This is a genomic window from Robbsia sp. KACC 23696 (assembly GCF_039852015.1).
In the GTDB taxonomy this organism is placed as follows: Bacteria; Pseudomonadota; Gammaproteobacteria; order Burkholderiales; family Burkholderiaceae; genus Robbsia.
Genome location: NZ_CP156627.1, coordinates 1,035,251 through 1,092,921, shown reverse-complemented (window position 1 = coordinate 1,092,921; position 57,671 = coordinate 1,035,251). Strand labels below are relative to the sequence as shown.

Annotated in this window: 47 protein-coding genes and 3 pseudogenes (2 of these 50 running past the window's edge); 23 read left to right on the top strand and 27 right to left on the bottom strand. The window is 61.0% G+C overall.

From position 1 onward, the window contains the following. Positions 1–785, top strand: partial view of an LrgB family protein gene (locus ABEG21_RS19400; RefSeq protein WP_347557055.1) — the 3' portion only. 28 nt of this gene lie to the left of the window's left edge; 785 of the gene's 813 nt are visible here — the last part of the coding sequence; its start codon lies beyond the left edge, outside the window; its stop codon occupies positions 783–785. An 8-nt stretch (positions 786–793) separates the two neighbouring features. Here ABEG21_RS19400 and ABEG21_RS19395 read toward each other — a convergent pair. The 3 genes and pseudogenes from ABEG21_RS19395 to ABEG21_RS19385 form a co-directional block, all read right to left on the bottom strand. Further along, positions 794–2,074 (bottom strand): annotated as a pseudogene (locus ABEG21_RS19395) (nitrate/sulfonate/bicarbonate ABC transporter ATP-binding protein); the annotation flags it as partial. Positions 2,075–2,144: 70 nt separating this feature from the next. Continuing rightward, positions 2,145–3,902: an ABC transporter permease subunit gene (locus ABEG21_RS19390; protein ID WP_347558090.1), complete on the bottom strand. Its 1,758-nt coding sequence runs from the start codon at positions 3,900–3,902 to the stop codon at positions 2,145–2,147. Between the two features lie 65 nt (positions 3,903–3,967). After that, positions 3,968–4,189, bottom strand: coding sequence for a hypothetical protein (locus ABEG21_RS19385; RefSeq protein ID WP_347557054.1), 222 nt, complete (start codon positions 4,187–4,189; stop codon positions 3,968–3,970). Between the two features lie 789 nt (positions 4,190–4,978). Here ABEG21_RS19385 and ABEG21_RS19380 point away from each other — a divergent pair. Continuing rightward, a complete protein-coding gene (locus tag ABEG21_RS19380; protein ID WP_347557053.1) occupies positions 4,979–6,172 on the top strand; it encodes an AAA family ATPase in 1,194 nt (397 codons plus the stop codon). Positions 6,173–6,246: 74 nt separating this feature from the next. Here the strand turns inward: ABEG21_RS19380 and ABEG21_RS19375 are convergent, their stop codons facing one another. After that, a complete protein-coding gene (locus ABEG21_RS19375) occupies positions 6,247–6,957 on the bottom strand; it encodes a class I SAM-dependent methyltransferase (RefSeq protein WP_347557052.1) in 711 nt (236 codons plus the stop codon). Between the two features lie 149 nt (positions 6,958–7,106). Between ABEG21_RS19375 and ABEG21_RS19370 the strand changes: the two genes are divergently transcribed. Continuing rightward, complete coding sequence (locus ABEG21_RS19370; RefSeq protein ID WP_347557051.1) at positions 7,107–7,940, top strand: helix-turn-helix transcriptional regulator; 834 nt, start codon at positions 7,107–7,109, stop codon at positions 7,938–7,940. Positions 7,941–7,992: 52 nt separating this feature from the next. Here the strand turns inward: ABEG21_RS19370 and ABEG21_RS19365 are convergent, their stop codons facing one another. Next, a complete protein-coding gene (locus tag ABEG21_RS19365; protein WP_347557050.1) occupies positions 7,993–9,162 on the bottom strand; it encodes a metallophosphoesterase in 1,170 nt (389 codons plus the stop codon). A 321-nt stretch (positions 9,163–9,483) separates the two neighbouring features. Here ABEG21_RS19365 and ABEG21_RS19360 point away from each other — a divergent pair, with 321 nt between their 5' ends. Continuing rightward, complete coding sequence (locus ABEG21_RS19360) at positions 9,484–10,266, top strand: aldolase (RefSeq protein WP_347557049.1); 783 nt, start codon at positions 9,484–9,486, stop codon at positions 10,264–10,266. A gap of 181 nt (positions 10,267–10,447) precedes the next feature. Then, positions 10,448–11,167 (top strand): XRE family transcriptional regulator, encoded by a 720-nt coding sequence (locus ABEG21_RS19355; protein ID WP_347557048.1) that lies wholly within the window; start codon positions 10,448–10,450, stop codon positions 11,165–11,167. A gap of 70 nt (positions 11,168–11,237) precedes the next feature. On the opposite strand, the gene ABEG21_RS19350 is transcribed toward ABEG21_RS19355, so the two are convergent. The 4 genes and pseudogenes from ABEG21_RS19350 to ABEG21_RS19335 form a co-directional block, all read right to left on the bottom strand. Beyond that, a complete protein-coding gene (locus ABEG21_RS19350) occupies positions 11,238–12,215 on the bottom strand; it encodes a PDR/VanB family oxidoreductase (protein ID WP_347557047.1) in 978 nt (325 codons plus the stop codon). Continuing rightward, the gene (locus tag ABEG21_RS19345; RefSeq protein ID WP_347557046.1) at positions 12,212–12,754 is read right to left on the bottom strand and encodes an MOSC domain-containing protein; all 543 of its coding nucleotides are present in this window, start codon (positions 12,752–12,754) and stop codon (positions 12,212–12,214) included. The genes ABEG21_RS19350 and ABEG21_RS19345 overlap by 4 nt, the downstream gene beginning before the upstream one ends. 93 nt (positions 12,755–12,847) lie before the next feature. Next, positions 12,848–14,182 (bottom strand): MFS transporter, encoded by a 1,335-nt coding sequence (locus ABEG21_RS19340; protein WP_347557045.1) that lies wholly within the window; start codon positions 14,180–14,182, stop codon positions 12,848–12,850. Between the two features lie 306 nt (positions 14,183–14,488). Continuing rightward, positions 14,489–14,692 (bottom strand): annotated as a pseudogene (locus ABEG21_RS19335) (helix-turn-helix domain-containing protein); the annotation flags it as partial. A 90-nt stretch (positions 14,693–14,782) separates the two neighbouring features. On the opposite strand from ABEG21_RS19335, the gene ABEG21_RS19330 reads away from it, so the two are divergent. Continuing rightward, positions 14,783–15,214 (top strand): hypothetical protein, encoded by a 432-nt coding sequence (locus ABEG21_RS19330; protein ID WP_347557044.1) that lies wholly within the window; start codon positions 14,783–14,785, stop codon positions 15,212–15,214. On the opposite strand, the gene ABEG21_RS19325 is transcribed toward ABEG21_RS19330, so the two are convergent. Next, positions 15,211–15,837 (bottom strand): TetR/AcrR family transcriptional regulator, encoded by a 627-nt coding sequence (locus ABEG21_RS19325; RefSeq protein ID WP_347557043.1) that lies wholly within the window; start codon positions 15,835–15,837, stop codon positions 15,211–15,213. The genes ABEG21_RS19330 and ABEG21_RS19325 overlap by 4 nt on opposite strands. A gap of 191 nt (positions 15,838–16,028) precedes the next feature. Here ABEG21_RS19325 and ABEG21_RS19320 point away from each other — a divergent pair, with 191 nt between their 5' ends. The 8 genes from ABEG21_RS19320 (at position 16,029) to ABEG21_RS19285 (ending at position 24,374) form a co-directional block, all read left to right on the top strand. Then, positions 16,029–16,370, top strand: coding sequence for a zinc ribbon domain-containing protein YjdM (locus ABEG21_RS19320; protein ID WP_347557042.1), 342 nt, complete (start codon positions 16,029–16,031; stop codon positions 16,368–16,370). A gap of 617 nt (positions 16,371–16,987) precedes the next feature. Then, positions 16,988–17,302, top strand: coding sequence for a metalloregulator ArsR/SmtB family transcription factor (locus tag ABEG21_RS19315; protein WP_347557041.1), 315 nt, complete (start codon positions 16,988–16,990; stop codon positions 17,300–17,302). Between the two features lie 70 nt (positions 17,303–17,372). Then, positions 17,373–18,119, top strand: coding sequence for an arsenical resistance protein ArsH (arsH, locus tag ABEG21_RS19310; protein ID WP_347557040.1), 747 nt, complete (start codon positions 17,373–17,375; stop codon positions 18,117–18,119). Positions 18,120–18,478: 359 nt separating this feature from the next. Further along, positions 18,479–20,779: a catecholate siderophore receptor Fiu gene (locus ABEG21_RS19305; RefSeq protein ID WP_347557039.1), complete on the top strand. Its 2,301-nt coding sequence runs from the start codon at positions 18,479–18,481 to the stop codon at positions 20,777–20,779. A gap of 83 nt (positions 20,780–20,862) precedes the next feature. After that, on the top strand, positions 20,863–21,549 hold the full coding sequence (locus ABEG21_RS19300) for a Fe2+-dependent dioxygenase (protein ID WP_347557038.1): 687 nt from the start codon (positions 20,863–20,865) through the stop codon (positions 21,547–21,549). A 47-nt stretch (positions 21,550–21,596) separates the two neighbouring features. Next, on the top strand, positions 21,597–22,223 hold the full coding sequence (locus ABEG21_RS19295; RefSeq protein WP_347557037.1) for a DUF4405 domain-containing protein: 627 nt from the start codon (positions 21,597–21,599) through the stop codon (positions 22,221–22,223). A 109-nt stretch (positions 22,224–22,332) separates the two neighbouring features. After that, on the top strand, positions 22,333–23,343 hold the full coding sequence (locus ABEG21_RS19290; protein WP_347557036.1) for an AraC family transcriptional regulator ligand-binding domain-containing protein: 1,011 nt from the start codon (positions 22,333–22,335) through the stop codon (positions 23,341–23,343). Beyond that, positions 23,340–24,374 (top strand): aldehyde reductase, encoded by a 1,035-nt coding sequence (locus ABEG21_RS19285; protein WP_347557035.1) that lies wholly within the window; start codon positions 23,340–23,342, stop codon positions 24,372–24,374. The genes ABEG21_RS19290 and ABEG21_RS19285 overlap by 4 nt, the downstream gene beginning before the upstream one ends. Before the next feature lie 61 nt (positions 24,375–24,435). On the opposite strand, the gene ABEG21_RS19280 is transcribed toward ABEG21_RS19285, so the two are convergent. The 4 genes from ABEG21_RS19280 to ABEG21_RS19265 form a co-directional block, all read right to left on the bottom strand. Then, entirely contained in the window at positions 24,436–25,170 is a 735-nt protein-coding gene (locus tag ABEG21_RS19280; protein WP_347557034.1) for an ABC transporter ATP-binding protein, read from the bottom strand. After that, a complete protein-coding gene (locus ABEG21_RS19275) occupies positions 25,167–26,096 on the bottom strand; it encodes an ABC transporter ATP-binding protein (RefSeq protein ID WP_347557033.1) in 930 nt (309 codons plus the stop codon). Before ABEG21_RS19275 ends, ABEG21_RS19280 begins: the two co-directional genes overlap by 4 nt. Before the next feature lie 17 nt (positions 26,097–26,113). Continuing rightward, entirely contained in the window at positions 26,114–27,946 is a 1,833-nt protein-coding gene (locus ABEG21_RS19270; protein ID WP_347557032.1) for an ABC transporter permease, read from the bottom strand. A 93-nt stretch (positions 27,947–28,039) separates the two neighbouring features. Further along, positions 28,040–29,155: an ABC transporter substrate-binding protein gene (locus ABEG21_RS19265; protein WP_347558089.1), complete on the bottom strand. Its 1,116-nt coding sequence runs from the start codon at positions 29,153–29,155 to the stop codon at positions 28,040–28,042. Between the two features lie 781 nt (positions 29,156–29,936). On the opposite strand from ABEG21_RS19265, the gene ABEG21_RS19260 reads away from it, so the two are divergent. The 3 genes from ABEG21_RS19260 to ABEG21_RS19250 all read left to right on the top strand — a co-directional run bounded on the left by ABEG21_RS19260 (position 29,937) and on the right by ABEG21_RS19250 (position 34,072). Next, a complete protein-coding gene (locus tag ABEG21_RS19260; RefSeq protein ID WP_347557031.1) occupies positions 29,937–31,040 on the top strand; it encodes a LysR family transcriptional regulator in 1,104 nt (367 codons plus the stop codon). 23 nt (positions 31,041–31,063) lie between these two features. Further along, on the top strand, positions 31,064–32,746 hold the full coding sequence (locus ABEG21_RS19255) for an NAD(P)/FAD-dependent oxidoreductase (protein ID WP_347557029.1): 1,683 nt from the start codon (positions 31,064–31,066) through the stop codon (positions 32,744–32,746). 69 nt (positions 32,747–32,815) lie between these two features. After that, complete coding sequence (locus ABEG21_RS19250; RefSeq protein ID WP_347557028.1) at positions 32,816–34,072, top strand: peroxidase-related enzyme; 1,257 nt, start codon at positions 32,816–32,818, stop codon at positions 34,070–34,072. A gap of 62 nt (positions 34,073–34,134) precedes the next feature. Here ABEG21_RS19250 and ABEG21_RS19245 read toward each other — a convergent pair whose 3' ends face one another. Further along, the gene (locus ABEG21_RS19245) at positions 34,135–34,875 is read right to left on the bottom strand and encodes a GntR family transcriptional regulator (protein ID WP_347557027.1); all 741 of its coding nucleotides are present in this window, start codon (positions 34,873–34,875) and stop codon (positions 34,135–34,137) included. A 213-nt stretch (positions 34,876–35,088) separates the two neighbouring features. Here ABEG21_RS19245 and ABEG21_RS19240 point away from each other — a divergent pair, with 213 nt between their 5' ends. Then, positions 35,089–36,261, top strand: a complete 1,173-nt coding sequence (locus ABEG21_RS19240) for a VTT domain-containing protein (RefSeq protein ID WP_347557026.1) — start codon at positions 35,089–35,091, stop codon at positions 36,259–36,261. Positions 36,262–36,276: 15 nt separating this feature from the next. Here ABEG21_RS19240 and glcC read toward each other — a convergent pair whose 3' ends face one another. Next, positions 36,277–37,158, bottom strand: coding sequence for a transcriptional regulator GlcC (gene glcC, locus ABEG21_RS19235; RefSeq protein ID WP_347557025.1), 882 nt, complete (start codon positions 37,156–37,158; stop codon positions 36,277–36,279). A gap of 294 nt (positions 37,159–37,452) precedes the next feature. Between glcC and ABEG21_RS19230 the strand changes: the two genes are divergently transcribed. Then, on the top strand, positions 37,453–39,690 hold the full coding sequence (locus tag ABEG21_RS19230) for a malate synthase G (RefSeq protein ID WP_347557024.1): 2,238 nt from the start codon (positions 37,453–37,455) through the stop codon (positions 39,688–39,690). A gap of 10 nt (positions 39,691–39,700) precedes the next feature. Here the strand turns inward: ABEG21_RS19230 and ABEG21_RS19225 are convergent, their stop codons facing one another. The 3 genes from ABEG21_RS19225 to ABEG21_RS19215 all read right to left on the bottom strand — a co-directional run bounded on the left by ABEG21_RS19225 (position 39,701) and on the right by ABEG21_RS19215 (position 41,644). Next, the gene (locus ABEG21_RS19225) at positions 39,701–39,985 is read right to left on the bottom strand and encodes a PAAR domain-containing protein (protein WP_347557023.1); all 285 of its coding nucleotides are present in this window, start codon (positions 39,983–39,985) and stop codon (positions 39,701–39,703) included. 171 nt (positions 39,986–40,156) lie between these two features. Continuing rightward, positions 40,157–41,089, bottom strand: a complete 933-nt coding sequence (locus ABEG21_RS19220) for a LysR substrate-binding domain-containing protein (RefSeq protein ID WP_347557022.1) — start codon at positions 41,087–41,089, stop codon at positions 40,157–40,159. 12 nt (positions 41,090–41,101) lie between these two features. Continuing rightward, positions 41,102–41,644, bottom strand: a complete 543-nt coding sequence (locus ABEG21_RS19215; RefSeq protein ID WP_347557021.1) for a low affinity iron permease family protein — start codon at positions 41,642–41,644, stop codon at positions 41,102–41,104. Positions 41,645–41,952: 308 nt separating this feature from the next. Here ABEG21_RS19215 and ABEG21_RS19210 point away from each other — a divergent pair, with 308 nt between their 5' ends. After that, positions 41,953–43,173, top strand: a complete 1,221-nt coding sequence (locus ABEG21_RS19210) for a GAF domain-containing sensor histidine kinase (protein WP_347557020.1) — start codon at positions 41,953–41,955, stop codon at positions 43,171–43,173. 58 nt (positions 43,174–43,231) lie between these two features. Here the strand turns inward: ABEG21_RS19210 and ABEG21_RS19205 are convergent, their stop codons facing one another. From ABEG21_RS19205 to ABEG21_RS19185, 5 genes are all read right to left on the bottom strand, one after another. Beyond that, the gene (locus ABEG21_RS19205; protein ID WP_347557019.1) at positions 43,232–44,782 is read right to left on the bottom strand and encodes an ABC transporter substrate-binding protein; all 1,551 of its coding nucleotides are present in this window, start codon (positions 44,780–44,782) and stop codon (positions 43,232–43,234) included. Between the two features lie 243 nt (positions 44,783–45,025). Further along, positions 45,026–46,918 carry a rhodanese-like domain-containing protein gene (locus ABEG21_RS19200; RefSeq protein WP_347557018.1) on the bottom strand — a complete coding sequence of 631 codons (1,893 nt, stop codon included), beginning with the start codon at positions 46,916–46,918 and terminating at the stop codon, positions 45,026–45,028. A 169-nt stretch (positions 46,919–47,087) separates the two neighbouring features. Continuing rightward, positions 47,088–48,023, bottom strand: a complete 936-nt coding sequence (locus ABEG21_RS19195; RefSeq protein WP_347557017.1) for a LysR substrate-binding domain-containing protein — start codon at positions 48,021–48,023, stop codon at positions 47,088–47,090. 267 nt (positions 48,024–48,290) lie between these two features. Then, complete coding sequence (locus ABEG21_RS19190) at positions 48,291–49,613, bottom strand: sigma-54 dependent transcriptional regulator (protein ID WP_347557016.1); 1,323 nt, start codon at positions 49,611–49,613, stop codon at positions 48,291–48,293. Next, positions 49,606–51,468 (bottom strand): ATP-binding protein, encoded by a 1,863-nt coding sequence (locus tag ABEG21_RS19185; protein WP_347557015.1) that lies wholly within the window; start codon positions 51,466–51,468, stop codon positions 49,606–49,608. Before ABEG21_RS19185 ends, ABEG21_RS19190 begins: the two co-directional genes overlap by 8 nt. Positions 51,469–52,049: 581 nt before the next feature. On the opposite strand from ABEG21_RS19185, the gene mqo reads away from it, so the two are divergent. Both mqo and ABEG21_RS19175 read left to right on the top strand, forming a co-directional pair. Then, complete coding sequence (mqo, locus tag ABEG21_RS19180; RefSeq protein WP_347557014.1) at positions 52,050–53,768, top strand: malate dehydrogenase (quinone); 1,719 nt, start codon at positions 52,050–52,052, stop codon at positions 53,766–53,768. A gap of 309 nt (positions 53,769–54,077) precedes the next feature. Then, on the top strand, positions 54,078–54,962 hold the full coding sequence (locus tag ABEG21_RS19175; RefSeq protein WP_347557013.1) for an oxidoreductase: 885 nt from the start codon (positions 54,078–54,080) through the stop codon (positions 54,960–54,962). 42 nt (positions 54,963–55,004) lie between these two features. Here the strand turns inward: ABEG21_RS19175 and ABEG21_RS19170 are convergent, their stop codons facing one another. Both ABEG21_RS19170 and ABEG21_RS19165 read right to left on the bottom strand, forming a co-directional pair. Then, positions 55,005–55,424 carry a hypothetical protein gene (locus ABEG21_RS19170; protein WP_347557012.1) on the bottom strand — a complete coding sequence of 140 codons (420 nt, stop codon included), beginning with the start codon at positions 55,422–55,424 and terminating at the stop codon, positions 55,005–55,007. A gap of 30 nt (positions 55,425–55,454) precedes the next feature. Beyond that, the gene (locus ABEG21_RS19165; RefSeq protein WP_347557011.1) at positions 55,455–56,270 is read right to left on the bottom strand and encodes an alpha/beta hydrolase; all 816 of its coding nucleotides are present in this window, start codon (positions 56,268–56,270) and stop codon (positions 55,455–55,457) included. A gap of 193 nt (positions 56,271–56,463) precedes the next feature. On the opposite strand from ABEG21_RS19165, the gene dsbG reads away from it, so the two are divergent. Then, a complete protein-coding gene (gene dsbG / locus ABEG21_RS19160) occupies positions 56,464–57,375 on the top strand; it encodes a thiol:disulfide interchange protein DsbG (protein ID WP_347557010.1) in 912 nt (303 codons plus the stop codon). A gap of 202 nt (positions 57,376–57,577) precedes the next feature. Here the strand turns inward: dsbG and ABEG21_RS19155 are convergent. Next, a pseudogene (locus ABEG21_RS19155) lies at positions 57,578–57,671 on the bottom strand (response regulator) (its annotated part continues 326 nt past the right edge of the window); the annotation flags it as partial.

The following is a 57,671-nucleotide window of genomic DNA, read 5'->3' as shown; positions in this document are numbered from 1 at the left end:
GTTCAGCGGCAACGGGCATGCAAGCGCACGTCGGCGTCGCGGACGCCGCGTTGCCGCAGCAGACTCTGATGTTTGCGCAAGGCCATGCGCCTTGGCTCCTGCCTCTCGCCGCGATCGCGCTGACGTGGGGGCTCTTCCTCCTCGCCTCTCGGCTGCATCGCCGTTGGCCGCGCTTATGGACGTCGCCGCTGTTCGTCACGCCCGCGCTGCTGATCGCGCTGTTGTCGGCGATGCGCCTGCCCTATCCCGTCTATCTGACGGCTGCGCGTCCCTTGCTCTGGATGATCGGTCCCTTGACACTGGCGTTCGCGATTCCGGTCTACCAGCATCGTGCTTTCATCCGGCAATGGTGGCCGGCGCTATTGGTCGGCACGGTGATCTCGACCGTCTGTACGATGGGTTCGGCGCTCGGGCTGGCACATGCGTTCGGCTTACCTGCGGCGATGACGCACAGCCTGATCGGCCGCTCGATTTCCCTGCCCTTTGCGTTTGTCCTGTCCGATATGACCGGCGGCACACGTGATCTGACCACGATCTTCGTGGTCGCCAGCGGGATCGTCGGAATCGTTTTGGGGGACGTGATCCTGCATCGGATCGGATTGAAGAGCGAACAGGCGCCGGGCGCGACGCTCGGTGCCGTTGCACAGGTGGTCGGAGCAGCGCGGGCCCATCAGCAAAGCGTCCCGCGCGGCGTGATGGCCAGCCTCACGATGATCTTCGCGGGCGCTTTCAGTGTCGTCCTGGCGCTGCTCTTTCCCTTGCTGGCGCGCCTGATCGGCGCGTGAGCGATTGCTTAACCTTCGACGTCGGCCAGGCTGAACACTTCGGTCTGGTCGTTATACGAGAAGATTTCGGCGTAGCGCCCCCAATCGATCACCGCATCCAACGTCTCTTCGGCAGCGCTGTCCGAGAGGACGTCCTCCAGCTCCTGCGCAAACCGCAGGCGCGGCGCCCGGTGCCCTGGGCGCTCGTCCAGCACGCCCCGGATGCGGCTCGCCAGCGGCACGTGCCGCAGCAGATGCTCGGCAAACAACTGCTTGCGCGGCTGCGTCCCGCCCTCCACGAAGGAGCGACCGGCGGCGGTCAGGATGATGTCGCCTTCGCGCACATCGGCGAACGCCAGGATCTGCAGGACTTCGGCGACCGGGAATAGCTCGTCCACCTCTAACTGCAGCGAACGGGCGATCTCCGGCATATCGGCGCGGCCGTTGTACGGCGCGGCGGCCAGCGTTTCGATCAGCCCCGCCATCAGGTTCGTCGATACGATCGGCAAACGGCTACTCAGCGTCAACTCCTTCTTGCCGCTCGCGTCGCCGGCACGCGTGGTCATCCGCGCGTAGATATCGTCGACCAGGCGGCGGAACGCCGGGTCCAGGCGATTGCGCGGATGCATGAACGGCACCTTGATCTCGGCGATCACACGGCCCGGATTCGACGACAACACCAGGATGCGGTCGCACATGAACACCGCTTCCTCGATATTGTGTGTCACGATCAGCACCGACTTGATCGGCAACTTACGCTGCGACCATAGATCGAGGAGATCGGTCCGGAGCGTCTCGGCGGTCAGCACGTCCAAGGCGGAGAACGGCTCGTCCATCAACAGAATGGTCGGATCGATCACTAGCGCACGGGCAAAACCGACACGTTGCCGCATCCCGCCGGACAGTTCGCGCGGATAGGCGTTCTCGAAACCATCGAGACCGATCAAATCGATCGCGGCCAGGGCGCGACGACGACGCTCACGCGCATCGACGCCTTTTGCCTCCAGCCCCGCCTCGACGTTTTGCAGCACCGTCAGCCATGGAAACAGCGCGAAGGTCTGGAACACCATTGCCACGCCTTCGGCCGGACCGGTCAAGGGCTTGCCCTTGTAGGTCACATCGCCCGAGGTCGGAGCGATCAGGCCCGAGATGATGCGCAGCAGCGTCGACTTACCCGATCCGGACCGACCCAGCAGACCGACGATCTCGCCTTCGTGCAGCGCAAGGTCCACGCCATCCAGCACCAGGCGGTCGCCTTGCGCGGACTTCGATTCACCGAAGCCGCGGGTGACGTTCTTGACTTCGAGCACCGGCGGATCCAACAGCATCGATGTGGCGTCTTGCGGGTTACGATTGGGTGTATTCATTGTTACTTCTCCTTCAATCCAGACGCAGGCGCGCGGCCGCGTACACATAAAGCGGACGCCACAGCACCCGGTTGAACAGCACCACGAACAACGACATCGTCGCAATGCCGAGAATAATCTTCGGGAAATCACCGGCGGCGGTGGTTTCCGCAATATACGCGCCCAGGCCGTGCGCGGAAAGGTGCGTGCTGCCCCACTCCACGTACTCCGAGACGATACTCGCGTTCCAGGCGCCGCCCGAGGCGGTGATCGCACCGGTGATGTAGTACGGCAGGATGGCCGGCAACATCGCCCGACGCCACCATTGCCAGCCGCGAATCCCGAGGTTGGCGCTGACTTCACGGAAGTCGTTCGGATAAGCGGTCGCGCCGGCAATCACATTGAACAGGATGTACCACTGCGTGCCCAACACGATCAACGGCGACAGCCAGACATCCACGTTCAGATGAAAGCGAACGATCACGACGACGAAGATCGGGAACAGCACATTTGCCGGGAAGGCCGCGAGGAATTGCGCCACCGGCTGGATTTTGCCAGCCAAGGCCGGACGCAGTCCAATCCACACCCCCACCGGCACCCAGATCAGCGAGGACAACGCGATCAGCAGCACCACGCGCACCATCGTGATCAACGCCAGGCCGAAGACATGGAAGACCTCGGACAGACCGACACCGGTGCGCACGAAAAGACCGACACGCACGACCAGGTAGATCGTCAGCGCGGCAAGCGCAGCGGCCCACACGATGTCCCCTGGCTTGCCTGCCGCCCAGCGCCGGACGGTACCCAGCGCCGTGGTCTGCATCGGCAGCGCATGCGGGGCGTCATCGACGTTGATCCCGCGACGCACGCTTCGGAACCGCGTCGGCAATGCCATCGGCCAACGGGCGATCGTGCCCAGCAACACGGCGAACGGCGACAAGGCACGACGAATAAAGCGGGTACGGCGAATCAAATCGAGCACCCATGACCGCGGCGGTGCGCCAGAGCTGGTGTTTTCCATCCGGAACTTGTCGGCCCACGCCACCAGCGGACGGAACAGCAATTGGTCATAGCCCAGGATGACGACGATCATCGTCGCGACGACCCAGCCCACGGCGCCCAGGTGACCGCTCGCGATCGCCAGCGACAGATAGGAGCCGACGCCCGGCAGCGTGACCGTGTGGTCGCCGACGGTGATGGCTTCCGCTGCAACGATGAAAAACCAGCCGCCGGACATCGACATCATCATGTTCCAGATGAGGCCGGGCATCGCATACGGCGCCTCGAGCTTCCAGAACCGTTGCCAGGCGCTCATCTGGAGATTGCGCGTGACTTCGTCGAGATCGTTCGGCACCGAACGCAGCGACTGATAGACGCTGAACGCCATATTCCAGACCTGACTGGTCCAGATCGCGAAGATGGCCGCCAATTCGGCGCCCATCACACGCGTGGGAAACAAGCCGACGAAGAAGGTCACCGTCAAGGAGACGAAGCCGAGAATGGGGACCGATTGCAGGATATCCAGTGCCGGCACCAACAGCTTTTCGGCGCGTCGGCTCTTTGCCGCGAGCGCCCCATACGCCAGGGAAAACACGACCGACGCCACCATGGCCGCCAACATCCGCAGCGTCGTGCGCAGCGCATATTCCGGCAGATTCGTCGGGTCGAGCGAGACGGCGCGGGTCTCCAGCTCCGTCGCCGGCGCCCAGGTTTCATGGAAGCCGACCGCGAACATGGCGACCAGGCACAGCATCAACGGAATCGCGCAGGCGTCCCAGCGATTCGGCAGCATGCCGCGCAAGGTGCCGCCGACCCGCGTGGCATGCGGTACGGGAGGAATATGAAAACGGAATGACATCAGCACGCTCCCGATCGATCGCGACGGGGAGCGCTCGCGGAACGGACCGCGATACGAATCGCCGGCGCGCCTTCGCCCAGCAGCGCACGACGCGGCGTCGGATAGGCCGAGGTGGCCGCGCGGGCCGGAAAATCGGCGGCAGTGGATGCCGGAGTGCTCGCCGATGCGTGACCGGCATCGGATAGGGAGGAATGCGAAACCAACAGGCCGAAGAACATCATGGTGCTCCTAGCGTCTTGCACGACGCCGATCGCCGGAAAGCCTGTCTATCCGGCGAGGCGTTGCGAGCGAAGGTCCAGGAAGTTTCCGGATACCAGGCACGACGTCGACGCGGGCTAGCAGCTTTCCTCGATGATTGAGAAAAAGGGCAGAACGTTCGGTATGGGACTACTGTCACCGTCGGTCATGACCGCTCCTGAGTGGGTTGATAAGCACTTCTCGGCAAGATGCGCGATAGCGATGACGGTCGTGTGTCAACGGCGCCGATCGATGCCTGCCGCGTACGGAAGCCTCGACAAGCGTCGATCGGAGTGCGAGGTACGCGCCGGGGACGCACGGATAGGATCCGAGACATCGGGCAGGTACCGCTAGAGCACGTGGAGAGAACCGGGGAGGTGGCTAGAAGTCTGATACATCAGACCGGCCGGCCAACGGAACTACGGCGCGCACTGTCCACCTGGTTTGGCGGGACAGTGGCATCAGAATGGAGCAAGGGAGCCAGGTGTCCTGCCGATCAGGCAGCACTACAGATCGAAGGTCGACAACTGCTACTGTCCAAGGCATCCGCCCCTTTCGTGAAGATGGCGCGATTGTACTGAGGGTTGATGAGCCCGGTCAACAGGGGATTGCGGGCCATTTTTTTCAGTGTGCCTGGGCGGCTACGTTGCGTAGGCAGCGAAGGAATTGCGAAACGGCGACGCCTGTAAGGATGGCGGTCGGCACACTGAAAGCACTCGGAAAGCTTGCTGCCCCTACAATGAAGTCAAACGACCCAGACAGCCGGAGAACCGATGCTCACGACGCTCGCCATCAACAACTATCGCTCGGTTCGCGATCTCGTCATGCCCTTGACGAGACTCAATTTGATCACCGGCGCAAACGGTAGCGGGAAATCGAATCTCTACAAAGCACTGCGATTACTCGCCAGCACGGCCCGAGAGGGCATCATCGCGCCGCTCGTGCATGAAGGAGGACTCACCTCCTTGATGTGGGCCGGCACGGACGACCGTTCCGGTCGCGTTCGGCGCGGTGAAGTGCCTGCCTACGGGCGAACCAGAGGCGGACCGGCGCCACGACTCCGCTTGGGATTCGGTAGCGAGTCATTCGGCTATGCCGTCTGCATGGGCATCGTTGCGCCGCCGGGCAATGCCACTCATCAGAGGGCCTCGTCATTTCAACTGGATCCGGAATTCAAACGCGAAACGATATGGGCGGGCCCCTATCTGCGCCCCGCAAGCGTCTTGATCGAACGCGAAGGGAATGTCGTGCGGCGGCGAAACCAGGGCGACTGGGAATTAGTAACGGAGCACCTACCGCGTTACGAAAGCCTTTTCTCTCAGGTGGGTCGCGATGCGCAAAGCCCCGAAGTCTTTGCCGTCCGCGAAGCAATGCGGGGATGGCGCTTCTACGATCATTTCCGCGTCGATAGCGCGTCCCCGATCCGGCAGCCGCAAGTCGGTACACGGACATTGATACTCCATCACGATGGCCATGACCTCGCGGCCGCCTGGCAAACCATCCGCGAGATCGGCGACGTCCAGGCGCTGGATGAGGCGGTATCGGATGCGTTTCCCGGCGCGAGCGTGGACATCGCCACGCAAGCCGGCGGCTTTTTTTCCCTGCAATTTTTCCAGGAAGGTTTGCTACGACCACTGACGGCGGCAGAGTTGTCCGATGGTACCTTGCGCTACCTGCTGCTTTGCGCGGCGCTACTTACGCCGCGCCCCCCGGAACTGATGATTCTCAATGAACCGGAATCGAGCCTTCATGCCGATCTGACGCCCGCCCTCGGTCGGCTGATCCGACAGGCGGCACGGCACACGCAAATATGGGTCATCTCGCATTCCACTCGCCTTGCGGCGGCGCTCGACGACGAGAGCGAATGCAATACGATCGTGCTCGATAAGGTCACGTCGGAAACTACTATTTTGGGACAGCGTGTCCTCGAACGCCCGGCCTGGCATTGGCCGGACGGCGGAAAATAAGCGCGCGACCGCTTACCCCTTGTCGCGGCGATGTCGTGGGGCCCGAGCGTCCGTGCGTCAAGGATTGAGATCGATCACGCGCCGCGCGTGGCGATCGTGAACTCATTGCCTCGCCCTGCCGTGATCGCGAGCGGCTGCGAGCAATAGCCATTCGCCGGGTCGCGCACATAGTCGAGGTAGCGGTTGTCCTGTTCGTACGCGTTCTCGGCCAGAATGGGGGCTCCGGACTTCAGATGCGGCTCCAGTAACTTGAGCACGGGCAGATAGAGACTGAAGGCGCCATCCAGCAGCACGAGATCGATCGGACCGGCGATATCGCGCAGCGTCTCGCGGGCGTCCCCCACCCGGATCTCGACCCAGTCCGCCAGCCCCGCCGCCTCCAGATTGGCACGGGCGTGGGCGGCCTTGCCGGGCTCCAGCTCGGTACTGATCAACTGGCCTTCCCCCATGTCCCGCAGCGCCGCCGCCAGGTAAATCGTCGAAACGCCCATCGAGGTGCCGAATTCGACGATGCGCGTCGCCCGTCGTGCACGCGCGCATTGATAGAGGAATTGACCGTATTCCGGCGCGACATTCAAAAAATTGTCGGCGTACTGTCGATACACGCCGCGCAGGTCCTTCTGTTCGGCGGCCATCAATTCCGCGATGGCGCCCGCGTAGTCTGCGGGCCCCGCTCCGCCCTGCCCCGTCTCGAATTGCGCCATCAAGGCCATGTCGGCACGCTCTGCTTGCTGAAAAAGGCGCGCCAAGGTCTGGGCGACGCGTCCACTGCTGATCGAGTCCACGGTGTTTCCTCCGGATGTTGGCAATCGACGGGCATTCCGTCGGCTTCCCGTTCATAGTAGGAAAACGCGGTGTTGGCAGCATTGCGCAACTATGCCAAACTATTTCGAGATCGCGCCAATCGTTTGTGTATCGCTTCCGGCCCTATCCCATGCCCATCCTGACGCAACAGGCCACCCGCGCCGAGCTTACCGATCCCGATGCCGTGCCTCGGCCGGTCATGACGTTCGGGACGCCGGGGATAGCGGTCAGCGGCCTCGATACCAAGGGGTTGAACCGGATAGAGAAAGACTTTCATCGCCATCGCAAAGGCGAACTGATGCTTTTGCTCCGCGGCGTGCTGACGTGCGAGGTCGAAGGCAGTCTCTGGATCGTTCCACCTCAGAGTGCCCTCTGGATTCCGGGCGATGTATTGCACAAGGTCAGTGCGGCGGGCATGGTGGAGGTGTATATCGCGTTCATCGATCCGGCCGCCTCGTCCCATCTACCCGCACAATGTTGTGAAGTCTCGACGACACCGCTACTGCGTGAACTGGTGATCCGTTCCGCCCGATTGCCGTTGCTGTATCCGGACGAAGGCGCTGAATCGCATCTCGTCACCCTGCTATTGGATGAACTCGCGGCGACTTCCATCGGTAGCCTGCATTTACCGATGCCCGTGGATGGCAGGCTGCGCAAAATCGTGGAAGCGATCATCGACGATCCGGCTGATCGCGGCACGATCCAAACCTGGGCGCGACGCGTGGGCTTGAGCGAACGGACCTTGGCGCGCCTCCTGTCACAGCAAACCGGGATGAGCTTCGGCCGTTGGCGGCAACAGCTTCATCTGATGCTCGCCGTGAAATGGTTGAGCACCGGCGCCTCCGTCCAGCGCGTCGCCGACGACCTCGGCTATGAAAGCGCAGGCAGTTTCGTCACGATGTTTCGCAAGGCCTTGGGCACGTCCCCCGCGCGTTACATCGCCGAGCGTCGGAGCGCGCATTGATGCGCTGTCTTCGCAACGCTGCCTGCCCCCTTCCATTCGATACGACAGACGTTCAACGTCGGACCAAGCGAATCCGCGTGATTTCGGAAGGGGCGCCGAACCGCACCGGCGGCCCGGCATAGCCGGTGCCACGACTGACGTACATCCACATCTCGCCGCATCGGACCAAGCCTGCGGTAAAGGGTTGCTGCAGCGGCACCGCAAAGTTCCAGGGGAAGATCTGGCCGCCATGCGTGTGGCCGGAAAGTTGCACGTCGAAACCCGCCGCGTCCGCGGCCGGCCCCGTGCGGGGTTGATGCGCCAACAATACGCGAAGCGCCGCGCTCTCGGGCGCACCGTCTAAAGCCTGTACTGGATCGCTGCGATGCGATGGGCCAAAATGCTCGCCGCTGAAATCCGTGACGCCGGCAAGTACTAACGCATCGCTGCCGACGCGTATCACCGTGTGTTCATTCAGCAGCACGCGCAAGCCCAAACGCTTGAACTCCGCGATCCATGCATCCGCGCCAGCATAATACTCATGGTTACCCGTCACCAGGAAGACGCCATGCGTTGCACGCAAGCGCGATAGCGGTGCCGTATGACGCTGCAGATTCGGTACGCTGCCATCGACGACATCCCCGGTGATGGCCACGAGATCCGCGTTCAGGGAGACGACCGTGTCGACGATCGCATCGATATAGCGTTTGCGGATGGTCGGGCCGACATGGATATCGCTTAATTGCACGATGGTGAAGCCATCGAGCGCAAGCGGCAAATTCGGGATAGGAATCTCGACGTCGACGACGGGCGCACGTCGGCGCGCATTGTAGACCCCCTTCATCAGCGCCAAAACGGCGACGATGACCACGCATAGCGCACTGCTATGCATAACGGCGACGCGGGCTTGCGCGCCTTCGACCGATCGAGACCACGCGAATGGCAGGTATGACGCTAGCCAATATCCGCCGAGCAGTAAGTCCCGGATAACGGTAGACGTCAACAATAAGGAGAAAAAGCCCATTGCGATCAGCGCCGCCCAGGTGAGGACGGCGCGGCTGCCATGCGCGGCACCGCGTCGATTGCGCATGCCGAAGATAATGACCGCGCAGGACAACAGCAGCCACGACCAGAGCGCCTCACGCGCGCCGGCCGTGTCCGACAGCGCCGGGATAAGACGTAGGCCGACGTAACCATGCAGGAGCACGCCGACAACGATAATCAGAGATAAACGGCGACCCATGTCGATCCTGTTGGCTGCCGGTAGGCAGCCGGTGTCGGCGGTCGTCTCACGAAAGCGACCGCGTTTAGAAATGGCATCGCGGCGCTTATCCCGCGTTTCCCGCGTTTCCCGCGTAGCCTGCGAGATCGGCGATGTCGCGATGTCGCGATGTCGGTCGTCGATAGCAGGATCATAACGGTATCGCGCCAAATCTGTTTTCCGTCCCCCGTCGCCGAGCATGGACCCGGCACGCGATTCGATGGATATTTCCCCTAAAGTGGAATAAAATCCACCCATGTAGAATCGCCTCCATCCCGAAAATCCTTCTTCCAGGTGAAGACATTGGCTGAAACCCTTGCATTATCGAAAGCAGAGTTAGTCTCGATCGCTCAGACGCGCCTGGAGCAGGAAGTCAGAGGGAGTGCATGGACCAAGCTCGAAAAGCTCGCACTGACATGCCGCATTCTGTTCGACGCCGGCCATGATTCGGGCTTGGCCGGGCAAATAACGTGTCGCGCGGACAGCAACGATACCTTTCACACGCAGCAATTGGGTCAGGGCTTCGACGAGATTCGCGCGAGCAGCTTGATTACCGTCAACGAAGACCTCGAAGTCGTGTCCGGCAAGGGCGTGCCGAATCCGGCGAATCGCTTCCATACGTGGATCTATCGCGCACGGCCCGAAATCAACTGCATCATTCACACGCATCCCACGCATATCGCCGCGCTATCGATGCTCGAAGTGCCGTTGATCGTCTCGCATATGGACACCAGCCCCCTGTTCAACGATTGCGGCTTTCTCGAAAAGTGGCCGGGGATCCCGGTTGGTAACGAGGAAGGCGAAATCATCGCAGGGGCATTGGGACAAAAGCGCGCGGTGCTGCTCGCGCACCACGGGCAACTGGTGGTGGGCAAGACCGTCGAAGAAGCCTGCCTGCTCGCGGGACTGATGGAGCGCGCGGCCAAATTGCAGCTTCTCGCGATGGCGGCGGGTACGATCAAGCCATTACCCGAAATGCTGGCAACCGAAGCGCATGACTGGGTGTCCACCGCCAAGCGTGACGCCGTCACCTTCGATTATTTCGCGCGGCGCGCGCTGCGCAATCATGCCGACTGCTTGAATTGAGGCATCAGCGGACGATGTCGGCGAGCACCCGCTCGCGCCTGTCGCGATGGCGACAGTGCGATCGTCCAATCGCCTCAAACATGGCTTAAGCGTCTGTTTTTCCTGCAATAAAGACGGTTTCCCCGTGCGTCGTGCGAGTTCGCGTTAGAATCAGGCGATCAAAACGAACTAGACGTTGATTGTGACGACTCGCAAAACCACGGCTGGCGCGCCCGCGCCGGTCGCGAAACACCGGCTTTCCAAACCCTCCACTGCGGCAACTCTCCCGCTGCGCGTCGCTCCCCTTCCGCAAATCAATGCCCGGGATGCGGAACCGCTGAACGATGCGCCAGGAAAAGACGCGGCCACAGCCAGGCTTGGTAGCGAACTGCGTCGCAAGCGCAAGGCAAAAAGCATGTCGCTGGACGAGCTTGCCAGCACCTCGGGCGTCAGCCGCGCGATGATCTCGAAAATCGAGCGGGGTCAATCGTCACCCTCCACATCGATCTTGTCGAAACTGGTCGATGCCTTGGGAACGTCTGTCGGACACTTATTGGGTCCGGAAGTCAAACAACACGATGTCGTATTGATGCGCGAATCGGATCAACTTGTCCTGACGGATCCGAGCAACGGCTTCGTCAGGCGCTGCCTGTCACCGATCCTGCCGGGCCGCGGGCTGGACTTCGTCATGGCCGAACTGCCGCCCAAATCCGATACCGGCGCGCTGGTGGCACATACGTTACCGGTCGAAGAGTACATTTACGTGCTCGCCGGCGCCTTGGTCGTCACCGTCGGTGAACTGCGCACGACTTTGCATACCGGCGACGCATTGTATTACCGCGCCGACGCCCCACACCGATTCGAAAACCAAGGACGGGGCACCTGCAAATATCTGATCGTCATCAATCAGATCCACGACTGAAAGCCGTCATCGTTATCGTCATCGAAACGCCGATATGCCGATACGACGATACGCCCCACCCGCCGCCTGCCTACAGTTCCAGTACCAAAGTGGGTGATGCACACCCGCTGACACAGACGATCACCTCGCGTTGACGCTCTGCATCGCTCAGTACGCGGTCATGGTGAATCGGCTGTCCGTCCAACCAGCGCACGCGACACGCACCACAGATGCCGCCCTCGCACGCCGCATCGACATGGACGTCGTGATCGCGCAGTGCTTCGAGCAAACTCGCATTGGGCAAGACATCGATCGTTTTTTTCGATAACGATAAGCTGACGCGATACGGTTTCGCATCCGCATCGACAGGCCGCTCGGGCGGGATGAAATGTTCGATATGCACATGGTCCGCCGGCCAGTCTCGCGTTGCCGCGACAACCGCGTCCATCAACGCCGTAGGACCGCAGCAGTAGACGTGTCGGCCCGGAACGAATGCGCCGATCAAGCACGCCAGATCGACGCGCTGCTGCCCCTCCCCTGAACGGTGATAGACCACGCTCTCGGCGGGAAGCAAAGCGGCACACAGCGCTTCGAGCGGCCGACTTCCCCGGTGAAGAACGTGCAATACAAACCGGGGATCGAATGCACCGGATGCGTCCTCCCGTGCGGCGCTGTGCGTCAATTCGGCCGCCATGGCGACAAAGGGGGTGATGCCGATACCGCCCGCGATAAAGACGTGCTCGCGCGCCTCCGCGCTTAATGTGAACGTCCCGCGTGGCAGCGACACCGGCAGAGGATCACCGACCCGCAATTCATGCACGGCGATCGAACCACCTCGGCCGGCGTGTTCGCGCTTCACGGCCACGTGATAACGCGTCGCCTCGGCAGGGCTGCCACAGAGAGAATAGCTGCGCACCAAACCATTGGGCAGATGCAGATCGATATGATTGCCGGCGACGAAAGGCGGCAGTTCCCACTCGTCGGGATCAGCAAGCTCCAATTGCAGCACGCCGTCGCCAGCCGACCGAATCGAACGGATTTGCGTGGCAACGGTTCGTATTGCTTTCATCGCACCGCCTCCGCTTCGTCTGCAGGAAACAGTGCATCGCCGACGCGTACCGTGCCGCCTTTCAAGATACGGCAGTTCAATCCCGATCGGCCGACCATCGGATCGAACACCGGCTTGCCGGTGATCTCCTCGATATGGCGGCAGGGGACGGAGAGACGGGTTGCTTCCAGCAGCGTCTCGCCTAGCCAGAAGCGTCGATTGACCAGCGCGTTCAACGGCACGCCGCGCACGGTCACATTGCGACGATGCTCCTCCGGCGCGAAGCGAATGCCATATTCCGTCCAGATGGCCTCGAGCGCTTCCACGTCGAACAAAGTGACCTGACGCCCTTCCTCGGGCTTATGCGAATAGTAGCCGGTCGCATTCATATAACGGTCGCCCACGATGCCCTTGCCTGCCAGCAGCGTGATCTCGTCGAACGCGCGCATCGGCAGAAAAGCGCGCGGGCAAAGATGCAAATGCTCGACAATGCCGCGCCAGCCGTCGTTCGTCGAAAGCGCATTGGCGGGCGTCGTGCGACTATCGGTATCGATCGTCATGATGATGTCGTAGAAGTGGGTCGTTTAGTGAGCGTGGGACAAACATGTCGGGCGCACGCTGCGTTCTGCAGATAAAGGGCGGCAAGGCTGGAATCAAGGTTCCAACGGCTTCCCGGCGGTTTCCGGCGCATGCCATGCGGCGAGCAACGTAATGCAAGCCGTCCCGATCAGGACGCATGAAATCGGCCAGCTCATGCCGCCGGACCAGTTCATCAGCAAGGCAGCCACCAAGGGCGTCAAGCCTCCTGAAATAGCGCCGCCCAATTGGAAACCCAAAGACGCACCGCTATAGCGCAAACGCGTATTGAACATTTCCGACATCCACGCCGCTTCCGGCCCGAACATGATGCCTTGACCAAAGCTGACCGCGAACGCGATCGTTAACGCGATGATGGTGGGATCACGGGTATCCAGGAAATGGAACATCGGGAAAGCGAAAACGATCGAGAAAATACAGCCGATGAAGAACATCGTGCGTCGCCCGTATAAATCGGACAGCCATCCGAACATCGGGATCGTGATCAGCTCGACCGCGGCTGCCCAAAGCATGCCGTTCAGAATGACGCTCTTCGGCAAACCCAGATGGATCGTCACGTAACTGATCATCACGACGGTGGCGACGCTGACCCAGGCTATCTCCGAAATCTTCAATCCCACGGCCAGCAGGAATGTTTTGCGATGATGCGTGAGAATCTCGAGAAATGGCACTTTCGGCAGTGGCTCCTCGTGGACCGCGCGCTCGAAAACCGGGCTCTCCGCCACGCGCATCCGGATCACGATGCCCGCCGCCGCAAAGAAGATGCTGACCAGAAAAGGCAAGCGCCATCCCCAACTCAAAAAATCGGCCGCAGACAGCTTGGAAACTAGAGAGAAAACGGCGGTGGATACGATAACCCCGATGGGATATCCCACTTGCACCAGGCTTCCGAACAAGCCGCGTCGGTTCGACGGCGCATGTTCGACCGCCATCAGAATCGAGCCGCCCCATTCGCCGCCAAAGCCGATTCCCTGCACGAAGCGCAGTGCGATCAACAGCACCGGCGACCACAGGCCGATCTGCGCATAAGTCGGAAGACAGCCGATCAGAAAGGTCCCCAGCCCCATGATCAACAGTGTTATCGACAACATCGCCTTGCGGCCGAGCTTATCCCCGAAGTGACCGAAAACGATGCCGCCCAAGGGGCGCGCCACATAGCCGACGGCATAGGTTCCGAAGGACGCGATCGTGCCCACCAGCGGATTCGTGCTCGGGAAAAACAATTTATTGAACACGAGCGCGGAAGCAATGCCATACACCACGAAGTCGTACCACTCGAAGATCGATCCAATCACGCTGGCGAGCAGCACGCGTCGGCGCTCGCGTTGCAACTGCGCGGCGGCGGAGGGTTCCTTCGCTGAATCCTGCAGTCCGGTCACGACCTGATTCATATGTCACCAATGTAGAAAATGGTAGATTAATTTCTCCTACAGTAGAGCAACGAGCATGCCATTCGCTATGTTTTACGGCAACCAACGGGGGACGAATTCCGCGTTATATTCGAGATACGACGTGAATTTTCAATGAGATAAAAGCGAAATTCTCGATTCGCCTTTAGTGGAATATTCGATTCTAAAGTGGAAATTCCCGCAGAGACGCGCGGCAACGCGCAACGCACGCGATCGATAATAGTGCGGCGACGCACCGAGTCGCGGCAGTGCACCAGATTGTGGCGTCGCGTTGGTGCAAGGCGTCGTCTAGCGCGTGGTGGGGCCGCCGTCGTCGAAATATTTCGCCGGCGTCACGCCAAAATGACGACGGAACATATCGATGAATGCACTGGGACTTTCGTAGCCAAGCTCGAGGGCGATCCGCGTGACTTGCAGGCGATCGGCGAGCATCTCGATTGCCCGGATCAGGCGGGCACGCTGACGCCATGCAGCGAAACCAAAGCCGGTTTCCACGCCGACGGTGACGAGACCATGCAATGCGCCGAGCAACTGCCCGCGCGAATGGCGATGCCGTGGCGTCACGCGCGGATAGGCTTGATCGTGCAGGATCGCAATCATTCGCGGCGTGTCGTGCGAATCCGCGAGCGCAGGGTCGATCAAAAATTCGTACATGGCAGAAACGCGAGATCAAATGGCACAGAGTCGCGAGACGATGTATCCGATGAAGACGACAATCATCGCTCACCCTTACGCCAGGAGATAGACACCATGCGCGCGGAAGAATTGTTATCCGATCACATCAACGAAGCAAGATTAAACGGCGTTTCCATTCGGAAAGGCACGATTGGCGCCTTTCTGGTCAACGCAAGTGTCATCCTAAATCCGGATGCCAGCGAAGACGAGCGGGCGCAAGCGTATCGAGATGTCGAGGACGCTATTCCGGCACTTCAAGCGCTAGGGGTTTTTGAGATTTTCCAGGTACGCGATCCCGATATACGGCGATTTATCGACCAGAAGTTGGCGCCCCGCTAGTCCACGACTTGCAGGTAAGCGACGCACATCATCACGAGGTGCTCGCACACCGCGCGGGCCTTGTCGGACGGCAAGTCACGTTCGAACACGCTTCGCACCGTGCCGAATATCGTATTGAGCAAGGTGAGCACCACCGTCGGCACATCGGTAAAGCGGGCATCCGAAGCGCTCTCCAGCATGGCTGCCGTTGCCATATCCACGCGATGAGCAAAGGCGGCGATCAGCGACTCCGTGTCCAATTCGGCAATGGAACGATACAGCGCGCGCGTCGCATCGCTGCGCTCGGTCTTAGCGCGCCAATAGGTCATGACCAACGCCTCGACCATACGCGCGATGTCCGCGCCGTGCTGCGCGGCACAGGCAAGTTCGATTCTCTCTGCCAACGAAGCGAGGTATCGTTCGTTCAAGGCGTAGAACAAAGCCTGCTTGTGCGGGAAATATTGATAGAGCGTGCCGACCGAAACACCCGCACGCTCGGCCACCCGCGAGGTCGTCAAGCGTCTCGGACCATCGGTCACCAACACCTGAATGGTTGCCTCGAAGATGGCATCCACGGTGGATTGCGCACGCGCCTGGGTCGGTTGCTTGCGGGGTTTGAGGTTCGGCGAAACAAAGGACGGCATCGGCGGACGCTCAAGCTGAAGGAAGCTTCATATACTAATCGGCAGCGCGCCACTTTCAAAGCGTTCGTTCATCGCAGACCGTCGATGGCGGTCGATCACGAAGAACGTCGTCAAAAATGTTACCTACGACGATAACTTGCTACACTTCCGGGTTTTCATTTGCCGCGCTATCCGGCTAAAAAGGACCCCCCATGAGTGCATTGCCCTCTTGCCCCGAATGCCACTCGACCTTCACTTACGAAGATGCGGGACACTACATCTGCCCGGAATGTGCGCACGAATGGTCATCGCAGGCCGACGTTGCGACGGAAGCGGTCGATCGAATCTATCGTGACGCGGCAGGGAATGTCTTACAGAACGGCGATACCGTTTCCGTCATCAAAGATTTGAAACTCAAAGGCTCGGCCGGCGTGATCAAGATGGGCACGAAGGTAAAGAACATTCGCCTGGTCGATAGCGACCACGATATCGATTGCAAAATCGATGGCTTTGGTGCGATGAGTTTGAAATCGGAATTCGTCAAGAAGGTGTGACGGCGCGGCGACACGATAGGTTTTTCGAGACGAGGCGATTGCCTCCTCAGTCGAGCAAGCGCCAGTTTCTCCGCCGTGCCTTGCTCGGCAACGTCTTCCTCAACGGACAAGTACTGCTATGCGACGGCGGGTTGCGACTTACCGCCTAACGAATCGGTCCGCGGCGCGTTTTCCAGCCTCGCGGCCAAACGGAAATGGCTGAACACGGACCAGGCGAAAGCCTTCATGCGCGCCTAACGACAAGCACGCGCCTGGCTGCTGACCGAATCCGCGGACGTCATCACCCGCAAGCAAATGTCGTTCTTCGAAGGGACCGATCCCGCGGTCCTGACACGAACGATCGCGAGTCTCAAAAACTCGGCAATTGGACCCACGACGTGACGATTCCCAGCTCGGACTTCGAGGCGACACTGGATATCTTCCAATACGCGCAGTTAATCCCGCAACGGTATGCCTATGAAGACGTTATCGCGCAACCTCCGGCGGCTTGATAACGGTCGTCGCTGTCCCACAAAAAAAAGGGGATCCGATATCGCATATGAGCGGGCCGAGAAACGCAGCGATACTTATTTCAACGTTACTTGAAATATCGAAGAATACGCGTTAAGCTTTGTTTCATGGACGCCACTCTCGTTGTACGCGCACTGAGCGCAATCGCGCATGAATCGCGCCTCGCGATCTTCCGTACCTTGGTAGTCGCGGGACCGACCGGTATGCCCGCAGGGGAAATCGCGCAAAAGCTCGGGCTCTCGCCGTCGAGTCTCTCTTTCCATCTGAAGGATCTGTCCCACGCCGAGATGGTCACGGCGCGACAAGAAGGCCGCTTCATCTTTTACGCGGCAAATTTCGACACGATGAACGGCCTTATCGGTTTCCTGACGGAAAACTGCTGCGCGGGCGACCCCTGCGGCCGGAGCGGAGGAAATGCATGAAGGTCGCGCTATCTCACAACCCTGACTGCCGCACGTCGTGCAACGCCCTCGACGGCAGGAGGATGCATTAATGTCGGATCTTCGAAACCTCAACGCGTCGGTATTCGAGACGCCGGACCCGCGGAAGTTGCTACCGCGTGCCGCGTCGACGCACGCGCCGCGCATCTTGCTGCTCTATGGTTCGCTGCGCCCGACTTCCTATAGTCGATTGCTTACGCTAGAGGCCGAACGTATTCTGAGACACTTCGGCGCCGAAACCCGGGTCTTCGATCCCCACGGATTACCGATGGCGGACAGCGTTCCCACTGACCACCCGAAAGTGCAGGAACTGCGCGCGTCGTCGGCCTGGTCGGAAGGACAAGTCTGGTGCAGCCCTGAGCGGCACGGCACCCTGACGGCGGTATTCAAAAATCAAATCGACTGGCTCCCCTTGGAGCTGGGCGGCGTGCGCCCCACGCAGGGACGCACGCTTGCAGTCATGCAAGTAAGCGGCGGGTCGCAGTCGTTCAATTCGGTCAATGCACTCAGAGTGTTGGGACGATGGATGCGGATGGTGACGATCCCGAATCAGTCGTCCGTTGCAAAAGCGTACACGGAGTTCGACAGCGCCGGCCGCATGAAGCCATCCGCCTACTATGACCGCGTGGTCGACGTCATGGAAGAACTTTACAAATTCACATTGCTGATCCGAGATCGCTCGGACTACCTGACCGACCGCTACAGCGAACGGAAGGAACGCGCACCGGAAGACGCGCTCACCTTGGCAACCGCGGCAATGCGTCACGAACATCCCACCGGCGACGCCGATACCGAATAAGCGCATTCGGCAGATTCCCTCCCGTCCCCCCTCATACACGGCGGCCGTCACTGGCCGCGCTTCGCTTTATTTCCCCTGGCGCAGCCCCGCGCCGCGCCCGCCGCACCCCGTCATCTGAAGAATAAATTAACGTGGCAACAATTTTGTTGCAAATGGGAATTGTTCTTATTATTATTCCGCCTGAATGTAATGTTTCGCAATGTTTCGCAATGTGTCGTAAGCAAGTCGACATGCAATCGACCGTCAGAACCGCTCGCGCTGCCCGGCGACCGACAACTGCAGACGATCACGACGTGCGTGGACCTCTTTATTTCAAGCGCACTCCCCGGTAAGAGGGGAAGACCGCCTTTTTAATTGCCATGGCTTACATAAAACATAAAAAACACGCTTTACCGCCGTCGAACGGCTTCGAATCGTCGGCGTTTTACGGTACGGCTGCTGCCACGCTGGTCGCGGCAAGTATGACGATTTCCGCGCCGGCTCAGGCGCAAAGCGAAACAGTGACGCAGGCATCGTTGCCCGCGGTGGCGGTCCACGCCCAAGCACCGGACCTCTATAAGCCCACGCAGTCGGCATCCCCCAAGTTCACGCAGCCGTTGAAAGACACGACGCAAACGGTCACCGTCATCACCAAGGACGTGCTTCGCGACCAGCAAGCAACCACCTTGACCGATGCGTTGAAGAACGTGCCCGGCGCCGGTACCTTCTACGCCGGCGAGAACGGCAGCACCAGCATGGGTGACGCAATTTACATGCGCGGCATCGATACCTCGAACAGCATTTATGTCGATGGCATTCGCGATACGGCGACCGTGCACCGCGATATGTTCAACACGGAGCAAGTCGAAGTCATTCAGGGGCCGTCGGGTTCCGACTACGGCCGCGGTGCGCCCAGCGGCTCGATCAACTTGATCACCAAGCAGCCGACGACCGACAACACCTTCGACGCAAGTTTGAGCGGCGGTACGTCGAACTACGCGCGCTCCACGATCGACTGGAACCATGTACTGACCGATACGTCCGCTTTCCGCCTGAACATGGTCGGACACAAAGCCGATGTCGCTGGCCGCGACGAAGCGGACAATCAGCGATGGGGCGTGGCGCCGTCGCTGGCATTCGGCTTGCACTCACCGACGACGATCTATATCGATTACATGCACGTCCGCCAAAACAACACGCCGGACGGCGGTGTCTCCACCGTCGGTCTTCCCGGCTATGTTGGACCGAGCGCGGTCTTCAACAACGCCGCCAAAGTCGACAGCCATAACTTCTACGGCACCGCGTCCGATCACGACGATTCGACGCAAGACATGGCGACGGTGCGTATCGAGCACAAGTTCAACGATTCGACGACGCTTCGCAATACCACCCGCTGGGAGGAAACGCGACAAAGCTATTTGCTGACGTCGTTCATGGTCCCCACCGCGGTCAGCGCGCTGGATCCGTCGACGTGGACGTTGGCACGCAGCGCGAATCTCTACGATGCGAACAATCGCATCTTGACCAACCAGACCAATGTCACCACCAAAATCAATACCGGGCTGGTACATCATGACATCAGCGCGGGTTTCGAGCTGACGCGTGAGGAGCAGACGATCTACGGCCACAACGCACCGACACTGCCGGCTGTGAACCTGTACAACCCGAACAGCGACGTGTTTGCAAGCAACTACGGTCGCAATGGCGCCGACGCGAACGGCGTGACGAAAACCGTTGCCGCCTACCTGTTCGACACGATCGATTTCGGCAGCCGCTTCCAGATCAATGGCGGCGTGCGTTGGGATTATTACGATACGGACTACACCAGCTCGACCGCCTGCGGCGGCACGGGTAGAACGGTTGTCGCCTGCCCGACCGGCATCGCCACCAATACACCGGTGCAAACGGTCAACACCTCAACCTCGGGCAATCTGTTCAACTGGAAGGCGGGCGCGCTGTACCGCTTGACGCAGAATGGCAATATCTACGCGAACTACGCCATCTCACAACAGCCCCCGGGTGGCTCGAACTTCGCGCTGGCAGCCTCCGGCAGCGGCAATAGCACCGGGCGTATCGACTTTGCGCCGCAACGCGCCAAGACGATGGAAGTCGGCACGAAATGGGAGCTGTTCGACAAGCGACTGTTGACGAATGCCGCGCTGTTCCGCACCGACATCGAGAACGATGTCGAGGCGCAATCCGACGGCACGTATGCGCAATCCGGCAAGAAACGCGTACAAGGCGTGGAACTGAGCGCACAAGGGCAGATCACGCCGAACTGGAACGTGACGGCCGGTTACATATATCAAAATGCCAAGGTCGACAGTGCGGTCACCGTGACATCGGACGGATCGACGGCGCTTAACTACACGCCGCGCAATGCACTGTCGCTGTGGACGACGTACAAATTGCCGTACGGTTTCAGCATCGGCGGCGGTGCGCGCTATGTCGGCGGTTTGACCAAGGGCTCGGACAGTGCCGTCGGTACGCCACAACATACCGACGCCTATTGGGTCTTCGACGGTCTGGCGACGTATCGGGTCAATCGCCACTTGAGCTTGCAACTGAACGTATACAACGTGTTCAACCGCAGCTATGTGGCATCGATCAACAAGAGCGGCTATCGCTACTTCCCGGGCGCACCGCGTGCGGCGGTCGTGACGGCGAACATCGGCTTTTAAGTGATCGGCCGGGGCTGCTGACCTTCTCATCGTCACTGCCCCGGCGCGACGTCCTCTCTCTTTTTTAGCGGTTGAAAACCGTCATGATGCTGCATATTCCCGCGGTGCTGTCGCCTGACGAAGTGCTGCGGTTTCGCGAAAAACTGGCGGGTGCGGACTGGGTCGACGGCCGTCGCACGGTAGGGTATCAGGGTGCGCTGGTAAAACGAAACCGGCAATTGCCGGAAGATGCGCCAGTGTCGCTGGAATTGGGAACCCTCGTCGAGCATGCGCTTAAACGCAGCGGCCTCTACTTCTCGGCGGCGCTGCCACTGCGCACCTCGCCCATTCTGTTCAACCGCTACGACAGCGCGGCGCAGGACCATTACGGCTTTCATGTCGATGGCGCCATGCGCGGCATTGCGGCAGCGCCCGGATGGATGCGGACCGATCTCTCCGCCACCCTGTTCTTATCCGAACCGGAAAGCTATGAGGGCGGTGAATTGACCGTCAGCGACACCTACGGCCAGCATGAAGTGAAGTTGCCGGCCGGCGACATGATCCTGTATCCCTCGACCAGCCTGCATGGCGTGGCCGACGTCGTCAAAGGCGTTCGCATCGGCGCATTCTTCTGGATTCAAAGCATGATCCGCTACGATCATCAGCGCACCATGCTGTACGAACTCGACCAGGCCATCCAGGCATTGCGGGCCAAGCATGGCGAGAGCCCGCAAACGCTGACGCTATCGAATCATTACCACAACCTGCTGCGCGAATGGTCTCAGGTCTGAGCCCGCACATTCCGTTCCCTCGATAATAAAAAAGAGCATTCTTGACTATGTCAGCATCGACGCCAGCCCGGAGCGGCAAACGTAAAAAGTCGCTATGGTGGACCGCCCTGCACAGCCTCGGCACGCCACTCACGGCGGGTCTCTTTCTCGTCTCGACCGTGTCGGGCGTCGCCCTGTTTTTCCGGTGGGGCCCAGGCATGTTTCATAGCATGCACGAATGGCTCAGCATGGTGCTGCTTCTGCCTTTCGTCCTGCATTTGTGCAAAAACTGGCGGCCGGTGGTCGCGTACGCAAAAAGGAAGACCGGATTCTTCCTCTTCATTCTATGCGTGATCGCCGCCATTCCATTCGCCATCCCGAAACAAGGCGGAGGACGCAACGGCAACCCCGCTTTCCGGGCCCTCGCCATGATGCGGCAAGCGCCGATTGCCGATATCGCGCCGATTTTCAAGACATCACCGGAAAAGCTGCTGGCGCAGTTGCAGGGCGCGGGCTATCAAGCCTCGGACGTCAATCAATCGCTCGATGACATCGCCACCGCGTCCAATGCGCAGGCAAACGATGTGATTGCCGCCGCGATGCGCCCACCAGCACGACGCGGCGCCGGCGCCGGGGACAGCGACGAAAAGAACCAACCGACACAAGGCCATAGGGAACGCCAACGGGCCTCGTGATCGCGCGCCTATCGCTCGGTGGGCCATCGCCGAGCGGCGGCAGGCAGGCAGCAGCTTTTTTGGCGCGATCGGATTTGTCTCGATCGTCGCGAGCGTCTATTCTCGGGGCATGACTCGCCCCACGACATTCTCCATCCCTCCCCGCGCGCTCGCGTCCGTCGGCCTCTCTCTCGACGGCCTGTGTGAACGTGCGGGGATCGCGGTTTCCGATAGCTGGCAGACGGACGATTTTTTCCGTCTGTGGGCCGCGGCGGACGCGCTCCTCGACGACCGATCAGCCGGGCTTCGCTTCGGATCCGAGGGCGTCCGGCGCGGTCATGCCGTTGCCGCCATCGTCGCCCTTCACGCGCCGGATTTCCGGCACGCGCTTGCCGCACTCTCCCGATACAAACGTCTGACCTGCCCCGAGCTGGTCGAAATCGAGATAGCGGGCGACGAGGCCAGCGTGCGCTATCGCTGGCTCCAGGCAACAGGCAATGTGCCGCGCCTCCTGGTCGATACCACGATGGCATCCCTGAATGCGCTGGCACGGCGCGGAAGTGGCGGACGCATTACACCGATCCGGCTCGAATTGGCCCGCAAGCCCGCGGACCGAAGCCTGTTGAGCCAGCACTTCGATTGCCCGATCGTCTTTGGTACGAACGAGAACGCGATGGTATTCGAGCGGACCGCGCTCGACATCCCTTTCGTCACCGCCGACGGGGGCGCCTTCGCATTACTGCTGCACGATTTCGAGACGCGCATCGCCGAAGGGGAAGGATTCTCGAGCGTGGTCGGCGACTTGCGCGTAGCGATCGCGCGACAGCTGAGCGAGGGGCGTCGACCCGGCGTCGCCGAGATCGCGCGCCGCCTCAACGTCAGCAGCCGCACGCTGCAACGTCGCCTCGACGCGTCCGGAACGCGTTTTCAGGATCAGCTCGCATCGGTAAGACGCACGATGGCCGGCCGACTGCTCCTTAATACCGACTTCGATGCGGTCGCCATTTCCATGCTGCTCGGCTTCGAAGAACCCAATTCGTTCGCCAGAGCATTTCGTTCATGGGAGCAAACCACGCCGCAGCGCTGGCGTGCGCGCCATTCCCAGAACCCCCTCTTTGCAATGCAGGAAGTCCGTCCATGAGTCAGCAACGCGTTCTCGTTACCGGTGGTTCAGGGTTTATCGCCGGACATTGCATGCTCCAACTTCTCGAGCAGGGCTATCACGTTCGCAGCACGCTGCGCTCGCTGACGCAGGAAACGACCGTCCGAGCCGTCTTGCAAGAAGCAGGCATGACGAACGGCGATCGTCTGCAATTCGTTGCCGCCGATCTTCTGGACGACCAGGGCTGGGCTGCGGCTGTCGCCGATATCGATGTCGTGCTGCACGTCGCGTCGCCGGTACAGCCCGGACATGTCGAGCGGGAAGACGATGTGATTATCCCGGCGCGAGAAGGCACGCTGCGCGTGCTACGCGCCGCACGCGACGCCGGGGTGAAGCGCGTCGTCCTCACGTCGGCCTTCCATGCGGTCAGTTGGGGACACCCTCATGACGCGCACTGTTTCACGGAGCAAGACTGGACCGTGCTCGACGGTCCAGGCGTCGATGCGTATGGCAAAAGCAAGACGCTGGCCGAGCGTGCCGCATGGGATTTCATCGCCGCCGAGGGTGGCGCGATGACACTGACGACGATGCTTCCCGTCGCCGTGATGGGGCCGGTGATGGGCAAGCATATCTCGGGCGCCAATCACATCATTCAACGGCTGCTCAATGGAGAGATGCCCGCCCTGCCCAAGCTGTACATTCCGATGGTCGACGTGCGTGACGTGGCGCGTGCGCATATCCTGGCGATGACGCATGCGAACGCTGCCGGGGAGCGCTTTCTGCTATCGAACGGGCCGGCGCTTTCGTTAAGCGAGATCGGCACCCTCATCAAAACCAAGCTAGCTGACGACAGCCGGCGCGTTCCCACCCGCACGATCCCGAACGTGGTTCTGCGGGGCCTTGCCCTCTTCAATCCCCACCTGCGCGCCTTTGTTCCCGACCTTGGCTATGCGAAGCAAACCTCGAACGAGAAGGCGCGTCGGGTACTCGATTGGACGCCCCGGCCGCCCGTCGACGCGATCGTCGCCGCCGCGAAAAGCATGGTGGAGAAGCGTTTGCTCCGCGCCTGACGGCAGAGGGCAACGGGCAGCGATAAATCGCGCGCATCAGGCGGAAGGCGGCCCCGTTCGACTACAACGCCGCGCGCTCGCCGCCGCCCAGATAGGCATCGCGAATCCGCTGATCGTTCAGCAGATCCCGCGCCGGTCCTTCCAGCGCGACCTTGCCGGTTTGCAGCACATAACCATAGTGCGCGATCTCCAGCGCCAGGCTGGCATTCTGCTCGACCATCAAAAACGTCACGCCTTGCTGGTTGATCGTATGGATCATCTCCAGCACCTTGTCGACGAACAACGGGGATAAACCCATCGTCGGCTCGTCCATGCAAATCATCTTCGGCCGGCTCATCAGCGCCCGTGCCATGGCGAGCATTTGTTGCTCGCCACCGGACAGTGTCCCCGCCTTCTGCGTCAAGCGCTCCTTCACGCGCGGAAACAGGTCGAGCATTCGGGCATAGTCCGCCTCGATACCGGCACGGTCGCCACGCGTAAAGGCGCCCATCAGCAGATTCTCGCGGACCGTCATCTCGCCGAACAGGCGACGCGATTCCGGCACCGACCCCATGCCGCGACGAATGATCTGCGGCGTCGTCAAGCCGTTGATCGCTTCGCCATCGAAGGTGATCGTGCCCTTGCGCGGCTTGTGCAAACCGAGGGCGATCTTCATCGTCGTCGATTTGCCGCTGGCATTACCGCCCAGCAGACTGACGATCTGCCCTTTGCGCACCTGCATGTTCACATCGAAATGCACTTGCACCGGGCCGTAGAACGTATCAATATGGTCGAGCTGCAACATGACGTCGCTCATAGGGCCTCCTCGCCTGCACCCGCTGTTATGCCGTCTGCCGGCGCCGCCGATGTCGCACCGGCCGTGCCGTCCTCTCTCTGCCGCTCGGCAATGGCTTGTTGCGCTTGCGCGCCACCCACATGTCGATGACCGAGATAGGCCTCGATGACGCGCGGATCGTTGCGCACCGCGTTCGGCAAGCCCTCGGCGATCTTGCGGCCGTTGTCGAGAACGATGACCCGATCCGACAACTGCATTACCATATCGAGCTTGTGTTCGATCAGCAGGATCGTGATGCCGCGCTCGCGCAAGCGCTGGATCAATACCAGCACCTCCGCGGTTTCGCTTTCGTTCATCCCGGCGGTCGGCTCGTCAAGCAGCAGCACCTTCGGATGCGACGCCAGCGCGCGCGCAATCTCGACGCGTCGGCGATTCGCGTACGACAGGCTATGCGCGGCCTGCTCGATACGCGGGGTCAGGCGTTCGCCGAAGAAGGTCAAGATCTCTTTGACCTCTTCGCGCAAGGCCGCTTCCTCGCGCCGCTGCGCGGGCGACGCGATCAGCGCGCGGAACAACTCGGCGATCGGCCCGAGCAAGGGCCATCCCTTGCGCGCGACCTGCAAACGCGAATGCGCGCCGATCAACACATTGTCGAAGACCGTCAGATTGCCGAACACCCGACCATGCTGGAAGGTGCGCGCCAAGCCGAGCGAGACCAAGGCCTCCGGCTTCAGGCGGCTGATGTCCTTGCCGACGAAGTGCACACTGCCTTCGTCCAGTGCATCCAGATTCGTAATCAGATTGAACAGCGTCGACTTACCGGCGCCGTTCGGTCCGATCACGCTGACCAATTCCCCTTCGTGCAACGTCAGACTGACGCCGTCCACAGCCGTCACCCCGCCGAAGCGGCGGCGCACGTCTTTTACTTCAAGCATTACGTTTGGCATCGTGCCCATCCTTTCCGTCAGCGCGCCCCAAACAGGCCCTGCGGCCGAAAACGTACCAGCAACAGCAAGACCAGGCCGTAGATCAGCATCCGATAGTCCGCTGCCCATCGGAATGCCTCGGGCAAGGCCACCAGCGCAACGGCACCGACCACCGCACCGAAGACATTGCCGAGACCGCCGAGAATCACCATCGTCAATGCCAGGATAGACACCTGCGAGTCGAAGGTCTGGTAATTGATATAGCTATACAGATGCGCCGAGATGCCGCCGCTGATACCGGCCAGCACGCCACCGAATCCGAAAGCGATCGCCTTGTAGCGGTTCGGACTGATGCCGTACGAGCGTGCCGCCACTTCGTCTTCGCGCACCGCGCGCAAGGTGCGGCCGAGATGCGAGCGCAGCAGGTGAACCTGAATCAACGCCAGCACGACCAGCACGCCCAAGGTGAACCAATACGTCGCACGCGGGCTGTCGAGCGGGATACCGAAAACCGATAACGGCGCAATCCCCGTCACCCCCAGCGGACCGCGCGTCAGGCTATCCCAATTCAAGATGACCAGACCCACCACTTCGCCTACGCCCAAGGTCGCGATCGATACGTAATGACCGCGCAGTCGAAACGACGGATAGACGAGCAAGGTGCCCAGGCCCGCGGTGACCAAGCCTGCCAACGGAATCGTCAGACCCGGCGACCAATGCAGATTGCTCGACAATAATGCCGACGCATAGGCACCGATCAACAGCAAGGCCGCATGGCCCAGGGAAATCTGGCCGACGGTGCCGGCGATCAAGGTCAGGCTCAATGCCAAGACGGCATACAGCCAGGCATTGCTCAAGGTCTGCAAAACATAATCGATACTGCCGCCCACCGGGGCCCAGGGTACGCACGCCGCAACGACGATCAATACCAGCACGACCGGCCATTTCAGATTCACCGCTTTCCCGGCTGGGAAAAACGTCCCCGTCAGCGGTTCCGGCGGCAGGCTGCGCCCCTTGCTGAACAAGCCGTTCGGACGCCAGATCAGGAACACCAGCAACAAGGCGAACGCAAACAGATCGCGATAGCTGGTGCCGAACAAGGCGACGCCATAGCTTTCGACGAGGCCGAGAATCAGGCTGCCGACGATCGCACCCGGCACATTGCCGAGGCCACCGATCAGCAACGCGACCACGCCTTTCAGCGTGGCCTGGAATCCCATCGCCGGGTCGATGGTGTTGTAGTACATGCCCACCAGCAGACCGCTCACGCCACCCAGTGCGCAGGCAATCGCAAAGACGGCCTGATTGACCGCGTTGACGTTGACGCCCATCTGCTTTGCGGCATCGCGATCCTGCGCTGCCGCACGCACGGCCCAGCCGAGACGCGTGAAGCGCAGAAACCAGAAGAGAATGCCTGCCGTGATCAGGCCGATCGCCGCGATCAGGATGTCGAGCGACCCAACCGTCGCACCGGCAATCTCAAAATGCCAGTCCGGCAAGGCACTGGGCACCGGCTGCGGATCCGGTCCGAAAATCAATTGCGCGCATTGGTCCAACACGAAGCTGATGCCGATGGTCGCCAGTAGCGGCGCGATCCGCGCCGCACCTTGCAAGGGTCGCAAGCCGACGCGCTCGATCAGCATGCCGAGCAAGCCGCAGGCGATCACCGTTCCCAGCAGGGCCAGCGGCAAGGGCAGATGCAGCTTCGTCAGGCACAACCAGCCGACGAAGGCACCCACCATATATACCGAGCCATGCGCAAAGTTGATCAGGTGGGACACGCCGAAGATCAGCGCCAATCCCACCGCCAGCAGCGCGTAAATATTGCCCACGATCAAACCATTGATCGTGTAGTCGAGCCATGCAGTCATCGTTTCCGTGTTCCGTCAGCGTTCAAGTGACACCGCGTCCGCCCGTGCGGCCCTGTCCGGCAGGGCATCGACGCACGCGGACGCCGGCGAGGCTTACGGCAGCGGATGCGCGGGTTGCTTGTCCCACAGCGTGAACTTGCCGTCCTTTACCTGCAGCGCGATCGTGTTGGCGCCGGCAACGCGACGCGTCGCAGGATCGAACGCGATCTTTTCGTAGATGACGCTGGGGATGTCGCGAATCACCGCCAGCTCGTCATGCACACCTTGACGCGTCGGCGCCTTGGCTTCGCGCAAGGTATAGGCCGCGACCATCACCGCATCGTAAGCACGTGCCGAGAAGAAACCCGGCTCCGAGTGATACTTCGCCTCGAAGCGCTTGACGAAATCCTGCGCGCCCGGACGCGGTGCTTGCGGGAAAAAGTTCGACTGCGTGTAGACGCCGTTGGCCGCATCGCCGGCGAGTTCGAGGAACTTCGGCGAATAAATCGAGCCCACCGCGGCGATCGGCTGCTTCAAGCCGGCGCCCCGTGCCTGACGCACGATCTGCGCGCCATCGGCGTAGTAGGAGATCAGAACGATCGAGTCCGGGTGCGCCGCGTTGATACGCACCAGGGTCGAGCGGAAATCCTTGTCGCTGGGCTGATAGCCTTCGGCTGCCACGACCTGCGCGCCATCCGCTTCGATCGTCTTCGTCAGGATCGCCTTGCTCGTTTGCCCCCAATCGGTATTCAGGTACAGCACGGCAATGCGCTTGAAGCCCAGATCCTTGACCGCGTAATGCGCGAGCAGCGGTTGTTCTTCCGCCTGCGTCACCGCGGTACTCCACATATAGTCGCCGCCCTTCGTGAAGTCCGGATGCGAATTCGTGAAGCCGAACTGCACCAGCTTGCCGCGCTGATAAATCGGCGACGCGGCCATCGATGCGGCGCTGGAGAAGTCGCCCAGCTCCATCAGGATGTCCGGGTTGCCGACAAACTTCTGCGCGATGGCGATCGACTGGCGCGGGTCGCTGCGGCTGTCTTCGAAGTCATAGGCCAGCGGACGGCCCTTGACGCCGCCGGTGCTGTTGATGGTTTCCAGCGCCAGATCGAAGCCACGCTTCCACTGCTCGCCATATTGCGCGTCCTGCCCCGTCAACGGTCCGCTGACACCCAATAAATAGGGCGTACCGGTCGCCGCCGTCTGTGCAAAAGCCGCCGGTGCCGTCATCAGGCTCCCTGCCCCGACGACCACGGCGGCAGCCATCGCGCGCGCCAGCATGCGATGCACGCCAAGACGCGGCAGACGACCGTCGGCGGCAAGGCGCGACGGCATGCGGATGTTTTTCAGGATAGCCATGCTTGTCTGGTCCTCTATTTAGTCAGTGCGTGTCAGTGCGGGTGCGTCAGTCCGACCACGCGACCCGGTCGCTGCTCCCGGGCAATGCCGGGCGGACGAAACGCGTGGGGTGACATCTCACGGTGGCGATGAAATCACAAGCGCTTTCTCGGCAACAACGAAACAATCGGCATATGCATATGCATTTTTGAGATGTAGCAGAGGCGCGCATGTCGCGCTGCCTGCTGCGCCGGCACCGGTCGCTATCGGAATCGCCGGACATTTCGATAGCGGCCGCGCTGCCCGACAACTGCATTATTCTTGCAAAGCGTTGAATTAGCTAAATATTTCAAAAGCGGCGCGCAGCCTTCGTTCACCGCATCCGCGCGAGCGAGACTGCGTTTTCGGCCCGAACGGACCCCTCCATACAGCGCGGCTCCGCGCCGCCATCTATCGAAACTCGTCTAAGGATATCTCAAATAAATATATGTTTTTTGCATTCTTGCGGGGCTAGAATTCGGAAATCGCATCATAGGACGCGGACTGCTCCGTGCCGCACGTCGCGCCTCGAAGGCGTCGATTTCGAGGCTGGCGGCACGCAGGAAGTGCTTTTTTGGTCGATGCGCGTGCCCGCCGGGCGCGGTGCGTCGATATCGCTACGGTCTCTTCGATCATGGAACGCCATCAACTGGAAGCTTTCTCGGCCGTGATGTCAGTCGGCAGCATCACCGGTGCCGGGCGGTTGCTGGAACGCTCGCAGCCGGCGGTGACGCGACAGATCCAGGAACTGGAGGCCGATCTCGGCTATACGCTGTTCGCCCGTAACGGTCCGCGCGTCACACCGACGCACGAGGCCTATCTGCTATACGAAGAGGTGGAGCGATCGCTGGTCGGGATGGAAGCCATCGCGCAGCGGGCACGGGCGATCGGCAGCGGTGCGGCACGACCCATCGCGCTTGCCGCCACCGCGTCCCTTGCGACCTCGCTGCTTCCCGATGCGCTGCGTCGCGTCTTGCTCGCGGCGGGGGAAACAGCGCCCGCTGCCGCGGCCGGGTCGATGCCGCGTTGGCAGGTGCGCACGCAATCGGCGGAACACGTCGTGCATGCCGTGCTGACCGATCACGCGGACATCGGCTTGACGACGCTCCCCGCCGCACACGATGGACTGGCAGTGCACTGGATCGCCGAGGCGCCCTGCGTCTTGGCGCTGCCGCTCGATCATCGGCTTGCCCTGCCGGCGCGGTCGCGCGACGACGACGGACGGGCATACGTCGCTGACCAGCCGGGCACGGCGTCTGCGACCGCTTCGCGCGATCTGCCGGCGGTACCGCTGCGTGCGCTGGAAAACGTGGGCTTGGCCACCGTGGCGAACCGCCATCGTCTGCGCCATCGCATCGACATGGCTTTCGCACAGGCACGCGTGACGCCGTCGGTCTGGCTCGAAACGAACAACGGCGCCAATGCGCTGATGGCGGCGCGTACCGGTGCGATGGCGGCGATCGTCGATCCCGCGACGGCGGTCGGCCAGCATGGGCATGGCGTGCAAATTCGCGCGCTCGAAGAACGCATTCCCTTTCTCTTCGCCTTGATCACCCGTGCCGGACGGACGTCGTCGCCGTCGATGCAACGCCTGCTGCAAGCGCTATACGACAGCACACGCGCCTTGCTGCCGGAATTGACCTTTCACCCCGCCGATGCGCACGACGCTTTGTTGCAGCAAAGCCGATCGGGCTCCTCGCGCGCGGGGCGCACGACAAAAACGGCTGCGAAGCCATGACGGACCTCACAGCAGAACGCACGATGACATCACCCGCAAGCTCCAACACGACCGAGCCGACCCCGACGACGCGCGCCGCCCCGAACGCAGGCACGCAAAGCAACTCCGCGCGACAGTCCGGCGATACGCCACCGCCGGCGGGGCTCGACGCATTGGCGGCACGGCTGGCGCAAGATCTGCGCTGGCTAGCGCTCCCGGCTGCATCGTGGGTGCCACCGCGCTTTGTCGACGGTGAGCGAGTGCGCGATGTGGTGATCGTCGGCGGCGGTATGGCCGGGCTCACGCTGTCCGCGGAATTGCAATTTCTCGGTATCGATAACCGGCAGACCTACGATCGCGCGGCAAACGGTCATGAAGGGCCGTGGGTGGACTTCGCGCGCATGCGCACGCTGCGTTCGCCGAAAGTGCTGACCGGCCCCGCGCTGCGTTTGCCGGCGCTGACTTTCCGCGCCTGGTTCGAAGCGCAATTCGGGTTGCCAGCATGGGAAGCCTTGAACAAGATCCCGCGCGAGCAATGGATGGACTATCTGCGGTGGTATCGCGACGTCCTGCAGTTGCCCGTCGATAACGGCGTGGCACTGCGACGCATCCAACCGCGCGGCGACGGATTGGTCGCCTTGACGTTCGAACGTGTCCTGCCGACGGCGGCCTCCACCGAGACCGCCGTCTCGGAAAACGACGCCGTCACCGCAGCGCCATCGGTCGACACCACGCAGGTGGGACGCGTGTGGACGGTGCTGACGCGTCACGTCGTATTGGCGAGCGGACGGGACGGCCTCGGCGGCCCCTCGGTGCCGCCTATCGCCGATAGCTTGCCGCGCGCGCGATGGGCCCATTCGGCCGACGCGATCGATTTCAAGGCGTTGTCCGGCAAACGCGTGGCGGTCATCGGTGCGGGCGCGTCTGCCTTCGACAACGCGGCCACGGCGTTGGAAGCCGGCGCGGCCAGCGTCGACATGGTGATTCGACGCGCCGACATTCCGCGGGTCAATGCACTGACCGGTATCGGCAGCCCGGGCCTGGCCTATGGTTTCACCGCGCTGGAGTCCGAGTGGAAATGGCGCTTCCTTCATTACGCGGGCAAGGTGCAGACGCCTCCGCCGCGTGACAGCGTACTGCGCGTTTCGCGCTTTCCCAACGCGCGATTCCGCGTGGGCAGCGCCGTGCTGTCGATGCACGACACCGAAGACGGCGTGCGGATCGAGACCGCGCGCGGCGCGCTCGACGTCGATTTCGTGATTTTTGGGACGGGATTCCATTCGCGGATGTCGGCGCGCCCGGAATTGGCGGACATCGCACCGTATGTCCGCTTGTGGCAAGACCGTTTCACACCGGACGCCGGCGAGAAAGACAGCGAACTGGCCGAATCTCCAGACCTCGCCGACGATTTTTCCTTTCAGGAAAAAGTGCCCGGTAGTTGCCCCGGCCTGTCGCGCATCCATTGCTTCAACTTCGCCGCCAGCTTGAGCGCCGGCAAGGTTTCGGGCGATATCCCGGCGATCAGTATCGGCGCGCAAAGACTGGCGCAGCATCTGGTATCGCGACTTTTTCAGGACGACCAGGATACGCATTACGCGACGCTCCAGGCCTACGATGTCCCGGAACTGCAGGGCGATGAATGGCAGCCGTATCTCGCACCGACGTCGCCCGACGCGTTCGATCACGCGTCGTCGGGCGATCACGTGCACGCCGACGGCGGACAATAAACCCGTGCACAATGATTTCATCTACCGCGCCTTGAACGAGGCGCGATTTCTCAGCTATTGGAAACCGCGATGACGACCCCCAGCAATGCAGGCGCGACCTATGACCCGCAGCAGCCACTGCCTGCTTCGGACACGCTTTACGATCCGTCGCAGGACACGATCGACCTGGCGGCAACACTGCAGCCGGATGATGCGCGTTATCAGATGCGGCATGCCCGGGAAAAGATCGCCCGTCACACGCAGTTGAGCGAAACGGCGTTGTTCGATCCCGCCATCGACGATATTTCGATTGGGGAACGTCTGTTCGCCGCCTGGTACGCCGCGTCCTTGAGCGGCGTGCCGACCGTTGCCGGCCTGTATCGCCGCCGCATCGATGCGATGCCCGGCAGCGCGCCGGCGCAGGCGGCACTCGCGACGCTCGACGCGTTGGCACCAGAAGAATCGATGCCGTCGAGCGCCGCCGTGCGCGCCGATGCGGTCGCCGAGGTCGGGCGCGTGGCAGGCAAGCGCCTGGCGGCCATCGCCGCCCATACGATTCTGTTGGCCGATGCGCCGGTGCTGGCCGAGCCGCACCACGTGCAAGCGCTGCAGCAAGCCGGATTCACCACGCGCGCCATCGTCGTGCTGTCGCAATTGATTGCGTTCGTCTCGTATCAAACGCGTGTGGTCGCGATGATCAATGCGATGGGGGCGGCGGCGAATGGCAGCTATCGCCCGACGCCCGCCCCGCTGGCGCTGATCGAAAGCCGCACCTATACGTTCGACGTGCTGGGGTGGAAGGCGTGGGCCGACACGGTATCGTTGGAAGGCGCGAGCGCCAATCAGATCAAGGTACTCGAAGAAAGTCATCCGAAGGCGAAGACGTCGGACTATTACCTGCTGCTCGTGCACGCGCCGGAGATTCTGCGCCAGCGCTCGCTGGTATTCAACGCCATCATGTACGGCAACGGCGGCTTGTCGCGTGCCGAACGCGAGCTGGGCGCCACCGTCGTGTCGCGGATCAATGGCTGCGTGTATTGCGCGTCGGTGCATGCACAGCGCTTCGAGCAATTGGCGAAACGCCGCGACAGCATCGAGCAGGTGTATGCGGATGCGATCAGTGCCGGCACGACGCCTCGCGAGCAGGCGATCATTCAGTTCGCGATCGCGCTGACGCGTGCGCCGGCATCGCTCGACCGGGATGCGATCGCCGCATTGAACGAAGCGGGCTTGAACGCGGAAGAGATCCTCGACCTGACGCATTCGATCGCGATCTTCGCCTGGGCAAACCGTCTGATGCTGACCTTGGGCGAGCCCACGCATCCGAACGGCCCTGCCGTGATCTGAACGATCTCGCCGACGGTAGAAAGACAGGCGCGGCGGCATACCGCGCCCGCCTTACCGGGCGCTCAGCTACCGGTCCAGCCGCGCTGGAATCGCTCGACGTAGCGGAATCGATCGGCCGGATGAATGCTGATCGAGAGCTCGAGCACTTCCGCGCGGCTATTGAGATAACGCCGCTGAATCCAGAGCGCCGGATCGCGCGCCCGTGCATTGAGCTGGCGCGCGATCCCCGCCGTCAACGCGACGGCGCGAATCTCCTGCTCCACCTCGACGATCTGCTCGCCGAATTGACGCTCGATCAGCGAGAAAATCGGCGTGCGCAGTGCGCTATCCAAACCGGACAAGGTCCGAAACGCCGACTGGATATAGACTTCGGTATGACAGATCGGGTCCGGGTGCGCCGTCGATCGCCGTAGTGCATCGAGCCGCAGCCACATATCGCCCGGTTGCGCTTGCAGGCTTTCACACAGCGACGGATCGGTGATTTCGGCCATGCGCTTTGTTTTGAGATGCAGCACCGTATCGGCGCTGTAGCGCTGCAGATCGCTCAACTGCTGCATGACCTGCTTATAACTGCCCGCGGCGTCCACAGCCGTGACGGTCGTGCCGACGCCGGCCTGGCGCTTCACCATGCCCAATTGCACCAATTGCTTGACCGCCTCCCGCACAGTCGAACGGCTCGCGCCGAACCGATCGCATAAGGCAAACTCCGTCGGTATCGTCGTTCCCACCGGGAACAGGCCGCCCTGAATCTCGTCGATCAGCGTCTGCGCCAATTGCATATAACGCGGTTGCTGCGTTGCCACGATGCTTCTTTCTCCTGCGTGATAGGGAATCGTTCCGTCCTGACCGGCGGCCTCGCGTCATGCGGACACCGAAACGGCCTCTATCGTAACCGAGAACGCGTGCCACACTGCACACGCAGCGCGGGCTGTTTGCAGTATGATGATTCCTCCCCCGTGTCGTAATCCGGTGTAATTTTCTGCGGCGCCCCCCCCCGACGCTGCATTGCTCCTCCCATGCCGCTCGCCACGCTGACCGCGCATCTCTCCGCGCAAACCTATCTCGCTGCGATTTTTTTCAGCGTACTGGTCACACAGATCGGCTTTCCCGCGCCCGCCGCGCCCACCCTGATTCTCGCGGGGACGCTCTGCTCGATCGGCACATTGCGTTATGACCAGGCCTTGCTGGCGGCCATCATCCCGACACTGCTTGCCGACTGGCTCTGGTTCATGCTCGGCCGCTGGAAGGGACGCCTGTTGCTGAACCGGATCGTGCATCTGTCGCTATCGATCAGCTCGGCGATCCACCGCACGCGCCATCTGTTCGAAGGCCGCGGCATCGCCCTGCTCGCGATCTTCAAATTCCTGCCCGGCATCGGGCTGCTGGCCTCGCCTTTTCTCGGGTCCACCGGCACCACCCGGTTTCGCGTCTTTGCAGCCTGGGATGCCGTCGGCGTCACGCTGTGGGCCGCCTTCTGGGTGATCGGCGGCGCCGTCTTCGAGCAGTACATTCTGATCGCGTTGCGTTTCGCCAACGAGAACGGCTGGACCATCATCGATACGACCCTGATCATCGGTGCGATGTTTCTCGTCTATCGCGTGATCGCCGCGTGGCGATTTCGGCGCTATCTGGCACATCTCCGGATCACACCGGACGAACTGTCGCAAATGATGGCCGAGCCGCTGCCGCCGCTGATCTATGACGCGCGGCCCGCCAGCGTACGGCGCGCCGAGCCCTTCCGTATTCCCGGCGCGATTCCGCTGGACCTCGACGACGACTTCAACACGCCGATCGAATTGCCGGTGATGCCGGCAATGGCGATGGCCGGCGCCGGATTCGGTACGATCGATGCGGAGACGGCGACAGCGGTGACGATCGGACCGGACGGCGCGGCCGCGGTCATCGGTACGGCGCCGCGCGGAATCGCATTTGGCGCGGCCGCGGGTCTGGACGGCGGCAATCGCGCGAGCGGTGCGGCCAGCCGTGCGCATTCCGGAGGCGGCGCGGCGAACGACGCGGTGCAACGCACCGTCGTCATCTATTGCGTGTGCCCGAACGAAGTCACGGCAAGGCGGATCGCCGACCAATTGCGTCGACGCAATCTCGGCAATATCCGCGCCCTGAAAGGCGGTCTGGACGCGTGGACCGCCAGCGGGCGGCCGGTCGAACCGATCGAACGCAGCGCCTGAGCTAGCGGCTAGCCGCTAGCGCCAGCCTTCGAGCCGCAACGTGGCGCGTACGAGCCGCTGCTCCTCCTGCTCGATTTCTTTCAAACTCGCGCAGACGCTGGCGATATGATCGGCAGCCGCCTGCCGCGCCTCGTCCGGATCCTTCGCGATCACTGCCCGATACAAGCGCGTATGTTGTGCGTCGATCGCGCGCTTGTACGGATCGCGGTGATACAGATTATTGACACAGGCAAACACCGAGCACAGCATCAAGTCCGTCAAGGCACTGAGCGTATGCACCAGCACCGAATTATGAGATGCCTCGCAGATCGCGAGATGAAAGGCATGATCCCGCTGCGCGTGCTCCGACGGCGGTACGTTGCCCTCATGCGCCGCGAGCATCTCCTGATAGCGACGCGTGATCATGACATGGTCGGCCGGCGTGCCGCGTAGCGCCGCCAATCGGGCCGCCTCGGTTTCCAGCAGGCTGCGCACCTCGAACAGATCATAGAGCGTCCGTGGTTGCGCGCCGAGCAAATACATCAACGGCGAGGCTTCCGCGCGGCCGCTCAAATTCGCGACAAAGCTGCCCTTGCCGTGATCGGTTTGAATGATGCCCCGCGCCCGTAATACGCTGAGCCCTTCGCGCAACGCCGTGCGCGAGACACCGAGCTTCTCGACCAGCCGGCGCTCGGACGGCAGCGGCTGACCGGTCTTCAACACGCCGTCGACAATCAGTCGCTCGATGCGTTCGGCAACGGCGTCCGCGAGCTGTCCGCTGGCCCGCCCGGCCGTCCGCGTCGTCGCGGCCGTGGGCGCCACCGCTACTACCGAGGGGCGCTCGGGGGCGTTCGGCATCGGCGCGAGCGTCGATGCGGCCGATGCCTTCGTTGCCACGATTTCGGAACTGCCGTCCATCCGGATCTCCACGGGCGTCGCACGCTACATCGCACGACTGGTATGACCAGCTCGCCCATGATAGTGCCGGATGTGGGCGGCGATGGCAGAAAAACTGGTACGACCACTACCGCGTCCCATCGACATTCCGTCCGCGCCCCGCCAGAATCGTCGTCATCGCGATGCGTTCCTCATCGGACCGTGGCCCGCTTTGGTTCACTTCGGCCCACTTTCGGCCCGCTATCGACCGTATCGCCTGCGTTTCTCGATTTTTCCTTCCGTTTTCAAGACTTATCCATCTTCAGGGAGCCCGCCATGGCATCGCATTCCCCCCGTGACAGCCTGCACGTCGCCGACGTGCTCGCCCAATTCGTCGAGACCGAGGCACTGCCTGGAAGTGGCATCGAAGCGGAAGCGTTCTGGCGTGGCGTCAGCGCCATCGTTCACGATCTCGCACCGAAAAATCGCGCCCTGCTCGCGGAACGGGACCGCCTGCAGACTGCCATCGACGAATGGCATCGCGCCCATCCGGGGCCCATTGCCGCCGGTGCGCCGATGGCAGCGTATCGCGCCTTCCTGGAGCAGATCGGCTATATCGTGCCGCCGCCGGCGCAAGTCCAGGCACGCACCTCGGGTGTCGATACCGAGATCGCCGAACAGGCGGGGCCGCAGTTGGTCGTGCCGCTGTCCAATCCGCGTTACGCGCTGAATGCGGCGAACGCGCGTTGGGGCAGCCTCTACGACGCACTGTACGGCACCGACGCCTTGCCGGAGGATGACGGTGCGACGCGCGCAACGACGGCCCATCCCGCGTTCAATCCGATCCGCGGTGAGCGGGTCGTCGCCTACGGTCGACGTTTCCTCGACGAGATCGCACCGCTCGCGACAGGCTCGCATGCCGATGTCACCGCGTATCGCATCGCCGACGGTGCGCTGCTTGCAGAGCAGTCGTCAGGCTATCGCGCGCTCCGCGTTCCCGAGCAATTCGTCGGCTATCAAGGCGATGCCGCGTCGCCGTCGGCGATACTGCTGAAGCACCATGGCTTGCATGTGGAAATCCAGATCGATGCGGAAGACCGCATCGGACGCACCGACCGCGCGCACGTCAAGGACATCGTCGTGGAAGCGGCGTTGACGACGATCATCGATTGCGAAGACTCGGTCGCGGCTGTCGATGCCGCGGATAAAACGCAGCTCTACCGCAACTGGCTCGGTCTGATGCGCGGCACGCTGACGGAGCAGATGCAGAAAGGCGGCAAGACCTTCACGCGCGCATTGCATCCGGACCGCCACTACATCGGCGCCGATGGGCGCCCGCTGACGCTGCATGGCCGATCGCTGCTGTTCGTCCGGAATGTCGGGCACCTGATGACGAATCCGGCGATACGCGATGCGACCGGCAACGAGATCCCGGAAGGCGTGCTCGATGCGATCATGACGGTACTGTGCGCGCTGCCCGACCATCGACGCGGTCGTCATATCGCCTCCGGTGCGACGACGGCAGCCGATGCCACGCTCGGCAATTCGCGAACGGGCGCCATCTATATCGTCAAGCCGAAGATGCATGGCCCCGCCGAAGTGGCTTTCGCGCGCGAACTGTTCGAACGCGTGGAGGACCTGCTCGACCTGCCCCGCAACACGATCAAGATGGGCATCATGGACGAGGAACGCCGTACCAGCGTCAATCTGGCGGCCAGCATTGCGGAAGCGGCGGACCGCGTGGCCTTCATCAACACCGGCTTCCTCGATCGTACCGGCGACGAAATGCATACGGCCATGGAAGCGGGTCCGATGATGCGCAAGGGGGAGATCAAGTCCAGCAAATGGATTGCCGCTTACGAACGCAATAATGTGGCGGTGGGACTCGCCTGCGGGCTTCGCGGTCGCGCGCAGATCGGCAAAGGGATGTGGGCGATGCCCGATTTGATGCACGCGATGCTGGAGCAAAAGATCGCGCAGCCGAAGGCCGGGGCGAACACCGCGTGGGTGCCCTCACCCACGGCCGCGACGCTACACGCGCTGCACTATCACCAGGTGGACGTGCAAGCGGTACAGAGCGCGCTCGAAGGTCCGTCGCTAGCCGCGTCGCGCGAGGCGCTGCTGGACGATCTGCTGACGATCCCGGTCGTGCCTGCCGCGCAATGGCGCGACGACGAGATCGATAGCGAGCTGGAGAACAATGCGCAAGGTATTCTCGGCTATGTGGTGCGCTGGGTCGATCAGGGCGTGGGCTGTTCGAAAGTGCCGGACATTCATGACGTCGGCCTGATGGAAGACCGTGCGACCTTGCGCATTTCCAGCCAGCATATTGCGAACTGGCTGCGTCATGGCGTCGTCGATGCAGCGCGTGTCGATGCGGTGCTGGGACGGATGGCGGCGGTGGTCGACAAACAGAATGCGGGCGACCCGCTCTATCGGCCGATGGCACCGAACCTGGAGACATCGCTGGCCTTCCAAGCGGCGCATGCGCTGATTCACGAGGGACGCGCCCAACCGAGTGGCTATACCGAACCGCTATTGCATGCGGCGCGGTTGAAGGTCAAGGCGCATTGAATCGATCAGCTCAGCCACTCAGCGAACCCATATCCTGCGACGCCACCAACTTCGGCAGTGGTGTGCATTTGCACTGGCAGAGATCGTTTTCGAGCGCCACCTGCTTGCCCATCATCGTGACGGTGTGCTGGCCGCCGTCACTGATTATCACGCCTTGCGAATGACACGCCGGGCAGGATACCGGTGCGCCGATATAGGACAGCGGCTGCCCGGTGAAGGATGACTCGCCCACGCCGTCCAACACAATGCCATTGCAATCGGTCTTGTCGTTCTTCCGTATGAATTTGCGTCCCATCGATTCCTCCAAACACCCGCGACAACGGAGTGGTCGGGACCGCGACGTATCGCTGCGCGGGCCCCCCCGCGTAAAACGATCTCGATTCTAACATCGCGATACAGATCAGTCACGCAGCCGCGACGCTGGAACGGACGAGGCGCTTCCTTGCCTGCGCAACAACCGCCGTTATCAACCGTATCGATCGTCTTTGGGACAGGCCGGAGATTGAATGAAATCGACGAAGGCGCGAAGCGGCGCGGGCAAATGCCGGCGCCCCGGGTAGTACAGAGACGGTCCGGGAAACGTCAACCACCACTCTTCCAGGACCGGCACCAATGCGCCGGTGTCGAGATGCGGTAGCAGCCATTCCTCGAAAAGATAGATCAGCCCGAGGCCACGGACGGCGGCGCTGACCGCCATATCCGAGACGGTGGGCGTGACGATCAACGGCCCGCGGACATCGACGCTCAGCAACTGTCCGTCTTTCTCGAATTCCCACGGCGTCATCACACCGCTCTGAAATCGGCCGCGCATGCACGCATGTTCCAACAAGGACTTCGGATGTGCCGGCACGCCATGTTTTTCCAGATAAGCAGGCGCGGCCGCCAAGGCATACCGCTGGCGGCGCGGACCGATCGGCACGGCGATCATGTCCTGCTCCAGGCGCTCCTCATAGCGAATGCCGGCATCGCAGCCGCTCGCCACCAGATCGACGAAATTGTTGTCGATCACGATATCGACGACGATTTCGGGATAGGCGGCGATAAAGGCCTCGACGATCGGCGGCAAAAAAAGCCGGGCCGCCACCACCGGCACGTTCAGCTTCAAGGTGCCGCGCGGCTTATCCCGCAATTCGTTCAGGCTGTCGACGGCGGTACGCACATCGCGCAGCGCTGGCGCCAATTGCTGCAACAACACGGTGCCAGCCTCGGTTGGCGCCACGCTGCGCGTCGTGCGCAACAACAGCCGGATACCGAGTTGATTTTCGAGTCGCCGTACCGCCTCGCTCAACGCCGATGCCGATAGATTGCTGGCCCGACCCGCTTGTCGAAAGCCCTTATGCTGCGCCACCAAGGCGAAAATCGCCAAGTCGCCGATGGATTCTATGTCGCTGTTCGCCATGCCTTTCTTCGATTAAATCGGCTCGTCTTTCACGATGATCTTTCGATCCGCGTCCTCGCGGAGCAAGTCGGCAACGTGACCCTGCATCGTTTCGGGCTTTTTGGCTCCCTTCTCGGCCAGATCCGCCAGATCGGCATAATACGCGGCAAGCTTGCGCAGGCTTTGCTCGGGCGCGTCTTCGATGCCGATCAACTGATTGTCGGCCGCGCGATGCGAGGCGATCAACTCGTTCAGCTTCAAATGCACCGCAATGCTATCCTTGTTTTGGCTTTGCTGAATCAAAAACACCATCAAGAACGTCACGATGGTCGTGCCGGTGTTGATCACCAACTGCCATCCATTCGAATAATGGAAAACCGGCCCCGTTATTGCCCATACGATCACCAGGAGGATCGCCGAGCAGAAAACCACGGGCGACCCGGTCCAGCGCGTCACCGCGCTTGCAAACCGATCGAAGGCACGCACAACGGGGTGCGTGGCAGCAAAGGACGTATCCGCCGTGGTCGATACGGTTTCGAAACCGCGCTCTTTTGCCGTCTTTTCGTTTAATTTCAAGATGTAAGCTTCCTTTGGCCGAGCGATTGAAGACGCTCCATCATCATGCCATTTCAGCGGAAACTTCGGCGCGCACCGCATCGGCGGCAGGCCGGCCGCTTTTTTCCCGCATCGATGAAGGGCGATCCGAAAGGGGGATCGGCCAGGCCGAGTACAATCGCACAATGTGGTATGGTCAGTCTTCTTTCAAAAATAGCCGCGTCGTCTTTCCAGGGCGGGAAGGCGCATTTGCAATGTAGCGCGTCGCGATGACGCTCGATCATCTGCCGTATCGATGAGGCAAGCCCTGATTTTTAGAGATCGCCTGCATGCAGAACCCGTCCTTTCCCGATCCCGATTCGCCGGAAGCGATTGCCGCCGATGTGGCGGCAGTGGCACGCGTGAGCGCGGTGCCCGGTATCTTGCGTTTTATCTGCGACAAAACGCAGATGGGATTCGCGGCGGTGGCACGGGTGACCGACACGACCTGGACAGCCTGCGCGGTGCACGACCCGATCGACTTCGGCCTGAAAGCCGGCAGTCAACTGGAATTGAAGACGACACTTTGTTTCGAGTCTCGCGCGGCACGCGAGCCGATCGTCATCGACCACTTCGATGAGAGTCCGGTCTATTGCGGTCATCACACGGCGAGGATTTATAACCTTCAAAGTTATATCTCCGTCCCGATCATCTTTTCGGATGGCCGCTATTTCGGGAATCTATGTGCGATCGATCCGCACCCGCGCGATCTAGCCGACGACCGTACCGTCAATATGTTCCAAGCGTATGCGATGCTCATCGCCTCGCAGCTGGAGAACGAGGAAACACAAGATGAAAACGACCTCGCGCTGTCAAATGAACGGCGAACGGCCGAGCTGCGCGAACAGTTCATCGCCGTTTTAGGCCACGATCTGCGCAATCCGCTGAATGCCGTGAATGCCACCGCGGCGCTTTTGATCAAGCAATCCAAAGAACCCGATACGGTGAAGCTGGGGCTTCGGCTCAAGACCGTGGTCCGTCGCATGGCCGGCTTGATCGACGATGTGATGGACTTCGCACGGGGGCGAATGGGCTCGGGCATCGGCGTCGATATCCGCCCCAGCGACGATCTGCAAGATGCGCTGCACAATGTCGTCGCCGAGCTGCGCGATACTTATCCCGAAATTACGATACGGGATCGTATTCAATTGGACAGCGTGGTCCATTGCGACGGCGTGCGCGTGCAGCAGCTGCTCTCGAATCTGCTCGGCAACGCGATCAAGCATGGCGCGCACGATATCCCGATCGTCGTCACCGGTGGCATCGAAGACGACTATCTCGTTTTGTCCGTCAGCAATGGCGGGAAGTCGATCGCGCCGGATAGTCTGGAAAAGGTGTTCGAACCCTATTGGCGGCCGCCGGAAAGCGTATCCGGTGGTGGCCTCGGGCTCGGCTTGTTTATCTGCAAGCAAATCGCGGATGCGCATGGCGGCGAAATCCGCGTGACGTCGTCATCGATCGACGGCACCTGCTTCATGGCGCGCCTGCCCGTTCACGGCGTAAAGCGTTAACGCGACGTCCCATCGCACGGCGCACACCCGCACGACGTCCCGTCAAGCCAAGTTCAGCCTACGCCGCAGCCCGGTACACGGTGGCGAAGTTGCCATAGTAGGCGGTGACGATATCGTTCAAATTATGCAGCCGCTTGTCGTACAGCACGCTGAGCACGAGCGAGACGAGCGGCAAGCGCGGCAGGTCCTTCTGCACGATCTGCTGAAACGCGACATAGGTATCGCGGCGTTTGGCGGGGTCGGTCTGCGTCGCGCCCGCCTTCAACAAGCGATCCACCTCGGGGTTCATGTAATGATCCCCATTCGAAAACGGCACGCCGGGCTTGAAGCTACTCGATGCGTAGAAACGCTGAATACCGATGACCGGATCAGGGCCGACATTCCCCAGCACCAGACCCAGATCGAAGGTGCGATCCGTATAGATGCGCTTCACATACGTACCGAAATCTTCGGGCTGCAGCGTGACCCGTATTCCCACGCGTGACAGCGCCGCGCGCAGATATTGCGAAACCTGCATCATTGCCGGCTTCGGATTCGAGTCGAGCGTCAGGTCGAAACGCACGCCACCCGCACCGCGCTTGAACCCCGCGGCGTCGAGCAAGGCGTTGGCGGTATCGAGATCGTAGGGATAGCGCGCGACATCGTTCGTAAAGAACTGCGGCAGCGAGTCCGGCAATGGCGCGTATGCCGGCTTCGCGAAACCGAAGTAGATATTCTTGACGATAAAGTTCGGATCGATGGCATGGTAAATTGCCTGACGGACGCGCACATCTTTGAATACCGGCCGATCCAGATTGAAGTCCAGATTAAGCGCCATTGCGGTCAATGGCGAATCCCCCGAAACGAGACGCAGATTCGGCAATTTCCCGAGTCTTTCGAGATCGATCTGCGGAAAGATCTCATTGGTTCCCAATTGAATCGCGTCGGTCTGCAGCGCGGCACTGGCCGCCGCCGTATCCGGATAGAAGCGAAAATACAGCGTATCGAGATAGGGCAAACCAGCCTGCCAATATGCCGGGTTGCGTTCAAGTTCGACGAAACTCCCGCGTTGCCATTGTTTGAAGCGGAACGGTCCCGTACCGACGGGGGCGTTGTTGACCGGATTCGTCATCACGTCGCGCCCTTCGTACAAATGCTTCGGCAAGACCTGCGCGACGGCCGCGTGCAAGCCGTTCAAGATATACGGCGATGGCTCGCTGACATGCAGCACCACCGTGTGCGCATCCGGCGTATCGACCGATGTCACATTGGCGAATGTCGTGCGCCCCTGAGGATGCAGCGTCTTCCAGACATTCAGGAGGGTCCAGGCGACATCCGACGACGTGAACGGCTTGCCATCGTGCCATTTGACGCCCTGGCGCAGATGCAGCGTAATGGCCAGGCCGTCGCCGCGCGTCTCCCACGATGTGGCCAAACCCGGTTGCGGTTTGAATTGCGCGTCATAGTTGAGCAGACCGTCGAAGACCTTCGTCGAAACGAACAACGGCGGGCCGGCCGACGAATAGGCGTTCGTCAGAAAGTCCGGCTCCGCATAGATTCCCATGGTAATGGGGCCGCCACGCACCGGCGCGCCCGTGTCCGCTGCCTCGGCCGCGGTGCTTGTTGCCATCGATCCGATGGCCAACACCCCGGACGCCAAGGCCGGCCATGCCAATGACCCTGTGAGTGCCGTGGCCCCCGTCGCAAAAAAGCGCGCGGACGTACGCAGAAATGTCCGTCTTGTCGTGTGATCGTGCTTCATAAATACCGTTGTACTGACCTTGCTTCGATGCGCGATGGGTCGCGTGATTTGTCGTTCGATTGGTCGTGCTTTAGAGGCCGCCGACACCAATGCCGACGCTCACACCGACACCTACGCGGCGTGCTGTTTCGCGAATTGCGTCAACGAATGCGTTGCCTTGGACGAGCCAGTCGCGCCACTCGATGCGTTGATCGTCTGCAAAACCGCGTTCGAGCGCGTGGCGGTCTGCGTCTCGAAATCACGTATCGCCATATTCGACGTGCCGTCGCGCGCCAACTGCTCCACCAGTTGCAGCTCCCATTCCAGATAGTCGACCATGGCCTTTGCGGCCTGTTCGCGCGGCACGTCATAGGCGCCATAACGGCGGTCCGCCTGACCGGTCAGATTGCCTTCATCGCCGTGCGCTTCAGGCAAACCCAGTGCTTGCCAACGTCGCGTCCCTCCCAATAGCACCTGGATGGCGGGCGCCCCCTGCGATGCCAGCGCGCGCAGCGCTTCCGCTAAGGCCCCGTCCGTCTTTGCCGCGCGCGTGAGGTCGGCGGCTAGCAAGGACGCCAGCACGCCGTCGCGCGATGTCAGGACCACCGCATCCACTGCTTGCCTTGCGAGGAGCGTCGGCAGCAGGGACTGCACCGCGCCGGGTGCCACGAACACGGCGCCGGCGATATGGGCGCGGCGGAACACCAGACTGTCGTCGACATCGATCAGCAGCACGCGCTGCGTATTGCTCGGGACCGCCGTGCCGGCAGCAGCGCCGCCCACCGGATGCAGACGCGCCAACGCGTCGGGTTCGATCCAGGCAAGCGGCTCCTCCGTATCGCGCAAAACAGTCACCGGCTCCGGACCAATCTGCTGCGCCTGGCCCAATACATCGTCGATGACGTAGACCTCATGACTGCCCAACTGATTGAGCCAGGAGGCCGTCAAACGCGCGCGTACGCGATCGGTGTCGGTCAGCACGATACGCGCACGGCGCGTCCCCACATATTCGTCCAGGGCCTGAACCAACTGCCCTCCAGCGCCGGAACGCCAACCGGCCGCATGCCCAGCCTCGTATTCGCGCGGGTCACGGACATCGAACTTATACAAGGAACGTGCGCCCGCGGCCGCGTCCGACTCGAAATGGGCCAAGGTCTCCGCATCGATGATGCTGACCCGTCCCTTCAACGCGACGGCTTCCGCAAGACCTTGCGCCTTGGCCAGCGTCGCGGCGGAGGGGCGCGGCGCCGTGCGGATCTCCTGATGCGCCAGCGTGAAGCCCTCCAGCAACCAGGCCATGGTGCCGCCGGTCAACGCCGCCACCGGATTGGGAATGCCCGCATTGATCAGGGACTGTGCACCGAGGATGCTGCGCGTACGACCGGCGCAATTGACGACGACCAGCGTATCCGGCGAGGGCGCCGCTTCCAAGGCCCGGTAGACAAGCTCCGCACCGGCGCTGTCATAGGCGCCGGGTATGCTCATCCGTTGAAATTCTTCGAACGGGCGCGAGTCCAGCACGACGACGTCGGCTTTGGTATCGAGCAGCCGCTTCAGCGTGGGCGCATCGATATTCGGCGTGTGCAATGCATGCTCGATCACTTCACCGAATGCTTTCGTCGGCACGTTGGTGCCGCTGAACAATTCGAAGCCTGCCGCGCGCCAGCCTTGCACGCCGCCGTCGAGTACACGCACATCTTCATAACCCCAGCGAACCAGTTTCCGGGCCGCCGCCTCAGCAATGTCGTCCTTCTCGTCGACAATAACGATCGGCGTGCTTCGCAGTGGCACGAGACGTTCGATATCCAGGCCGAGCCGGGCGGCGGGGGCGATCGACGAAAACAGCAAATGGGCGTCGAACGCATCGCCCGCTTCACGCACGTCCAGAACGGCATGCTCGTCGCCCGTCTGCACCAGCGCGCGAAGAGCATGCGGCGCGATACGAGGCACCGCGACGGCCGTCGAGGCCACGTTGATATCCGCGGCAGCGCGCCGCGACTCGATCGAATGAAGCTGCTGGCTCATGACGATTTACCTTAGTCTCGAAAAGATTCGGCCAGAAGACGCGATCGGATCTAGCATTGTCGACGCGCCTTTGGGAACCGCCACTATCGCGAGAAGCGATAAACCCGTGAACCAATTAAATCTGCTTTACTTATCTTTTGATAAAAGCCGCTTATGCCTGCCGCACTATTCAGTTTTCCTGCACATTCATCTGGCGCCGGACCTCGACACAGTCGCGATCGGGAAGGAGCATCTCGACAAACTGATACACATATTCGCGGAAAGACGCACCGCTGCGCACAGCGATCAACGCGGTGTTGGATTGCGAAAGCTCCGGCACGGTGAAGACGACAAATTCCTTGTCGTCCTGACGCGCGGGATCGATCGCCATCTCTGCCAGTATGCCGACGCCGAGTCCGATTTCGACATAGGCCTTGATGACATCGGAGTCGAGCGCGGTCAGGACGATCTCCGGATCGAGTCCGGCTCGCGAAAACATGCGGTCGATATGCTGCCGTGCGGTGAAGTCGCGGTCGTACGTGATGATCGGATAGGCCGCGATATCGGCGAGCGTCGGTAAGGGGTGCGATGCCAACGGATGCCCGCGTCGTACCGCGACGACATAGCGCCAGGAATGGAACGTCAAGGTATTCAGTCGCGATTCGGCCGCCAAGGATTCCGTGGCCACGCCAACATCGGCGTCGCCCTGCGCGACCCACTCCGCGACCTGACGCGGCATCGCCTGCCGCACCGCGATTTCGATATGGGGATGCAGCGCGCGGAATTGTTCGATCGCCGAGGGCAAGGTGTACCGTGCATGGGCATGGGTGGTCGCGATGACAAGCCGACCGCCCTCGTCCCGCGCATACCGTGCGGCCTCCTCGACCAGACGCTCGACGCCTTCGGCTACCCGATGAATCATCGGCACCAAGGCCGTTCCGGCGTCCGTCAATGCAACAAAACGGCGCCCTCGCCGCACGAATAAAGGGATGCCCAGTTCGCCCTCGAAATCGAGGATCTGCTTGCTCACCCCAGACTGGGAAGCCTGCAAGGCATTGGCGACCTCGGTCAGATTGAGATGTCGACTCAAGGCCTCGCTTACATATCGAAACTGCCTGAAATTCATCGCTTCTCTATCGGGAAACAAAGGCAAGCTGGCCCGCGGACAGCAGTCATTGCACTATTTCGAGGGGCTTTGGTGCGCGCAGTCACGGGAGGTTCAAGGCCTTGGCGAGGTTGCGTGGAGAGGCGGACAGGTTGTCCCGGAATAGCGCTCTTTTTAGGTTTTTTAGTATATAGACGGGGTTTTGGCACGGAACCAATGATTCGATATATACAAATCAGGAAGGCTGGCCTGGGGTAATCACGGAGTCTGGATGCCACAGTCCACCGGTCACCCTTCGTCCTTGATATCGTGCTTACGAATTTTGTCGAACAAAGTCGTTTTCGGGATTTGCAAGGCAATGGCAGTGCGCGATAAATGATAATTTTGACGACGTAACTCTTCCAGAATCATCACGCGCTCGAAATGATTGACTGCGTCGACAAGTCCCATGTTCACGGACGTATCTAACAATGTCGACTTGTGCGCCATTCCTAGAACGAAACGTTCCGCTTCATTGCGTAATTCACGTACGTTGCCCGGCCAATCTCGACTGGCCAGCTCTGCCATCACGCTTTCACGTATGATCGGCAGCGGTCGATTCAACCGATGCGCACATTGTCCGCAAAAGTACGCAAACAAGAGCGGAATATCGTCCCGGCGCTCGCGGAGTAACGGGATATCGATCGTCGCGACATTGATACGAAAGAAGAGGTCTGCGCGAAATTGCTTATCGTCGGCGAGTTGCGCCAAATTGGTCTTCGATGCGGCGATGATACGGAAATCGACATCGATCGTCTTGTTCGCCCCAAGCCGCTCGACAGTGCGCTCCTGCAAAACGCGTAGCAGCTTGATTTGCATTGCCGAAGGCATGCTCTCGATTTCATCGAGGAACAGCGTGCCTTTATCCGCGAATTCAATTTTGCCGATGCGCCGACGCGTTGCGCCCGAAAATGCACCCGCTTCGTGGCCGAATATCTCACTTTCAAAAAGCGCCTCTGGAATGCCACCACAATTCAACGCGACAAACGGACCACTGCGACCCGATTGATCATGTATCGTGCGAGCGATCATATCCTTGCCCGTCCCCGTTTCGCCGAGCAACAGGATGTCGGTCGGCAACGGCGCCAGTTGGCGTATCGTATCTCGTAATCGCGCCATCACAGCCGATGTGCCGATCAAACGATGACCCAGGTCGCCCTGACTGGCGATCCGCTCTCGCAAACGGGCCACCTCGCGTTCGAGCGCGGCCTTTTCAAGTCCGCGTTGCACGATCTTGACCAGTTCATGCGGCTGAAACGGCTTCTGTACGAAATCATACGCCCCCTCTCGCATCGCTTTCACGGCGGTCGCCACGTCGCCGTGACCAGTAATCATGATCACCGGTATGTGCGGATAGCGCGCGGACAACTCCAGCAAAAACACGTCGCCTTGCAGGCCTGGCAGGCGAATATCGGTAACGACCACGCCATGAAACGGTCTGTCAAGGACGACACGCGCCGCTTCGACCGAAGCGAACCCGAGAACGGGTATGTCTTCCAGCTCCAGTGCTTGCATGCATCCCAAACGGACATCGGCATCGTCCTCGACCAGAATAACCATCGGATCATTCATGCTGTACCTTTCCCTTCTCCATCGCTAGGCCAAGCATCACGGAAAATCGTGCGCCGCCGTTCGGTAGATTTATCGCAGTCAGTGTTCCGCCGTAACTTTTTACGATGTCCGACGAAATGGCCAGACCCAGGCCCAATCCGCTTAGCGATTTCGTCGTAAAAAACGGCTCGAAGATTCTTTGCAAGACTTCCTCGCTCATTCCCCTGCCGTTGTCCTCGACGTCGATGACCGCCCTGTCGTTCACGATGCGCCAGTCAACGGAGATGGCGGCATTCTCGATTCCATCGACGGCATCCATGGCGTTCCCGATCAAATTGACGAGCACCTGCTCGAATCGAACGGGATTACACCGGACACGGATCGATACCGGAAACCCGCCTTGCGCGAAACGAATCGCTTTACCGCCCTGCTGCATGCGATGGGCCAAAAGCGCTTGTGCCGCATCCACGGACGTCGCGATATCCGCGTCGCTATTATCGTCGTCCGCGCGGCGCGCGAATGATTTCAATTGCCGCGTGAGCCGTCCCATTCGCACGACGATATCGTTGATGCGTTCGAGGTTGTGCCGTACCGTCGCCACATCTTGCCGCTCGAGAAAGCGAACGGCATTTGCCGATAGCGTGCTGAGCGCCGCCAAAGGCTGATTGATCTCGTGTGCGAGGCCTGCTGATAATTGCCCGATCACCGCAAGGTTCTCCGTGCGAATCAACTCCTGCTGAAAGTTTTGAAGTTGCACCGCGGCGAGTGTCCGTTCCGCCACTTGGCGCGTCAGTGCGGCGTTGGCAGCAGTAAGTTCCCCGCTTCGCTGCGCTACTTGTTCTTCCAGTCGACTATTCGCTTCGCGTAAGCGATCTTGCGCGGCAAGACGGTCTCGTATGGACATGCGCCATTGCGCAAGCGACAACGAGGCAACGGCGATGAATAAGATCAATATGCTGGTTGCAAGCGCAACTATCCCCGCCTCCCTTTCTTCCGGCCCGGGATCGACCAGCGAAATAAGCTTCATTCCAAAGGAAGAAACCGGCCAATCGACTGCGAGATATCGCACGTCACGCTTTTCGCGCGACAAGGTCACCAGGTAGGTATCGTCGGTGAAACGCTTCTCAATTTTCCACGGTAATGCATCGATGGGCTGTTGGTTGTATTGCCGCGATTGCGCCAGCGCATCTTTCGTCGTCGCGCTCAACGCACCGATAGTATGAAACTTCCACGCGGAAACCGACGACAGAACAATGACATTATTGGCATCCACCAGCAATAAAGGCTGCGTACGTGCATGCCAAAGTAGCTCTAACTGCTCAAGCCCTATCTTGATCGCGACGATGCCGACACGCTGGTTCGCATACTCGACTGCCGTGGCAAGGTAATAGCCTGGTCGGCTTTGCGTCGTTCCCACCGCGTAATAACGGGAGATACGCCCGACCTGCGCTTGCTGGAAGTACGGGCGGAACGGAAGGCGATTTCCTATAAAAGAGTGATCGGCCTGCCAATTGCTGCTGGCCAGCACCGTCCCGTCCAAAGAAATCAAGAAAACGCTTTCCGCGCCGACGTTCGCGTTGAGCGATGCGAGAAAGCGATTGATTGCCGCGCTATCTTGACCGCCAGGGTGTGCCAGATAATCGACAACGGCCTTGTCACTCGCAACCGTGATCGGTACCAGCCCGAAGCGATCGACCTCTTTATTCAACGTCGCTTCTTGCAGCGCGAGCGTGAGCGTGCTGCTATCGTGCAACGCACGAAAACCGCGCTGAAGAGACCAGTGGTACACGACGGTGCCGGCACCCCACGCAATCAACAGCGCCGCCAACAGAAATAGAAGCACCGCGCGCGCTCTCACCGACCCAAGCGATTTCATCCTCACAGCGCATCCATTCCAAGTCACAGATTCCCCACCGAACATGGCACATTTTGAGAGGTGGAAGGAAGGTGCATTGTTGTTTTTTCACCCGCCACTGAGACACACGGCAGATATTCGCGCTAGCCGGCCATCGCGTGAATCGAGACGTCACACCGCATAAGCATTTATCAGGCCAGAAAAGATGGCGTTCTAAATCGATGATTTATTTAAAAATGCATTAATCGCCTTATTTATTTCGTTCGGAAATCCGTATAAGCCCATACTTGACGTTCGGAAATCCGAACATTCCATTCTTTTATTACGAGACCTCTTGCGCACATTCAACAATGGATTTTTCAGCACTTTAAAGGATAAAACATTAATTACGGCAAAGCTTTTTGCTGACCTCAAGAACCTTACGCTACAATCTCGCATCGCGGCTTTTCGACGCACCTCAAGCGTTTCTGACCGCGCGACCGCTTTGCATTTATTCACGTGACGTGTATGGATTGGCGATTTGGCACGCGCCAAAATCTGTCGTCCTGCATTTCCGATCATGTCGATAACGTGTCGCGCATAGATATAGGCAAGTGATTGCAATGAGCAATAGAGAAGATCAAGCTGTGCCCGTCAAACGTTCAGGCGTATCGCGCCGCAAATTCATGACGGCTGCGGCCGCAGGGGCTGCCGCCCTCTATGGCGGTTATTCCTACGGCTTTGGCAGTCAATATCGCGCCGCGCGTGCAGATCGAGAAGTCGATGTTTTGTTAATCGGCGGCGGCATTATGAGCGCGACGCTCGGCGTTTATCTGAAAGAACTGGAACCGGGTTGGACATGCGAGGTATTCGAACGACTCGATAAAGTCGCTGAAGAAAGCTCGAACGGCTGGAATAATGCAGGAACCGGCCATTCTGCTTTGTGCGAGTTGAATTACACGCCCATGGACGATCAGGGCAATGTGCATATTGCGCAAGCGATCGGGATTAATGAGAATTTCCAGATCTCCCGCCAATTCTGGTCGCACCAAGTGCGGCAAGGCGTTCTCGGCGATCCGCGCGGTTTTATCAACTCCACGCCACACATGAATCTGGTATTTGGCGAGGAAAATCGCGCATTCATTCGCAAGCGGGTTGAAGCCTTGAAAGCATCGCCGCTGTTTGCCGGGATGGAAATGACGACGGATCCGGAGCAGATCCAGCGTTGGATACCCATCATGATGGAGGGCCGTAAGCCCGACGAAGTCCTGACGGCCACACGCTCGCCATTGGGCACCGACGTCAATCTGGGTGAAATCACGCGGCAATTCTACGGACACTTGACGGATAAATCCGGCGTGAAAGTGTCGACCGGTTATGAAGTCCGCTCCATTACCCGCAACGATGATGGCACGTGGCGCGTCTCCGCCTTCAATGTCAAAGACAGCAGCAAGGTGCAGACGGTGGATGCGCGCATCGTATTCATCGGCGCGGGCGGCGCCGCACTGCCGTTGCTGCAACTGTCGGGCATTCCGGAGGCGAAGCAGTACGGTGGCTTCCCGGTGGGCGGCGAGTTCCTGGTAACCGACAATCCCGAAATCACCTCGCGCCATCTGGCCAAGGTGTATGGGCTTGCCGATACCGGCTCGCCACCCATGTCGGTGCCGCACCTGGATACGCGCGTCCTCGACGGTAAGAAGGTCATTTTGTTTGGACCGTTTGCCACGTGGTCGAGCAAGTTCCTGAAGAACGGCTCTTATTTCGATCTGGCCAAGGCGACGACGCTATCCAACGTCATCCCGGAAATGCAAGTCGGCGTGCACGAGTTCGCCTTGGTAAAATACCTTGCGCAGCAATTGGCCTTGTCGCGCGAGGAAAAAATGGCGGCGCTGCGCCATTACATGCCCGAGGCCAAAGATCAGGATTGGCGGCTGTGGGAGGCCGGCCAGCGCGTGCAGATCATCAAAAAGGATCCGAAAAAAGGCGGCGTATTACGGCTGGGCACCGAGGTCGTCGTGTCGAGTGATCGGACCGTATCGGCGCTGTTAGGCGCCTCGCCGGGCGGATCGACCTCGCCTGCGATCATGCTGTCCTTGCTCGAGCGGGTGTTCCCGGATCAGATGAAGTCCGCGGCGTGGCAAAGTAAAATTCGCGAGATCGTGCCGAGCTACGGTAAGAAGCTCAACGACGATCCGCAGATGCTCGCGGCCGAGTGGGCCGCAACGGCAGCCACGTTGAAACTTGCGATCGCTTCTCCAAGCCTGGATCACTTCGTACCGACCGCCCCCGCGCCGAAAGCAGGAACCGGCACTGTGAAAAAGGTTCCCGATATGGCGTTGTAACGAGCATACCGGGGGCGGCGATCCTGCTGCGCGTCACGCCACGGGATCGTCATCCTGAATCGGAATCGGAACGCTCACGCGGGATCGCGCAAATTTGCTCAGCCGCTCGCAGCAATGCCGAAGCGGCGCTTCGGCGGCAACACGCCAGTCCTCACCTCACCTCACCTCACCTCACCTCACCTCACCTCACCCATCAATTGTGCGCATCCCCGCACAGCCTGTATCGAATTGCGCGGATTATCAAACAGCGGAGATCGGCTTACAGTGCGAATCACCTGCCGTATCCGGCTTCTACCGAGAGAGCACGCCATGACACAACGCCACGAACCGTCCTCCGACACCTTTACCCCTGCCGCGAGCGGGCTGACGCTTCATCGCATGGGCTATGGCGCGATGCAGCTGGCGGGACCGCACGTCTGGGGCCCGCCGAAGGATCGTCAGGCCGCCCTTGCGGTCCTGCGTCGCGCGATGGACCTCGGCATCAATCATATCGACACGTCGGACTTCTACGGTCCCCACGTCACGAACCAGATCATCCGCGAGGCCTTGCATCCCTATCGCAAGGATCTGGTGATCGTCACCAAGATCGGTTTCCGTCGCGGCGACGACCAATCCTGGATTCCGGCGCCGTCGCCCGATGCCCTGCGCGCCGCCGTACACGACAATCTCAAAAATCTCGGATTGGACGCGCTCGACGTGGTCAATCTGCGTGCGCAGGGTCTGGCGGGGCCGGAAGGCGAATCGCTTGCCGAGGCCTTGCATACCTTGGTACAGCTACAGCGGGACGGCCTGGTGCGGCATATCGGCTTGAGCAACGTCAATGCGCAGCAGGTGGACGAGGCGCTGGCGATCGCACCGATCGTCTGCGTGCAAAATCTGTATAACCTCGCCCAGCGCAACGACGACGCACTGCTGGACAAGCTGACCGCGCACGGCATCGCCTTCGTGCCGTTTTTCCCGCTCGGCGGATTTACGCCGTTGCAATCGGGTACGTTGCAGGCAGTCGCGGATCGACTCGGCGCACAGCCGATGCAGGTGGCACTGGCATGGCTACTGCACCGGGCTCCGAATGTCCTCGTGATTCCCGGTACGTCGTCGGTCGGCCATCTCGAAGAAAACGTCGCGGCGGGCGCGATTCACCTCGATGCCGCGACGCTTGCCGAGCTCGACACGATCGGCAAGCAAGACGCTTGACGCGTGACATCATGCGCGTGACGGCGGCGGTACGCTAGGGGGTCAGGCGTCGGCGAGCGGGATGTCGACGATGCGCGCCGCGTCGAGAGCGCGGATGCGACGATCGACAAAGTAGCCGCCGCCCTCCGTGTATCGTAAATACACCGACCTGCACACCTGGCAGCGGGAAACGGTGCAACGATTGTACGGAAAGTAATGCGGAGCGATCGGTGCATCGTCCGTCCAATATGTCGTACCGGACGGTAGGTACTCTTCGTAGCTGGGTTCATCGACACCGTGCGGGATCAGGCTGCCGATATCATCGAGTACCGACTCATCGAACGACAAGGGCACCGATTGCCACCCTGCCAGATTCGTTTTGCCGCAGCCGCAAGCACTATTCGCAGTGTCGCGTATCGATGATGCAGATGGCGCGGCCTCGACGATCTCCCGCAAGGCGACGGCGTCCAGAAAGGGGGGCATGACAGATCCGATGTCGATAAAAAAGAGGGACTAAGGCGCGTCGATGACGACGTCGCGCACCGCATCGATAAACCGCTCTGGTTCATCGTGGAACAGCATATGACTGCTGTTGTCGAAGTATATCGTTCTCGCGCCCTCTATGTGCTCGGCAACCCACGCAACGCCTTCGGCCGGGAACACCGGGTCCTTGCGCGCCGCCAATACCAGCGTCGGTAACGCAAGCGTCGGAATGAAATCGCGCCAGTCGTGCTGGCCATGATCGTTCATCAAGGCAACGCGTGCGTAGGACGGACATTGTTCCGTCTGCGCGCGCCACGCGCGGCGCTCGGACTCGGTCGGCTCGCGATGAACACAATCGGTCAGGTTCTGCCGGTCGAAATCGGCCATATCCCCTTCCATCCGCGTCATCGTAATAGCCAGATTTACGGGATCGAAACATTGGGCATGCGCCCACTTCCAATCCAGCGCCGCGAACTGCCGGGGCGTCTGCTGCGCCAGAACGAGCTGCCGCACCCGATCCTTCCCATACAATTCGAGATAACTCCACACGACGGCGCACCCGATCGACCATCCCAATAAAGTGACATCCTGCAGCGAGAGCGCGTCGATCAGGTCGCGTAAGTCGGCAGCCAGACGAGAGAGGCGATAGCCATGCCGGGGCTTGTCCGAGAGGCCATGTCCGCGCAGGTCCAACGAGATCACCCGTGCATGCTTGGCAAGCGCGGGCACGATCGGGTCGAATACCGCACCGCTGAAAGACCAGCCATGCAGCAATATCAGCGGCTTGCCGCTGCCCCGCTCCGTGTAGTGCAGGCGAATGCCATCGTTTGTCGTCAACCACGTCATCGTATCCCTCTCCCCGCTCGGTAAGACCATCGGCACACTGCGCGGATCCGCGATCTCGCTGCTCGCCGTACGCCGTCTCGATGCAACTATTCGCAAGCGGCATTCCCGAAAACACTGCTACCGACGGCTTGCGCTGCACGCTCGGCAAGGAACCGGTACAGTACTGCATTGAATCGATCCGGACCTTGCAACAATGACGTCATTTGTAAGCTTTCCCCGTCGCCCGACGCGACTGTCGGCCATGAAGAAACGGGCGGCCGCATGCTTGAGTGCGGCGGCACTGCTGAGCGGTGTCGCGCATGCCGCGCCGGCGCCCGCCGCCAATGCGACTTCGACCGACCATGCGGCGTTGCCGCCGGCACTGCAGACGGCGATCGATCGCAACAGCCTGAAGCTGATCAAGGTCTTCCCCGCTGCCGGAGGATTGACCGGCTATGTGGTGTCGCAAGGGCCGGGCAAGAACGTGGTCGTCTATTCGACCGACTCGCACCAGGTGCTGATCACCGGGCAGCTGATCGACGCGCAAGGCAAGGACCTTAGCGCCGGCTATGCCGCGCAATACGGCGTGAAGCTGAATCTCGATCAGTTCGGCAAAGCCGTCGAAGATGCGCCCGCTGTCGTTGAAGGCGCGCAAGGCGGTGCCCATCCGGTTAAGTCGACGGTCTATGTGTTCATGGACCCGAACTGTATCTTCTGCCATCTGACCTGGAAGGCCTTGCAGCCTTACGAACAAGCCGGCCTGCAGGTGCGCTGGATCGTGATGGGCTTCCTGAAGCCCGACTCCTTCGGCAAAGCGGCGGCCTTGATGCAGGCGAAGGACGGCGCCGCCGCGCTGAAGAAGCTTGAAACGGATTATTCCGAACAGGATGAAGAGGCCGGCATCACGCCACTGGCGCAAGTCCCGTCCGACATCAAGGCAAAGCTGGATGGCAACTTCGCGTTATTCCAGCAACTCGGTTTCGAAGGCACGCCGACACTGATGATGAAGGACGCGGCCGGCCACTGGTCCAAGATCGAAGGCATGCCGAAACTCAGCGACCTGCCGCAGGCATTGCATCTGCCCGAACAATCGATCACCGATCCGGAACTGCAACGCTTCCGCTGATCTGCGATCCTGTTCTGCCGGATTCGCACGCTGCAACGCAAACGGCCCCCGCGAAATCACGCGGGGGCCGTTTGTCTGTCGACTGTCCTGAAATACCGGATCAGTTTTCCGGATCGCGGCGCGTCGTACGAATGCCGCCGCTTTCGCGGTCGATCTCGGTGACCTGCATGCCATCGGACGGCTGACGTGACGGGCGCGGGGAGGGTTCGTTCAACACGGCCCAAAACATGCCAATATCGTTGACCGCATTCATGAACTCATGAAACTGGACCGGCTTCACGACATAGGCGTTGACG

Bases quoted from the DNA above. Each gene is read 5' to 3' on its own strand.
- ABEG21_RS19390 (WP_347558090.1), bottom strand. From the start codon at position 3,902: ATGCTGCCGAATCGCTGGGACGCCTGCGCGATTCCGTTGATGCTGTGC.
- ABEG21_RS19385 (WP_347557054.1), bottom strand. From the start codon at position 4,189: ATGATGTTCTTCGGCCTGTTGGTTTCGCATTCCTCCCTATCCGATGCC.
- ABEG21_RS19380 (WP_347557053.1), top strand. From the start codon at position 4,979: ATGCTCACGACGCTCGCCATCAACAACTATCGCTCGGTTCGCGATCTC.
- ABEG21_RS19370 (WP_347557051.1), top strand. From the start codon at position 7,107: ATGCCCATCCTGACGCAACAGGCCACCCGCGCCGAGCTTACCGATCCC.
- ABEG21_RS19365 (WP_347557050.1), bottom strand. From the start codon at position 9,162: ATGGGTCGCCGTTTATCTCTGATTATCGTTGTCGGCGTGCTCCTGCAT.
- ABEG21_RS19350 (WP_347557047.1), bottom strand. From the start codon at position 12,215: ATGAAAGCAATACGAACCGTTGCCACGCAAATCCGTTCGATTCGGTCG.
- ABEG21_RS19345 (WP_347557046.1), bottom strand. From the start codon at position 12,754: ATGACGATCGATACCGATAGTCGCACGACGCCCGCCAATGCGCTTTCG.
- ABEG21_RS19340 (WP_347557045.1), bottom strand. From the start codon at position 14,182: ATGAATCAGGTCGTGACCGGACTGCAGGATTCAGCGAAGGAACCCTCC.
- ABEG21_RS19325 (WP_347557043.1), bottom strand. From the start codon at position 15,837: ATGCCGTCCTTTGTTTCGCCGAACCTCAAACCCCGCAAGCAACCGACC.
- ABEG21_RS19320 (WP_347557042.1), top strand. From the start codon at position 16,029: ATGAGTGCATTGCCCTCTTGCCCCGAATGCCACTCGACCTTCACTTAC.
- ABEG21_RS19315 (WP_347557041.1), top strand. From the start codon at position 16,988: ATGGACGCCACTCTCGTTGTACGCGCACTGAGCGCAATCGCGCATGAA.
- arsH (WP_347557040.1), top strand. From the start codon at position 17,373: ATGTCGGATCTTCGAAACCTCAACGCGTCGGTATTCGAGACGCCGGAC.
- ABEG21_RS19305 (WP_347557039.1), top strand. From the start codon at position 18,479: ATGGCTTACATAAAACATAAAAAACACGCTTTACCGCCGTCGAACGGC.
- ABEG21_RS19300 (WP_347557038.1), top strand. From the start codon at position 20,863: ATGATGCTGCATATTCCCGCGGTGCTGTCGCCTGACGAAGTGCTGCGG.
- ABEG21_RS19295 (WP_347557037.1), top strand. From the start codon at position 21,597: ATGTCAGCATCGACGCCAGCCCGGAGCGGCAAACGTAAAAAGTCGCTA.
- ABEG21_RS19290 (WP_347557036.1), top strand. From the start codon at position 22,333: ATGACTCGCCCCACGACATTCTCCATCCCTCCCCGCGCGCTCGCGTCC.
- ABEG21_RS19285 (WP_347557035.1), top strand. From the start codon at position 23,340: ATGAGTCAGCAACGCGTTCTCGTTACCGGTGGTTCAGGGTTTATCGCC.
- ABEG21_RS19280 (WP_347557034.1), bottom strand. From the start codon at position 25,170: ATGAGCGACGTCATGTTGCAGCTCGACCATATTGATACGTTCTACGGC.
- ABEG21_RS19275 (WP_347557033.1), bottom strand. From the start codon at position 26,096: ATGCCAAACGTAATGCTTGAAGTAAAAGACGTGCGCCGCCGCTTCGGC.
- ABEG21_RS19270 (WP_347557032.1), bottom strand. From the start codon at position 27,946: ATGACTGCATGGCTCGACTACACGATCAATGGTTTGATCGTGGGCAAT.
- ABEG21_RS19265 (WP_347558089.1), bottom strand. From the start codon at position 29,155: ATGACGGCACCGGCGGCTTTTGCACAGACGGCGGCGACCGGTACGCCC.
- ABEG21_RS19260 (WP_347557031.1), top strand. From the start codon at position 29,937: ATGGAACGCCATCAACTGGAAGCTTTCTCGGCCGTGATGTCAGTCGGC.
- ABEG21_RS19255 (WP_347557029.1), top strand. From the start codon at position 31,064: ATGACATCACCCGCAAGCTCCAACACGACCGAGCCGACCCCGACGACG.
- ABEG21_RS19250 (WP_347557028.1), top strand. From the start codon at position 32,816: ATGACGACCCCCAGCAATGCAGGCGCGACCTATGACCCGCAGCAGCCA.
- ABEG21_RS19240 (WP_347557026.1), top strand. From the start codon at position 35,089: ATGCCGCTCGCCACGCTGACCGCGCATCTCTCCGCGCAAACCTATCTC.
- glcC (WP_347557025.1), bottom strand. From the start codon at position 37,158: ATGGACGGCAGTTCCGAAATCGTGGCAACGAAGGCATCGGCCGCATCG.
- ABEG21_RS19230 (WP_347557024.1), top strand. From the start codon at position 37,453: ATGGCATCGCATTCCCCCCGTGACAGCCTGCACGTCGCCGACGTGCTC.
- ABEG21_RS19225 (WP_347557023.1), bottom strand. From the start codon at position 39,985: ATGGGACGCAAATTCATACGGAAGAACGACAAGACCGATTGCAATGGC.
- ABEG21_RS19220 (WP_347557022.1), bottom strand. From the start codon at position 41,089: ATGGCGAACAGCGACATAGAATCCATCGGCGACTTGGCGATTTTCGCC.
- ABEG21_RS19210 (WP_347557020.1), top strand. From the start codon at position 41,953: ATGCAGAACCCGTCCTTTCCCGATCCCGATTCGCCGGAAGCGATTGCC.
- ABEG21_RS19205 (WP_347557019.1), bottom strand. From the start codon at position 44,782: ATGGCAACAAGCACCGCGGCCGAGGCAGCGGACACGGGCGCGCCGGTG.
- ABEG21_RS19200 (WP_347557018.1), bottom strand. From the start codon at position 46,918: ATGAGCCAGCAGCTTCATTCGATCGAGTCGCGGCGCGCTGCCGCGGAT.
- ABEG21_RS19195 (WP_347557017.1), bottom strand. From the start codon at position 48,023: ATGAATTTCAGGCAGTTTCGATATGTAAGCGAGGCCTTGAGTCGACAT.
- ABEG21_RS19190 (WP_347557016.1), bottom strand. From the start codon at position 49,613: ATGAATGATCCGATGGTTATTCTGGTCGAGGACGATGCCGATGTCCGT.
- ABEG21_RS19185 (WP_347557015.1), bottom strand. From the start codon at position 51,468: ATGAAATCGCTTGGGTCGGTGAGAGCGCGCGCGGTGCTTCTATTTCTG.
- mqo (WP_347557014.1), top strand. From the start codon at position 52,050: ATGAGCAATAGAGAAGATCAAGCTGTGCCCGTCAAACGTTCAGGCGTA.
- ABEG21_RS19175 (WP_347557013.1), top strand. From the start codon at position 54,078: ATGACACAACGCCACGAACCGTCCTCCGACACCTTTACCCCTGCCGCG.
- ABEG21_RS19170 (WP_347557012.1), bottom strand. From the start codon at position 55,424: ATGCCCCCCTTTCTGGACGCCGTCGCCTTGCGGGAGATCGTCGAGGCC.
- ABEG21_RS19165 (WP_347557011.1), bottom strand. From the start codon at position 56,270: ATGACGTGGTTGACGACAAACGATGGCATTCGCCTGCACTACACGGAG.
- dsbG (WP_347557010.1), top strand. From the start codon at position 56,464: ATGACGTCATTTGTAAGCTTTCCCCGTCGCCCGACGCGACTGTCGGCC.